49 protein-coding genes, 1 tRNA gene and 1 pseudogene (1 of these 51 running past the window's edge) are annotated in these 49,471 nt (G+C 63.8%); 26 read left to right on the top strand and 25 right to left on the bottom strand.

The window, feature by feature from the left end; all coding sequences use genetic code 11:
• Nucleotides 1-699 precede the first annotated feature (699 nt).
• Together ACCAA_RS10140 and ACCAA_RS10135 are read left to right on the top strand one after the other, a co-directional pair.
• Nucleotides 700-2,112 carry a bifunctional enoyl-CoA hydratase/phosphate acetyltransferase gene (locus ACCAA_RS10140; protein ID WP_186407125.1) on the top strand — a complete coding sequence of 471 codons (1,413 nt, stop codon included), beginning with the start codon at nucleotides 700-702 and terminating at the stop codon, nucleotides 2,110-2,112.
• 1 nt (nucleotide 2,113) lies between these two features.
• A complete protein-coding gene (locus ACCAA_RS10135) occupies nucleotides 2,114-3,298 on the top strand; it encodes an acetate/propionate family kinase (RefSeq protein WP_186407124.1) in 1,185 nt (394 codons plus the stop codon).
• 60 nt (nucleotides 3,299-3,358) lie between these two features.
• Here ACCAA_RS10135 and fabI read toward each other — a convergent pair whose 3' ends face one another.
• A complete protein-coding gene (gene fabI / locus ACCAA_RS10130) occupies nucleotides 3,359-4,192 on the bottom strand; it encodes an enoyl-ACP reductase FabI (protein ID WP_245754527.1) in 834 nt (277 codons plus the stop codon).
• A gap of 23 nt (nucleotides 4,193-4,215) precedes the next feature.
• The gene (locus ACCAA_RS10125) at nucleotides 4,216-4,761 is read right to left on the bottom strand and encodes a GNAT family N-acetyltransferase (protein WP_186407123.1); all 546 of its coding nucleotides are present in this window, start codon (nucleotides 4,759-4,761) and stop codon (nucleotides 4,216-4,218) included.
• Between the two features lie 358 nt (nucleotides 4,762-5,119).
• Here ACCAA_RS10125 and ACCAA_RS10120 point away from each other — a divergent pair, with 358 nt between their 5' ends.
• Together ACCAA_RS10120 and ACCAA_RS10115 are read left to right on the top strand one after the other, a co-directional pair.
• Entirely contained in the window at nucleotides 5,120-6,148 is a 1,029-nt protein-coding gene (locus ACCAA_RS10120) for a hypothetical protein (protein WP_186407122.1), read from the top strand.
• 126 nt (nucleotides 6,149-6,274) lie between these two features.
• On the top strand, nucleotides 6,275-6,550 hold the full coding sequence (locus ACCAA_RS10115) for a hypothetical protein (RefSeq protein ID WP_186407121.1): 276 nt from the start codon (nucleotides 6,275-6,277) through the stop codon (nucleotides 6,548-6,550).
• Nucleotides 6,551-6,584: 34 nt separating this feature from the next.
• On the opposite strand, the gene ACCAA_RS10110 is transcribed toward ACCAA_RS10115, so the two are convergent.
• The 8 genes and pseudogenes from ACCAA_RS10110 to ppk2 all read right to left on the bottom strand — a co-directional run bounded on the left by ACCAA_RS10110 (nucleotide 6,585) and on the right by ppk2 (nucleotide 15,565).
• The gene (locus tag ACCAA_RS10110; protein ID WP_186407120.1) at nucleotides 6,585-7,883 is read right to left on the bottom strand and encodes a response regulator; all 1,299 of its coding nucleotides are present in this window, start codon (nucleotides 7,881-7,883) and stop codon (nucleotides 6,585-6,587) included.
• Between the two features lie 12 nt (nucleotides 7,884-7,895).
• Nucleotides 7,896-11,492, bottom strand: a complete 3,597-nt coding sequence (locus tag ACCAA_RS10105) for a PAS domain S-box protein (RefSeq protein WP_186407119.1) — start codon at nucleotides 11,490-11,492, stop codon at nucleotides 7,896-7,898.
• Between the two features lie 10 nt (nucleotides 11,493-11,502).
• Entirely contained in the window at nucleotides 11,503-12,198 is a 696-nt protein-coding gene (locus tag ACCAA_RS10100; protein ID WP_186407118.1) for a substrate-binding domain-containing protein, read from the bottom strand.
• A complete protein-coding gene (locus ACCAA_RS10095; protein ID WP_186407117.1) occupies nucleotides 12,195-12,476 on the bottom strand; it encodes a hypothetical protein in 282 nt (93 codons plus the stop codon). The genes ACCAA_RS10100 and ACCAA_RS10095 overlap by 4 nt, the downstream gene beginning before the upstream one ends.
• Before the next feature lie 118 nt (nucleotides 12,477-12,594).
• Nucleotides 12,595-12,717, bottom strand: a pseudogene (locus tag ACCAA_RS10090) (two-component system response regulator); the annotation flags it as partial.
• A 101-nt stretch (nucleotides 12,718-12,818) separates the two neighbouring features.
• Nucleotides 12,819-13,622: an ABC transporter permease gene (locus ACCAA_RS10085; RefSeq protein WP_186407116.1), complete on the bottom strand. Its 804-nt coding sequence runs from the start codon at nucleotides 13,620-13,622 to the stop codon at nucleotides 12,819-12,821.
• The gene (locus tag ACCAA_RS10080) at nucleotides 13,619-14,224 is read right to left on the bottom strand and encodes an ABC transporter ATP-binding protein (RefSeq protein ID WP_186407115.1); all 606 of its coding nucleotides are present in this window, start codon (nucleotides 14,222-14,224) and stop codon (nucleotides 13,619-13,621) included. Before ACCAA_RS10080 ends, ACCAA_RS10085 begins: the two co-directional genes overlap by 4 nt.
• Before the next feature lie 93 nt (nucleotides 14,225-14,317).
• Nucleotides 14,318-15,565 (bottom strand): polyphosphate kinase 2, encoded by a 1,248-nt coding sequence (ppk2, locus tag ACCAA_RS10075; protein ID WP_186407114.1) that lies wholly within the window; start codon nucleotides 15,563-15,565, stop codon nucleotides 14,318-14,320.
• Between the two features lie 299 nt (nucleotides 15,566-15,864).
• Between ppk2 and ACCAA_RS10070 the strand changes: the two genes are divergently transcribed.
• The 7 genes from ACCAA_RS10070 to ACCAA_RS10040 all read left to right on the top strand — a co-directional run bounded on the left by ACCAA_RS10070 (nucleotide 15,865) and on the right by ACCAA_RS10040 (nucleotide 25,265).
• Complete coding sequence (locus ACCAA_RS10070) at nucleotides 15,865-17,016, top strand: ABC transporter substrate-binding protein (protein ID WP_186407113.1); 1,152 nt, start codon at nucleotides 15,865-15,867, stop codon at nucleotides 17,014-17,016.
• A gap of 109 nt (nucleotides 17,017-17,125) precedes the next feature.
• Nucleotides 17,126-20,797: an EAL domain-containing protein gene (locus tag ACCAA_RS10065; protein WP_186407112.1), complete on the top strand. Its 3,672-nt coding sequence runs from the start codon at nucleotides 17,126-17,128 to the stop codon at nucleotides 20,795-20,797.
• A 112-nt stretch (nucleotides 20,798-20,909) separates the two neighbouring features.
• Nucleotides 20,910-21,641, top strand: coding sequence for a glutathione S-transferase family protein (locus tag ACCAA_RS10060; RefSeq protein ID WP_186407111.1), 732 nt, complete (start codon nucleotides 20,910-20,912; stop codon nucleotides 21,639-21,641).
• A 167-nt stretch (nucleotides 21,642-21,808) separates the two neighbouring features.
• Nucleotides 21,809-22,429 (top strand): glutathione S-transferase family protein, encoded by a 621-nt coding sequence (locus ACCAA_RS10055; RefSeq protein WP_186407110.1) that lies wholly within the window; start codon nucleotides 21,809-21,811, stop codon nucleotides 22,427-22,429.
• Nucleotides 22,430-22,645: 216 nt separating this feature from the next.
• On the top strand, nucleotides 22,646-23,194 hold the full coding sequence (ppa, locus tag ACCAA_RS10050) for an inorganic diphosphatase (protein WP_186407132.1): 549 nt from the start codon (nucleotides 22,646-22,648) through the stop codon (nucleotides 23,192-23,194).
• A gap of 60 nt (nucleotides 23,195-23,254) precedes the next feature.
• The gene (locus ACCAA_RS10045) at nucleotides 23,255-24,865 is read left to right on the top strand and encodes an NAD+ synthase (RefSeq protein ID WP_186407109.1); all 1,611 of its coding nucleotides are present in this window, start codon (nucleotides 23,255-23,257) and stop codon (nucleotides 24,863-24,865) included.
• A 61-nt stretch (nucleotides 24,866-24,926) separates the two neighbouring features.
• Nucleotides 24,927-25,265, top strand: a complete 339-nt coding sequence (locus ACCAA_RS10040) for a P-II family nitrogen regulator (protein WP_186407108.1) — start codon at nucleotides 24,927-24,929, stop codon at nucleotides 25,263-25,265.
• 19 nt (nucleotides 25,266-25,284) lie between these two features.
• On the opposite strand, the gene ACCAA_RS10035 is transcribed toward ACCAA_RS10040, so the two are convergent.
• Together ACCAA_RS10035 and trxB are read right to left on the bottom strand one after the other, a co-directional pair.
• Nucleotides 25,285-25,845, bottom strand: a complete 561-nt coding sequence (locus ACCAA_RS10035) for a Smr/MutS family protein (RefSeq protein ID WP_186407107.1) — start codon at nucleotides 25,843-25,845, stop codon at nucleotides 25,285-25,287.
• 75 nt (nucleotides 25,846-25,920) lie between these two features.
• On the bottom strand, nucleotides 25,921-26,886 hold the full coding sequence (gene trxB / locus ACCAA_RS10030) for a thioredoxin-disulfide reductase (protein ID WP_186407106.1): 966 nt from the start codon (nucleotides 26,884-26,886) through the stop codon (nucleotides 25,921-25,923).
• Between the two features lie 164 nt (nucleotides 26,887-27,050).
• On the opposite strand from trxB, the gene ACCAA_RS10025 reads away from it, so the two are divergent.
• Genes ACCAA_RS10025 through lolA form a run of 3 tightly spaced genes read left to right on the top strand, consistent with a single transcriptional unit; the run spans nucleotide 27,051 to nucleotide 30,925 of the window.
• On the top strand, nucleotides 27,051-27,761 hold the full coding sequence (locus ACCAA_RS10025) for a Crp/Fnr family transcriptional regulator (protein WP_245754526.1): 711 nt from the start codon (nucleotides 27,051-27,053) through the stop codon (nucleotides 27,759-27,761).
• Between the two features lie 36 nt (nucleotides 27,762-27,797).
• The gene (locus ACCAA_RS10020; RefSeq protein ID WP_186407105.1) at nucleotides 27,798-30,314 is read left to right on the top strand and encodes a DNA translocase FtsK; all 2,517 of its coding nucleotides are present in this window, start codon (nucleotides 27,798-27,800) and stop codon (nucleotides 30,312-30,314) included.
• On the top strand, nucleotides 30,311-30,925 hold the full coding sequence (lolA, locus tag ACCAA_RS10015) for an outer membrane lipoprotein periplasmic chaperone LolA (protein ID WP_186407104.1): 615 nt from the start codon (nucleotides 30,311-30,313) through the stop codon (nucleotides 30,923-30,925). Before ACCAA_RS10020 ends, lolA begins: the two co-directional genes overlap by 4 nt.
• Before the next feature lie 186 nt (nucleotides 30,926-31,111).
• Here the strand turns inward: lolA and ACCAA_RS10010 are convergent.
• Nucleotides 31,112-31,188: transfer RNA gene (locus ACCAA_RS10010), tRNA-Val, on the bottom strand.
• Nucleotides 31,189-31,302: 114 nt separating this feature from the next.
• Here ACCAA_RS10010 and amrB point away from each other — a divergent pair.
• From amrB to ACCAA_RS09990, 4 genes are read left to right on the top strand one after another with little or no spacing between them, the layout of a single operon-like run.
• On the top strand, nucleotides 31,303-32,121 hold the full coding sequence (gene amrB, locus ACCAA_RS10005; protein WP_186407103.1) for an AmmeMemoRadiSam system protein B: 819 nt from the start codon (nucleotides 31,303-31,305) through the stop codon (nucleotides 32,119-32,121).
• Entirely contained in the window at nucleotides 32,111-32,659 is a 549-nt protein-coding gene (amrA, locus tag ACCAA_RS10000; RefSeq protein WP_186407102.1) for an AmmeMemoRadiSam system protein A, read from the top strand. Before amrB ends, amrA begins: the two co-directional genes overlap by 11 nt.
• Nucleotides 32,644-33,753, top strand: coding sequence for an AmmeMemoRadiSam system radical SAM enzyme (amrS, locus tag ACCAA_RS09995; RefSeq protein WP_186407101.1), 1,110 nt, complete (start codon nucleotides 32,644-32,646; stop codon nucleotides 33,751-33,753). Before amrA ends, amrS begins: the two co-directional genes overlap by 16 nt.
• Nucleotides 33,750-34,439: a dienelactone hydrolase family protein gene (locus ACCAA_RS09990; RefSeq protein WP_186407100.1), complete on the top strand. Its 690-nt coding sequence runs from the start codon at nucleotides 33,750-33,752 to the stop codon at nucleotides 34,437-34,439. Before amrS ends, ACCAA_RS09990 begins: the two co-directional genes overlap by 4 nt.
• Nucleotides 34,440-34,561: 122 nt before the next feature.
• On the opposite strand, the gene ACCAA_RS09985 is transcribed toward ACCAA_RS09990, so the two are convergent.
• The 3 genes from ACCAA_RS09985 to ACCAA_RS09975 form a co-directional block, all read right to left on the bottom strand.
• Complete coding sequence (locus ACCAA_RS09985; protein WP_186407099.1) at nucleotides 34,562-35,254, bottom strand: DUF599 domain-containing protein; 693 nt, start codon at nucleotides 35,252-35,254, stop codon at nucleotides 34,562-34,564.
• 64 nt (nucleotides 35,255-35,318) lie between these two features.
• The gene (locus ACCAA_RS09980) at nucleotides 35,319-36,035 is read right to left on the bottom strand and encodes a cupin domain-containing protein (protein WP_186407098.1); all 717 of its coding nucleotides are present in this window, start codon (nucleotides 36,033-36,035) and stop codon (nucleotides 35,319-35,321) included.
• 244 nt (nucleotides 36,036-36,279) lie between these two features.
• The gene (locus tag ACCAA_RS09975) at nucleotides 36,280-36,576 is read right to left on the bottom strand and encodes a WD40 repeat domain-containing protein (protein WP_186407097.1); all 297 of its coding nucleotides are present in this window, start codon (nucleotides 36,574-36,576) and stop codon (nucleotides 36,280-36,282) included.
• Between the two features lie 137 nt (nucleotides 36,577-36,713).
• On the opposite strand from ACCAA_RS09975, the gene ACCAA_RS09970 reads away from it, so the two are divergent.
• The 4 genes from ACCAA_RS09970 (at nucleotide 36,714) to ACCAA_RS09955 (ending at nucleotide 39,909) form a co-directional block, all read left to right on the top strand.
• The gene (locus ACCAA_RS09970) at nucleotides 36,714-36,998 is read left to right on the top strand and encodes a type II toxin-antitoxin system CcdA family antitoxin (RefSeq protein ID WP_342674046.1); all 285 of its coding nucleotides are present in this window, start codon (nucleotides 36,714-36,716) and stop codon (nucleotides 36,996-36,998) included.
• Nucleotides 36,999-37,007: 9 nt separating this feature from the next.
• The gene (locus tag ACCAA_RS09965; RefSeq protein ID WP_186407096.1) at nucleotides 37,008-37,190 is read left to right on the top strand and encodes a CcdB family protein; all 183 of its coding nucleotides are present in this window, start codon (nucleotides 37,008-37,010) and stop codon (nucleotides 37,188-37,190) included.
• Nucleotides 37,191-37,501: 311 nt separating this feature from the next.
• Entirely contained in the window at nucleotides 37,502-38,065 is a 564-nt protein-coding gene (locus tag ACCAA_RS09960; RefSeq protein ID WP_186407095.1) for a DUF2760 domain-containing protein, read from the top strand.
• Nucleotides 38,062-39,909 carry an Hsp70 family protein gene (locus ACCAA_RS09955; RefSeq protein ID WP_186407094.1) on the top strand — a complete coding sequence of 616 codons (1,848 nt, stop codon included), beginning with the start codon at nucleotides 38,062-38,064 and terminating at the stop codon, nucleotides 39,907-39,909. The genes ACCAA_RS09960 and ACCAA_RS09955 overlap by 4 nt, the downstream gene beginning before the upstream one ends.
• A 6-nt stretch (nucleotides 39,910-39,915) precedes the next feature.
• Here ACCAA_RS09955 and ACCAA_RS09950 read toward each other — a convergent pair whose 3' ends face one another.
• Nucleotides 39,916-40,218: a DUF2442 domain-containing protein gene (locus tag ACCAA_RS09950; protein WP_186407093.1), complete on the bottom strand. Its 303-nt coding sequence runs from the start codon at nucleotides 40,216-40,218 to the stop codon at nucleotides 39,916-39,918.
• Nucleotides 40,190-40,423, bottom strand: coding sequence for a DUF4160 domain-containing protein (locus tag ACCAA_RS09945; RefSeq protein WP_186407092.1), 234 nt, complete (start codon nucleotides 40,421-40,423; stop codon nucleotides 40,190-40,192). Before ACCAA_RS09945 ends, ACCAA_RS09950 begins: the two co-directional genes overlap by 29 nt.
• A gap of 90 nt (nucleotides 40,424-40,513) precedes the next feature.
• Between ACCAA_RS09945 and ACCAA_RS09940 the strand changes: the two genes are divergently transcribed.
• Both ACCAA_RS09940 and ACCAA_RS09935 read left to right on the top strand, forming a co-directional pair.
• Entirely contained in the window at nucleotides 40,514-43,351 is a 2,838-nt protein-coding gene (locus ACCAA_RS09940; protein ID WP_186407091.1) for an Hsp70 family protein, read from the top strand.
• 229 nt (nucleotides 43,352-43,580) lie between these two features.
• Complete coding sequence (locus ACCAA_RS09935) at nucleotides 43,581-43,799, top strand: hypothetical protein (RefSeq protein WP_186407090.1); 219 nt, start codon at nucleotides 43,581-43,583, stop codon at nucleotides 43,797-43,799.
• A gap of 25 nt (nucleotides 43,800-43,824) precedes the next feature.
• Here the strand turns inward: ACCAA_RS09935 and ACCAA_RS09930 are convergent, their stop codons facing one another.
• From ACCAA_RS09930 to ACCAA_RS09900, 7 genes are all read right to left on the bottom strand, one after another.
• The gene (locus tag ACCAA_RS09930; RefSeq protein ID WP_186407089.1) at nucleotides 43,825-44,226 is read right to left on the bottom strand and encodes an LEA/WHy family protein; all 402 of its coding nucleotides are present in this window, start codon (nucleotides 44,224-44,226) and stop codon (nucleotides 43,825-43,827) included.
• A gap of 89 nt (nucleotides 44,227-44,315) precedes the next feature.
• The gene (locus tag ACCAA_RS09925; protein ID WP_186407129.1) at nucleotides 44,316-45,191 is read right to left on the bottom strand and encodes an NAD(P)-dependent oxidoreductase; all 876 of its coding nucleotides are present in this window, start codon (nucleotides 45,189-45,191) and stop codon (nucleotides 44,316-44,318) included.
• Nucleotides 45,191-46,075, bottom strand: a complete 885-nt coding sequence (locus ACCAA_RS09920) for a 2-hydroxy-3-oxopropionate reductase (RefSeq protein WP_186407088.1) — start codon at nucleotides 46,073-46,075, stop codon at nucleotides 45,191-45,193. Before ACCAA_RS09920 ends, ACCAA_RS09925 begins: the two co-directional genes overlap by 1 nt.
• Nucleotides 46,076-46,147: 72 nt before the next feature.
• Complete coding sequence (locus tag ACCAA_RS09915; protein WP_186407087.1) at nucleotides 46,148-46,561, bottom strand: secondary thiamine-phosphate synthase enzyme YjbQ; 414 nt, start codon at nucleotides 46,559-46,561, stop codon at nucleotides 46,148-46,150.
• 21 nt (nucleotides 46,562-46,582) lie between these two features.
• The gene (locus ACCAA_RS09910; RefSeq protein WP_186407086.1) at nucleotides 46,583-47,122 is read right to left on the bottom strand and encodes a DUF924 family protein; all 540 of its coding nucleotides are present in this window, start codon (nucleotides 47,120-47,122) and stop codon (nucleotides 46,583-46,585) included.
• Nucleotides 47,123-47,177: 55 nt separating this feature from the next.
• Nucleotides 47,178-47,600 carry an alternative ribosome rescue aminoacyl-tRNA hydrolase ArfB gene (gene arfB / locus ACCAA_RS09905; protein ID WP_186407085.1) on the bottom strand — a complete coding sequence of 141 codons (423 nt, stop codon included), beginning with the start codon at nucleotides 47,598-47,600 and terminating at the stop codon, nucleotides 47,178-47,180.
• 3 nt (nucleotides 47,601-47,603) lie between these two features.
• On the bottom strand, nucleotides 47,604-48,185 hold the full coding sequence (locus ACCAA_RS09900) for a DUF1415 domain-containing protein (RefSeq protein WP_186407084.1): 582 nt from the start codon (nucleotides 48,183-48,185) through the stop codon (nucleotides 47,604-47,606).
• A 270-nt stretch (nucleotides 48,186-48,455) separates the two neighbouring features.
• Here ACCAA_RS09900 and ACCAA_RS09895 point away from each other — a divergent pair, with 270 nt between their 5' ends.
• Complete coding sequence (locus tag ACCAA_RS09895; RefSeq protein WP_186407083.1) at nucleotides 48,456-49,079, top strand: 3'-5' exonuclease; 624 nt, start codon at nucleotides 48,456-48,458, stop codon at nucleotides 49,077-49,079.
• 16 nt (nucleotides 49,080-49,095) lie between these two features.
• Nucleotides 49,096-49,471, top strand: partial view of an NAD(P)/FAD-dependent oxidoreductase gene (locus ACCAA_RS09890; protein ID WP_186407128.1) — the beginning only. 758 nt of this gene lie beyond the right edge of the window; only the first 376 of its 1,134 coding nucleotides appear in the window; it begins with the start codon at nucleotides 49,096-49,098; its stop codon lies beyond the right edge, outside the window.

The following is a 49,471-nucleotide window of genomic DNA, read 5'->3' as shown; positions in this document are numbered from 1 at the left end:
GTCCTGCTGCGCCACCGTCACCACTTCCACTACCGGCGGCGGCGCCGCCGCCGGCTTCTCCTTTTCACAAGCTGCCGTGAACAGAAGCGCCACGCCGGCCAGACCCAGGGTGGCCCGCCGGACCGCTTGCGCTACAGCGGAATACGATAATGAGATCGACGACATGACGGCTCCTGCTGGGGAAATCTGGAGTGGCTGGCTGCCTTGGGAGCCAAGTGACCCTGGTGCAACCCCCTCGACTACGGCATAAAGTCGGTCTCTCGGCCGACGACGATGAAGTTGGAGATGGGGAACCCGGTAACTCAGAGACAAACCTCCATGGCATATATCTTGGCAGGCACTGAAAAATCCGACAGGCTGCCCGGCCTCTTGTCGTTCTTTACCGGACCATGTTTAAGTCTATCAGGGTTTCTTCCAGACATCACTGCGTTGCGATGCCGAACAGACTGTACTCCAGCACGAATGCATTCAGTCGAGCCTTCGTGGAGTGAGTGGGCTCCCCGCCCGCCACCTGGCGCCCGCGCATTCTGGCCGGCCACAAGGGAGACTCGCATCGGCCCAAGGTCCGGGAACGGTCCTGATTTCGGTCGCCGATTCGTCTCGCGCCGGCCAAGCTATAATGATCAGTGCCGTGAAGGGTGCGCGCGGAGATCCAGCGCCGATCGCATACCTATTCTCCCTCCCTCCAGCGAGCAGATCATGAACTCACAAACCCTCCGGAATCGGTGCTTCGACGAAATACACATCGGCGACTCGGCGAGCATCACCCACACCCTGACCTTGCGCGATGTACAGCTTTTCGCGGCCGTTTCGGGCGACATCAGTCCAACGCAGTTGGACAGCGAACTCGACCGGCAGCTCGGCCCATCCGACCTCGGCGCACACGGCATGTGGCTGGGCGCGCTGGTTTCCGGCCTGCTCGGCAACCAGCTCCCTGGCCCGGGAACGGTACACTCGGGGCAGGATCTGGAGTTTCTGGCACCGGTGCCTATCGGTGAGCAGGTGACGATCTCGATCACCGTCACAGCCAGGGATGCCGCACGCCGGCGAGTGACCTTCGACTGCCGCGGCCTCAACGCACGCGGTGAGACGATCATGACCGGCACCGCCCGGGTAGTCGCACCAGAGGTCAGGATCACGATGGAACGTCCGGACGCGGCGCAGGTATCGATCCAGAGCCACGACCGCTTCGAGACGCTCATCGAACGCTGCCGGCAACTGCCACCGGTGGCGGTGGCAGTCGTGCATCCCTGTGACCAATCTTCGCTCGGCGCGGCCTTGCAGGCCAGGCGCGCGAGACTGATCGAACCGATTCTGGTCGGACCGCTGGCCAGGCTGCACGCGCTCGCCGAGCAGCACGGCTTCGATCTTGCCGACGTGCAGATCGAAGACGTGGCGCACAGCCATGCAGCCGCTTTTCGGGCCGTTGAACTGGTTCGCCTTGGTAAGGCGGCGGCACTGATGAAGGGCAGCCTGCACACCGACGAACTGATGAGCGCAGTGGTCCATCGGGACACCGGGCTGCGCACCGAGCGGCGCATCACGCACGCCTTTTTGATGGACGTACCGACCTACCACAAGCCGCTGATAGTCACCGACGCGGCGATCAACATCGCTCCCGATCTCGATACCAAGCGCGACATCTGCCAGAACGCGATCGATCTGGCACTCGTCCTGGGCATTGCGCGACCCAAGGTGGCGATCATTTGTGCGGTCGAGGGAGTCAATTCACGGATGGTTTGCACGACCGACGCCGCCTCGCTGTGCAAGATGGCCGACCGCGGCCAGATTACCGGCGCGCTGGTCGATGGTCCGCTGGCCTTCGACAACGCGATCAGCAAGGAAGCCGCACGGATCAAAAAGATCGATTCGGTTGTCGCTGGCGATCCGGATATCCTTCTCGTCCCTGATCTCGCGGCCGGCAACATCCTCGCCAAGCAGCTCACCTTCATGAGCCATGCCGATGGCGCCGGTATCGTGCTCGGCGCACGCGTGCCGATCATCCTGACCAGCCGGGCCGACAACGAACGGACCAAACTTGCCTCGTGCGCGGTGGCCTGCCTGATGGCCAGTGCGGCGGCAGGTCAATCGCCAAAGAAGACAGGAGCCTGAGATGGAAAAAGTGATACTGGTACTCAATGCCGGCTCGTCAAGCCTCAAGTTTTCGGTATTTGCGCTACCGGCGGCCGGGTCGATGCATCCTGTTGCCGTCGGCCAGATCGAGGGCCTGGGAACGGCGCCACGCCTCAAGGTCAAGGACGGCGCCGGCGAGCGGATGGTCGACGAACAGTGGGACATGAGCGAGGTGGCCACCCATGCGCAGGCACTGCAGCGAATTGCCGGACTGCTGCGCTCGCGTTTTCAGGGCAGCGTCCTGGCCGGCGTCGGTCACCGGGTGGTGCATGGCGGCCCCGAGTACTCGGCACCACTGCTGATCACGCCGGCGGCAATGACCCGGCTGGAAACCTACGTGCCGCTGGCGCCACTGCATCAGCCGCACAACCTGGCCGCGATCCGCGCCGTGCAGGAGGTGCAGCCGGACCTGCCGCAAGTCGCCTGCTTCGATACCGCTTTCCACCGCAGCCAGGACATCGTCGGGCAGTTGTATGGTCTGCCCTACGAATACTACGAGCGCGGTATCCGGCGTTACGGCTTCCATGGGCTGTCCTACGAATACATCGCCACAACCCTGCCATCCGTCGCGCCCGAGATTGCCAGCGGGCGGGTGGTCGTCGCCCACCTGGGCAGCGGCGCCAGCATGTGCGCGATCCATGACGGTCGCAGTGTGACGAGTTCGATGGGCTTCACCGCGCTCGACGGTCTGCTGATGGGCACCCGGCCGGGCAACATGGATCCCGGCATCGTCCTCTACCTGCTCCAGCAGGAAGGCTTGAGCGCCAAAGAGATCGAGGATCTGCTCTACAAGCGCTCCGGCCTGCTCGGCCTGTCGGGTATCGGCAACGATATGCGTGTTCTGCTGGCCAGCGACGCGCCGCGTGCCCGGCTGGCGATCGAGCATTTTGTCTACCGCATCAGCCGCGAACTGGGCGCGCTCGCCGCCGTTCTCGGCGGCCTCGACGCACTGGTGTTCACCGCCGGGATTGGCGAAAACAGCGCCCGTATTCGCCAACTCGTTTGCGAAAAAGCGTCCTGGCTGGGCGTCGAAATCGATGAGGCTGCCAATGAGCAGGGTAGCCTGCGCATCAGCCGTACCGGCAGCCGGGTCTCGGCGTGGGTGGTGCCGACCAACGAAGAGTTGATGATCGCCCACCACACCCGCAAACTGCTGGCCCTGTGAACACAGAACTGCGCATTTGCCGGGCTGACTACGAGGGTGTGAGGGCGAGGTGAGCCTCGTTCAACCGACGATGTGATAGCCGCCGTCGATGTGCATCGTCTCGCCGGTGATGAGCTTGGCGTAGTCCGAAGCGAGGAAGGCCGTTGCCATGCCGACATCCTCGATGGTCACCAACATGCGGCTCGGTGCGCGCGCCGCGGCCATATCCATCAACTCGTCGAAGCGATCGATGCCGGTAGCCGCCCGAGTCTTGATCGGGCCAGGCGAGATCGGGTGCACACGAATCCCCTTCGGCCCCAGCTCGGCGGCAAGATACCTTGCGGATGCCTCCAGCGCCGCTTTCACCGGGCCCATGAGGTTGTATCGATCGACCACCTTCTCGGCACCGTAGTAGCTCATTGTGAACAGCGAGCCTCCGTCGGTCATCAGCGGCTCGGCGAGTTTCGCCATGCGGATGAACGAGTGACAGGAAACGTCCATGGCCATCAGGAATCCGTCGCGCGAGCAATCGGTGACTCGGCCATGGAGGTCCTCGCGTGGCGCGAAGGCGATGGAATGTAGTGCGATGTCGAGTTTGCCCCAGGTTCTGCCGATCGCGTCGAAAACGGCCTCGAGCTGCCCTGGGACGCGCACATCGCAGGGCAGATAAAGCGCCGGATCGACACCCAGGTGATCGGCCAGCGACTGGGTGTACGGCTTGCTCTTTTCGTTGAGGTAGGTCATCGCGACGCTGGCGCCTAGCGCGCGGAAAGCGAGCGCGCAGCCGTAGGCGATGGACTGGTTGTTGGCGATTCCGATGACCAGCGCTTTCTTGCCTTCGAGCGCGCCTGCCGGCCCTTTCACCTTCTTCTCAAGGTCGAGAAAGAACGCTTCGGTGGGGTTGATCTGCGTCATTTATGGTGCTCCTCAGTGGGTAATCAAGGCTGGGCCTGCGACAGGCCATCGAGCTGCAGCCGGCAAATTTTGACCGACCAGTCGTCGGGGTCCGGTGAGATGACAAAGCCGAGGCGGGCAGCGAGTCGCAACATCGGCCCGTTGACCGCCAGCACGAAACCCGCCATCTCCTTGAGCCCGCGCCGTTTCGCGGCATCAATGAGCAGGCTCATGAGTGCTTGCCCGAGCCCCGTCCGGCCATAGTCAGGCGACACGGTGATCGCGAACTCGCAGGTCGCCGAGTCATTGCCGATCACAAAGAAGGCGCCGCCGACGATATCGATCCCGTCGGCAGCCGGCACCGTAGCGACCATCCCGACGCCGCTCTCCGGAAAGGATGCCAGGCGCTTCCGCAAGCGGTCCAGGTTGGGTTCCCGGACAACGTGCATGAAGCGCATGTAGAGGATCTCCGGGCTCAGCCGCTCGAAGGCCTGCAGAAGTTCACGCTCGTCGGCAGTGCCGACAGCCCGGAAGTGCACCACACGCCCGTCGCGCAAAGTGACGTCGATGTCAGAGAAGCCAGCGTCCATTCTATTCCCCTAGTCTCCTGCTCTGTCGGACCAGAGTCAGGCGTTTCGCAGCATCAGCACAGAAAGGGAAAGCGGGTGGCAAGATGCGCTACAGATTATACCCTGACCCTACCCGGCGTATCTGCAGGGGGACTGGCCATTGATCGTGTCAAACCGAAGTGGCCTGACAGGATGTAAGATAAAGGCAGCCACCGACCTGCCACTCGTCAAGTCAGGTTCACCGGGTACAGATCGCGGTCCCGATGGCAGTACCTGCTGCCAGATAGCGGGAGTCACCATCTTGCACGGGATCATCAGCAGCCGCCAGCAGGCGGGCAGACATATCGACAAGCAACTTTTTCATCGGAGGATGCGGAAAATGGGAATTCTCGACTGGTTCAAGAATCGGGCCGGTCAATTCGATCCGGATAGGCTATCCGACGAGACGGTCCGCTGGGCTGTCGACCAAGCGATCACACTGACCAATCCCCGACTCAAGCTGCTGTCGAACTGCCACAAGCGCCTGACCGCTTCCGTCGAGACCACGGTCGAATTCCTCGGCGCGCAGGTCCAGGCGCTGCCGGCCGTGCGACCGGTTTCATCTGCGCTTTGGTCGTCCGATCCGGCCCTGCGGGCATTCTTCGTCGCACCGTCGGATATCCCGGCCGTCCTCGGCCGCTCGGAAAGTCTGCGCACCCTCTTCGACAGGTTCCCGGAAATCAATGAGGCCTACCTGGTCCTGGGCATGGCCTTCAACGAGCAGCGCGTCTTCGGGATGGCGATGCACGGAGACATGGTGCAGCGCGATGTGGCGCAGACCAGCGTGAGCTTTTCGGACCACCGGGCGCGCCTCTGCGACCGCGACCAGGCGCTGCTACGCCGTGTCGTGGGCGTCGAGGTCTTCGAGTATCTGGTTGCCCACGCCTTGTCCGAGATAGGCGCCGAGCGGGTCGAAAGACTGGAACTGCAGGGGACTCGTTCGCTGATCCGGGCACGCCTGCGCTTGCTTCAGCAGCACGGGCCAGGACTCGGATCAATGCTCGGCGATGCGCCGGCGCCGCGCAGCGAGCAGGCCAGACTGCAGGTGGAACTGCTGGAAAACGAGCGGCAACTGGAAACGCTAGGCGGCAGTGAATCGGTACTGGAAGCGGAACTCGAATGCCTGAAGTCGGTGCTTGACCACCCGCAACGTTACCTGCACATCGAGCCAAGGCGATTGCGGCTCAGCCCAATGAACGTGATGCTCGATGAAACCAGCACCGACCCGGCTGCCGACGTCGATTTTGCCGTTGCCGAACTGAGCGGTTCGCCACCCATGCGCAGAGCTTTTGTTCTGGCGCGCGTCGCGCGCACGGAACTGCCGTCTCCGCAGAAGATCAATTTTGACGACGTGACGCGTTACCTCTGAGGTGTCGACCGCCGACTGCCTGCCAAACGTCCTCCCTCGACTGTACGCCGTTGACAAGTTGAGCTACGATTACAGCGCTCACCAGCACGCTCGCAGGTCGTCGCAGAACTATCAAGAGGTCTACCGATGAAGGCAATATTCGCTTTTCTGGCACTTGTCGTTTCAACTGCGGCATCTTCGGCGTGCTATCTGATCTATTCGCCAGCCAACGAGCTGGTCTGGCGGGGCACTCGCGCACCCATTCCAATGGATACCGTTTCGCTCAACGACGAAGTCCAGAAGAAAGTTCCCCAAGGGCATTTGGTGATCATCAACAATTCTGCGGCACCTTGTCCCAGGCTGGATTTGACAACGCCGAGAAAGACAATGCGCGACATGGCGGAAGAGATGAAGAACGACTGAGCCATCCCGGCAGTCGCCTGCGAGGCTTGACCGCTTACTCAGCGGATGAAGTCGCCGGCGATGGCTTGATCGGTAGCCAGACCGTGAACGCTGTTCCCTTGCCGACCGTGCTTTTGACGTCGATGCGACCCAGGTGCTTCTGCACGATGCCATAGGCAATCGAAAGGCCAAGCCCGGTCCCCTGGCCGACCGGCTTGGTGGTGAAGAACGGATCGAACAAACGGGGCAAGTCTTCGTTGGCTATGCCAGCGCCGGTGTCGGCAATCGTTACAAAGACTTCGCTGCCGGCTTGTCCGGTGGTGATCGTGATTTCGCCTTTTCCTGGTATGGCCTGGGCTGCGTTGACCAGCAAATTCAGGAAGACCTGGTTGATCTGTGAAGGAAGGCAATAAACCTCGGGAATGTTTCCGTAAGCCTTTTTCAAGGTGCAGTGGTACTTGATCTCGTTGCCGATAATATTCAGGGTGGAGTCGAGTCCGGTATGCAGAATGACCGACCGCCACTGTTTATCATCGGCTCGCGAAAAGCTCTTCAGATCGCTCACCAGCTGAGCGACACGGCCTATCCCTTCCTGGGACTCCGAAATCAACTGACCACAGTCTTGCCGAATGAAGGCGTAATCAGTCCGTATCTTGAGATCTCTTATGGTCGACGGCAGGGCATCCGCTGGGCAGCTTTTCTCGAGTGCGCCATAGGCGTCGAGCAGATCGAAGAGGTCCTGCAAATAGCCTGCCAGGGAGCCCAGATTGGATCTGACAAAGCACACGGGATTATTGATCTCATGAGCCAGACCAGCAGCCAGCAAGCCTATGGCTGCCAGCTTTTCGGACTGCAGTAATTGAAGCTGGGCCTGCTGATTTTCCTGCACGCGCCGCTCCACCTCTTTGCTCAAATAGGCGTTTTGATTGGCCAGCCAGTCGCGCGCACGCTTGAGTTCGAGCTGGTTGCGTACCCGGGCGAGGACGATGGCAGGGCTGATCGGCTTGGTGATGTAATCGACAGCGCCGAGTTCGAGCCCGCGCCGCTCATTTTCAATCGAATCCATCGCGGTGACGAAGATCACCGGCAAGTCGCGGTTGGCCGGTGCTTCGCGCAAACGTGCCAGCACCTTGTAACCATCCATTTCCGGCATCATGACATCGAGCAGCATGAGGTCCGGCCAAGGCTCGGTGGCGACCGCGCGTAGTGCATCGGCGCCCGAACGGACGACCCGAACACGGAAATAAGGCTGCAGTACCTCATTGAGTACGGCGAGATTGGCCGGCTCGTCATCGACGACGAGGATGGTGGCATCGGCGGAGAATGAATTTCTCGTGTCAGCAACTTCGTTCATGGCTTCGCCTCGTCAGTTCTCCGGTGTTTGCCGGATCAGTTTGCCCACCGCAGCCAGCGCGGAGGGATAATCAAAGGTCTCGATTTGTCGTTCTAGCGATAGTGCCGCCGTGCCTAGCGTGGCCAGCAACAACGGCCGGCTGGCCGCGAACAGATCGCCTGCCGCCGTATCGTCGCGGGCGAGCAGAAATCTCAGCTCGTTGAGCACCGTCCGCGCCCCGCCAGGGTCGGCCGGGCGCTGGTCGCCTTCGCTTGTCGTGTTGGGCAGTTGCGCGAGAACTTCGTCCAGCGCGTTCTGCTCGGCTTGCAAACGATCGCGCAGGAGCAGCAGGGTCGCTGCCGGGTCGGCGTCGTGCAAGGCCTTTTCGATGGCCCCGGCAGTGGCCTGAATTCGCGTGGCAGCCAGACTCCCGGCTGCCCCCTTGAGCGCGTGCGCCCGTTGCCGGGCCGCATCGATGCGCCCCGCCGCAAGGTCCTCGCCCATCTGTCGCGCGTCCTCACGATGGCCGCTGGCGAACTGTCGCAACAGCGCAAGATACAGGCGCCCATTGCCGCGCAGGACGGCGAGCCCCCGCCGGGCATCGAGTCCGCCGAAATCGGCCAGCAGCCTAGGCAGGGTCTGGCCGTCGTTCCTTGCGATGGCTGGCGCAGCGGTCGCGGCGGTGATCAAACGCCGTGCTGCGATCGGCGGCGCCACCGATAGCCACGACAGCAATGTCTGGTAGAGGGCGTCGGGATTGACCGGCTTGGCGATGAAATCGTTCATCCCTACCGCCGCGCAGGCATGTCGATCCTCATCGAAGACATTGGCCGTCATCGCCAGGATCGGCTTGTTCTCCCCGCCCGGCAGGGCGCGAATGGCGCGGGTGGCTTCAAGGCCATCCATGTTCGGCATCTGCATATCCATCAGGATCAGCCGGTAGTCGTTCGCCTGGACCCTGGCCACGGCTTCGCGGCCGTCGACCGCAGTGTCCACCGCCAAGCCCACAGCATGCAGCAGTTCCAACACCACCTCGCGGTTGATCGGGTTGTCTTCGGCCAGCAGCAACCGTGCGCCGGCATGGTCGCGGCGCAATTGCGTCTCGACATCCTGCGCATACGGGATCGGTACGCTGGGTATGACGCCATGGCCGCGCTGCAGGCGGGCCGTAAACCAGAAGAGGCTGCCCACCCCCGGAGTGCTGTCAATGCCGACCTGGCCACCCATCAATTCGGCCATGTGCCGGGTGATCACCAGGCCGAGCCCGGTGCCGCCGTATCTGCGCGTGGTCGAACTGTCCGCCTGCACAAAAGCTTCGAACAGCCGGCCCACCTCTTGACGGTCGATGCCGATTCCCGCGTCCTGCACTTCGAAGCGTACGAGCAATCCGGCACCGTCGTCCTCGAGCAGGACGGCACGCAGGACGACGGCACCCTGGTAGCTGAATTTGACGGCATTGCTGGCGTAGTTGAGCAGCGCCTGGCGCAGCCGCGTGACGTCACCGCACAGCCACAAGGGAACGGTACTGCCGTCCGTTTCGATCCGCAAGCCCTTGGCCCCTGCCGCCTGTCCGATGATCGAGGCGACACTGTCGAGGACTTCCGAGAGGTGGAAATTGACGCTTTCCAGTTGGATTTTGCCGGCCTCGATCTTCGACAAGTCAAGGATGTCATTGATGATCGACAGCAGGTGACGTCCGGCACCGTCGATCTTGGCGAGCCGCTCTTCCTGTTCGGGCGTCGTCCCGGCGCGCTTGATCAAGTGGGTGAGGCCGATGATGGCGTTCATCGGCGTGCGGATCTCGTGGCTCATGTTGGCGAGGAAGGCGCTCTTGGCCTGGTTGGCGGCGTCGGCCTGCTGCCGCGCCACGGTCAGTTCCCGCGTGCGCTGCTCGACCAGTTCTTCCAGATGGTCGCGGTAATGATCAAGCTCGTCGCCGACGCGCTTCTTCTCGGTAATGTCTTCCTTCACCGCGACAAAGTGGCTGACCGTCCCGTCGGGCTGGCGCAGCGGCGTGACGATGGCGAATTCGACATACTCGCTGCCGTCTTTCCGGCGGTTGTGGAACTGCCCCTTCCATAGCTGGCCCTGGGCCAGCGCTTTCCACATCGCCACGTAGGTTTCGCGCGGGGTCTTGCCCGAGCGCAGGAGGCGCGGGTTGCGGCCAAGCACTTCGTCGCGGCTATAACCCGACGTACGAACGAAGGCGTCGTTCACGTACTCGATACGAGCGTCGATATCAGTGATCAGGATGCTCTCCGGGCTTTGTTCAACGGCCAGCGAGAGCTTCTGCAGTTGCGACCGGCTTTTGATCAAGTCCTCTTCCGCTGCGCGGCGCGCAGCGTCGGCAAGTTTGCGTTCGCTGATGTCGCCGATGATCGCGGTGACGAACCAGTCCGCGTCGGTCTCCCAGCGGGCGAGGGTAAGTTCCAGCGGAAACTCGCTGTCGTCCTTGCGCACTCCCTGCAGTTCAACCCTCCTGCCGATCAAGCGGGTCTTTTCACCAGCCGCGACGCGACTCATTCCGGCAAGATGCGCTGCGCGGTATCGTTCCGGGATCAGCACGGTCATCGGTTGCCCCATCGCTTCCGCTTCCGTGTAGCCAAAGAGGGTCGTCGCGCCCCGGTTCCAGCCCGCAATATTGCCCGCGCTGTCGGAGGTGATGATCGCTTCGTAGGCCGACCGGGTGATCGCCTGGTGGCGGGCGAGGCTCTCCTGCAGCGATGCGGTCGCTGCCTCGCTCAGGCAACGGGCGGCAATGGCGTCTTCGATCAGGTTCAGTGCCGCCAGCCTGGCCTGGCGCTGCTCTTCCAAGGCAGTAGCCTGTTCTGCGGCTTGCCAGGCCATATTCGCGGCGAGACGGGTTTCAGCGTCCTTGCGTTCGGCAATTTCATCTTTCAGCTTGTCGATCGAGGTATGCGAGATGCGCAGCCGGCCACTCATACGGTTCAAAGAATTCGCCAGGGCGCCAATTTCGTCGGCCGTGTCGGTCTGTATCTGATGTTCGAAGTCACCTTCGGCAACCCGTTGTGCCCCGTCCGCCAGCGTGCCGAGACCGCTCACCAGCCGCCGCGACATCACGGTCAGCAAGACCATGCTCAAACCGGCCAACACGGATAGGGCGACGATGACAATGCGGTTCGCGGCTCGCTGGAGTGCCACAATCTGCGCATTCTGGATGTCGGCAAGGCGCTCTGCCCTGGCGCGGATGTCGTGCGATCTGACCAGCAAGGCGCCGGCAATCTGCTCGCGATTTGCCGTCGAGTTTTCCAGCAGCAGCTTGTACAAGGTGCCAAGTTCCTTGTGGCTCTGCCGCAGCGTTGCGACCAGTTCGTGTCCCTCGATTTCATCGGGTTCCCCGGTTCGGTCGAATTCAGCTCCGGCAAGCAAATCGCCCATCATTTGATGACGACGCAACAACTGACTTGCCGACCGGGAGGTACCATACAGCAAGTACTCCTGGGTGAGGATGCCGAGTTCGAAATTCGCTATACGTATCTGGGCGGCGACTTTGGCCTGCTCTTGCGCATCGTCGACCTTCTGCGCCACGCCCCACAGGATAGCGGCAATCAGCAGCGCAAAGACGGCGGGTAGTAGCGCTGCCAGACGGAGCTGGGTCTTGATGAGCATGCTTGCCGGCTCAATGAATGATCGTGACCGCGGCTGGCTTGACCGCCAGTAGTCCGTCGACGTCAATGAAATCGAGGTAGTTCGGCATTGCCGGCCGCTGCACGACGGGTAGCCAGGCGATGGCCCAACGGGCCACATTCTCCAGCGAAAAGAGCAGTGACTGGTCAAGCGTGACGCGAAAATCGTTTACCGACCACACCAATTTGACATCATCCCGGCCCACCACGTTGATACCCATCATCATAGTCATGGCTTTTTCCGGCTGCTCCTTGGCGAAGCCCTCGGCGCGGATCAGGGCGCGCAGGACGCGCTCGACGGTAGCGCGGTTCTGGCGCAGGTAATCTCGCCCACCGAGCAGCAGGAAAGGACCGACGTGCAGGCCGGGAACGCTGAATGTCTTTGCCTTGACACCGAATTCTGCTGCCAGCATCTGAATGTTCGGCTCCCAATGGGCGGCCGCATCGACTTCGACGCCCTCGGCGGCATAGAAATCCTGTCGCTTGGCCAGCGGAATCAACAACGAGGCAAACGCTCCGTGACAGATGGCTACTCGTTCGACGGCAGGGGCCGCTCGCGGTACGCAGGCCACGAAGAGGGTCACCAGCAGAGCGCCCAGCAGCGGACGCCGCCGCGCGGGATGCCGTGCTGCCCCGTCGTCCTGGCGCCGTCCCACGACGGCCGGCCGGACAGGCAGGCGGCGGCTCATGGCGGCGCTCGGTCAGCGGATGGGTTCGCATCCGCGGTCACGCCCGGCGTCGGCGGGTCGACGAAGTCCAGCTTGAACGGCGTCTGGCCGAGTTGCTGCGACAGCGCATTGGCCTGTTGTTTGAGGCCGATCATTGCCAACTCGCGGTCGACCGCAACCTGCATGTCGTGCAGCAGGCGTTGCCCGTCTACCTCACCCGGCGCCAGGCCTGCGGGCCGTTGCGCCAGCGCCGCCTCGGCTGCCGCGCGCAGTGCTTGCTGATCCTGTTCCGGGTTCATGGCCGTTCTTTCGTCAGCTCGCCCGCGTTGGCCGTCAGCCGGCTTCGCTGTAGCGTTCGGCGATGGCGATGAAATCGTCGAAGACGTCGGCCGCCGTCATCAGGCGCACGGCAACGGGATGTCTCAGCCGCAAGGCCAACAGCCGGACGAACTCTTGCGTGCGTTGAATGTGATTGCCGGTTTCCGGGTCGCGTGTTTCGGCTAGTTGGGCCAGCGCCCGGATGCTGACCAACTGCGTCAGCAACGACAGGTTGGTCGGCTCGTCATCGACAATGAGAATGGTTGCTGCAACCATGGAAGCACTTTCTTACCCCACTCTTCGAGAGTAGCACAAATCTCCGGTCACTTGACGGGCGTGCCCAGCCGGTCGAGTCGCAAGCGGTGGCGTTCGTCGAAGAGGCGCCGGGCGGCCAGGCTGACCGCCACCACGGTCCCCAATCCGGTTCCACCAGCAATCAGAAACATCACCAGGATCTGATACTTGACCGCTTCGACCGGGGGCGTGCCGGCGAGTATCTGGCCGGTCATCATCCCCGGCAGGCTGACGATGCCGGCGGCGGACATGGCATTGACAATCGGGATCAGGCCGACCCGGATCGCCTCGCGGCGGCTATCCGAGATCGCCCGTTGCCAGCACTGACCCAGCGCCAGCCGGCTTTCGAGAATCTGGCGCTTCTGCGCGGCGTCCTGGGTCAAGCGGTCGAGTCCCAGCGAGATGCCGTTCATGGTGTTGCCGAGGATCATGCCGAGCAGCGGTATGGCATATTGCGGTGCGTACCAGGGAGTGGTGCCAATGACCAGGACCAGCGCCAGCACGGTGACCGAGAACGACGAGACGAACATCGACAGCGTACCGACGCCGAATCCCCGCCAGCCCAGCAGGCGGCGCTTCTGGCGGACCATCACCTCGCGCCCGGCGACGGCGATCATCACGCCAGCCATCAGCGCCACCCAGACCAGATGAGCGTTGTCGAAGAGGACCTTGAGGACCAGGCCAATCAGGAATAACTGAAGCGTGCTGCGGGCGGCAGAAACCAGAAGTTGTCGTTCGACACCGATGCGCATGTGCCACGACAGTCCGGCCAGGGCGAGGACCAGGAGCGCGGCGAGCGCAAGGTCGAGTGGAGAGAGGACGATCGCGTTCATGGTCGCAGCTCGTCTTCCAGCTTGCCGTCGCGCAGGAGGAAACTGCGTCGAGCGACACGCGCAATCTGGCCGGGGTCGTGGCTGACCCACAACAGTGCCGCCTGTCGTTGCCGGCGATAGTCATCGAGCAAGGCCTCGACGCGGCGTGTGCTCTCCAGGTCGAGATTGCCGGTCGGCTCATCCAGCAATAGCGCGGCAGGCTCGTGCATCAAGGTGCGCAACAAGGCGAGCCGCTGCCTTTCGCCGGTCGAGCAGCGGGAAACTTCCCAGGCCATCGCGGCTGCGGGCAGGCCGAGCTGTTCCAGCCAGGCATCGTTGACGCCGTGGTCGAAATGCTCGCCGACATGTTCGCACCACCACTGGCTTTCGGCGATCACCAAGGCCACCGAACGTCGCCAGTCGGGAGCAGGCAAGCTCGAGCTGGCGGCGCCATCGAGCGACGCCTCTCCCTGATGCGGGTCGAGATCGGCAATGGCGCGCAAGAGAAGCGTCTTGCCGCTGCCGGATGCCCCGTGCAGACCAACGCACTCGCCGGCGGCGATACAGAGTTCGAGCGGACCGACATGGCGAGTAGCAAACTGCTGCAGATGAAGGGTGGCCACAGCTCATCTCATCGCAAAAGCAAGCGGTGGGTTGGCAAAAAAAGGGGCGCTTGCGGCGCCCCTGGTGCGGCTTGCACTCGGTCGCCGCTCGGGCTAGAGGATCGGTCGGTGGTCGACTTCGGGGTGCACCGATCCGCTGGGTTCGTAAACCACATGCGGACGACCGACGAGCAGCGGATCGATCGGACCGATGGCGTCGATGTCCTTGCCGGTGTAATTGAGCTTGTGCAGGACGTAGCGCATGGCGTTCAGCCGTGCACGCTTCTTGCAGTCGGACTTGACCACCGTCCACGGCGTCTCGGCGGTATCGGTATGGAAGAACATCGCCTCCTTGGCCTTGGTGTAGTCGTCCCACTTGTCGAGCGAGGCGAGGTCGATCGGTGACAGCTTCCACTGTTTGAGCGGGTGCACCTGGCGCTCCTTGAAGCGGCGGCGCTGCTCCTTGCGGCTGACCGAGAACCAGAACTTGATCAGGTGGATGCCGCTGCGCACCAGCGTACGTTCGACTTCCGGTGTCTGGCGCATGAACTCGGCGTACTCGGTTTCCGTGCAGAAACCCATCACGCGCTCGACGCCGGCACGGTTGTACCACGAGCGGTCGCAGAAAACGATCTCGCCGGCAGTCGGCAGGTGACGCACGTAGCGCTGGAAGTACCACTGGCCGCGTTCCTCCTGCGTCGGTTTCTCGAGCGCCATGACGCGCCCGCCGCGCGGGTTGAGGTTCTCGGTGAAGCGCTTGATCGAGCCCCCCTTGCCCGCCGCATCGCGTCCCTCGAAGATCACGACCACCCGTTGCCCGGTCTCCTTGACCCAGTTCTGCATCTTGATCAGTTCGACCTGCAGGCGATATTTCTGCTTTTCGTACGCCCGGCGCGACATCAGATTGCGATAGGGGTAGGAATTGTTGTCTCGCCAGCCGCTGGCCAGTTCGTCGTCCGGGCTGGTCGCCGGCTTCGCTGCCGCCGGTGAATCCTTGCCGAGCAAAGCCTTGCGCAAGGCCTCAGCGTCGTCGGGCGACGCGCCGGTCATGATCGCTTCGAGCGTCTTGGCCAGCGAAGCCGTGTCGCCGATCGGGGCGTGCGCGATGATGTCACTCAAAGCAACTTTCTTCTGCTCGATCGCCGCACTGGCAGCTTCGGCGACGTCAAACGCTTCCATCGCGCTGGCCGTGTGTGCCGGCGCCACATCACCGGCCGACGCCTTGCGGGGCTGCACTGCTCGCGCTCGGGGGGCTCGCGCTGCCGGTTTGGCGGTAGCAGGCGCCACGCCTTCGGCTGAGCTTGTTCCTGTCGCAATGCTGCTTTCGCTGGCCGGTGCGAGCGGCGGAGTTTTCTTGTCCATCTGTCTCTCTCCAATGGGATATTTTCTGTTCCGGGAATTCAACGCCAGATCGATGATCTGCGACCGCGGCAATGATAACGCCTATATGTCAGGCAGTTCAATCGTTTGCTGCCCATAGGCCAGCCCTTGCGAGCGCTTTGTTTGAATTTTCGTTGGCCCGCGTCAAAAGGCCATGCCAGCGTCGGCGAGAACGGCCACGATGGTCGCTCAAACGTCGCTTTCCTGGTGCGGACTCCACTACAATGATCAAGGTCCAATCCCGCCTGGCGGCCGGGGAAGCGGCCCCGACGGAGACTCGCATGCCTTTACCCACAATTTTGTCAGCCGGATTGATCGGGCGGGCGCGGCGGATCTGGCTGCTCGCCGTTGCAGCGATGGCCACGGTCCTGCTCGGCATAGTCGCCTGCGCGCCACCCGAGCCGGTGCGAATCGGCTTCCTGGGCGGTCTTTCGGGACGCGTCGCCGATCTCGGAATCGGGGGTCGTAATGGCGCAATCCTTGCGGTCGAGATGCGCAACCAGCAGGGCGGCATCCACGGTCGACCGATCGAGTTGATCGCCGAGGATGACCAGCAGGACGCCGAGGTGGCCAGGCAGGCGGTAACCCGACTTCTGGCGCGCAAGGTCGAGCTGATCGTTGGTCCGATGACCAGCGCCATGGCGGTGGCCGTGCTGCCGCAGCTCAACGCGGCCGGGATTGTGCTGATTTCGCCGACCGCGACGACCAACGCGCTGACCGGCCTCGATGACCAGTTTTTCCGCGTCGTGGCGCCGACGGCAACGCACGTCTTCCGATCGGCGGAGTATCACTTTCGGCGGCAAGGACTGCGCCGCGTGGTCTTGGTCTACGATCTCCGCAACAAGGCCTACAGCGAGAGCTGGGCGGGCGATTTCCGGAAGGCCTTCGAGGCTCTGGGCGGGCGCATCGTCGGTGAGGTCGGCTTCGATGCCAGCAACGCACTGGCTGACCTGGCCCTCGCCGTGCTGGCCAGCGAGCCCGACGGGGTGCTGATCATCGCCAATTCGGTCGACACCGCTTTGCTCCTCCAGCAGATCCGCAGGCGCGACGCAGGGGTTCGCCTCGCCACCGCCGAATGGGCGGCCACCGAGCAACTGATCGAGCTCGGTGGCCGGGCTGCCGAAGGAGTCATCGTTGCCCAATACGTTGACCGCGAGAGCCGCGCGCCAGCGTACCTGGCATTTTCCCGCGCCTACCGCGAGCGCTTCGCGCACGATCCGGGCTTCCCCGGACTGACCGCTTTCGACGCCACCAACGTGGCCCTCGATGCCCTCACCAGCCGGAGCGCTGGCCAGAGCGTCAAGCAGGCGATTCTCGCGCACGGCGACTTTGCCGGCGCGCAGTTGCCGATTCGCTTTGATGCCCACGGCGACACCCAGCGCGACACCTTCCTGTTGGTGATCAGCGACGGCCAGTTCAAGTCCTTGCCCTAGTTTCGGGCGGCCGGCTTGCCGAGTGGCCGAGAACGGCGGAAGAGGAGACAAGGCAAATCCGGATTCACGGTGAGGAGATCGCCGTCCTTTTTGTATTAGCATTGGCGACATGGCTCACTCTCTGCGGTTCTGGCTCGCGATCGGTCTGTCGACCGTGGTCGGAGCGGCCACCGTGCTGGCCGTCTCGGTCATGCTCGGCGTGCTCCTGCCGCGGCTGAGCGCGCAGGTCGAGAGCAGCAACCATTCCCTCGCCGTGGCCCTGTCGCGCCAGGTCGACGATTTTCTGCGCGGGTCGGCACTGGCGCTGGAACGTGTGGCGGCAGAGATCGAGGCCATGCCTGACGCGACCCCCGAGCGTACGCGCGTCGTCGTCGATACGCTGGCCAACGCCCACGCGCCGATCGACGCGCTCTACGTTTTGGATGCGAGCGCTCTCGTCGTTGATGTCGGGCTGCCGCTGGAACGGCGAATGGGCCGTGGCGACCTGCTGGGACTGGACTTTTCGGCAAGAAAGTTCGTCGCCGGGTCGCGACCAGCCGGCGCCGTGACCTGGTCTGACAGCTATCTGTCGCTGCGCGGCAAGATCGTCGTCGCTGCCAGCGTAGCGCTGCGCAGCCAGGTCGCGCCAAAGCAATCATCAGAGCACCGGACCCTGGTGGGCGAGGTCGACCTCGAACAACTGTCGGTGCGCGTTGTTGAACTCGGGTCGGCGGCCGGGGTGCTACCGATGATCGTCGACCGCCTGGGGCAAGTTGTCGCGCATCCGGACACTGGCCGCGCGGCCGGCCAGGAAAATCTCGGCAACCTGCCACTGATCCGCGCCGGTCTCGCCGGCCACTTCTCGACCGAGCGCTTCATTTTCGATGGCCACGATTACATCGGCAGCGTTTCCCCGATTGGCAGCTCCGGCTGGCTGGCGCTGGTCGCGCAGCCGACCGAACTGGCCTTCGCCACGATGCGCTCAACTTTGCTGGCCATCATTGGCGGAACAGCCGCCGCACTCGCGCTGGCCCTGCTCAGCGCCTACGTCTTTGGCCGGCTACTGGTACGGCGAGTCGCCGACTTCGGCCGCCATGTGCAGGCGATTGCCGACGGCGACTACACGGCTCCCCTGCCCTCATCGCGGACCGAGGAACTGATCAATCTGACGATCAGCATGCGGCGCATGGCCAATGCCATCGTCGATCGAGAAGCGGCGCTGGTGGCTTCCGAAGGACGCTATCGCGCCCTGTTCAGGGACGCGCCACTCGCCTATCAATCGATCGACGTCAGCAGCGGCAAGGTTGTCGAGGTCAACGAGGCCTGGCTGGCACTACTGGGCTACCGCCGCGAAGAAGTGGTCGGCCGGCCGATCAGCGCTTTCCTTGCCGAACACTCTCTGCCTGCGCAGACCGCGGTCTTGCAGCACTTCGTCGGCGAGGGTCGGATCGACGACCTGATGATCAACGTTCGACACAAGGACGGCAAGGCGATCACCGTGCTGATCAGCGGCCGCATCCATCGCGACGCGCAAGGCGAGGCGCGTACCCACTGCATCCTCGCTGACATCACCGAGCGGCAGCGCCTTGAAGAAGCGCAGCGGCAAGCCTCCGCACGGCTCAAACACCAGGCTGAACGGGCCGTGGCGATGCTCGAGTTGCCCAAGGCTGCCGAGCGGATGGACGAAAACGAGTTCGTTCAGCATGGCCTTGCGGTAGTCGAGCGCCTGACCGACAGCCAGATCGCCTTTCTCTATTTCGTCAATGCAGACCGGCAGATGAGCGACTCGGTCATCTGGTCACATGGTACCCGCAAGCACTGCTCCGATGCGCTCACCGACCCGCTCTGCGCGACCGGCGTGGCCGTGATCTGGGCGGCGGCCATGCAGCAGCGCGGGCCGCTGGTCTACGACGATAGCTCGACGTCGGCCAACGGCCGCCTGCCCGTCGAAGCGCCCGGACTCGAACGCCTGATCAGCGTGCCGGTGATCGAGGGCGGCATCGGTCGCATGATGGTCGCCGTCGGCAACAAGCCGCGGCCCTACTGCGAGGGCGACATCGAGACCACGCGCCTGATTGGTCAAGATATCTGGCGGATCGTCAACCAGCGTCGCGCCGACGAGGCGCAGCGCCTGGCGGCGACCGTTTTTTCGGCGAGCACTTCGGGAATTTGCATTGCCGATGCGCAGCGACGAATCGTCTCGGTCAACCCTGCGTTGAGCACCATCACCGGCTACCCCCCGGACGAGATCATCGGCCAGACACCGCAACTGTTTGCCTCCGAATGCCAGAACGACGACGGTTATCTTGAGCTGTGGGCCGGGGTCACCGAGCACGGCGAGTGGCGCGGCGAGATCTGGAACCGCCGCAAGAGCGGCGAGGTTTTCCCGGCGTGGCTGACGCTTACCGCAGTCAGAAACAGCGACGGGCTGGTCACGCATTATATCGGCAGCTTCTACGACATCACTGAACGCAAGCGGGCGGAAGAACATATTCGTTTTCTCGCCCACCACGACGCGCTGACGCAACTGCCCAACCGCACCTTGCTTGACGACCGCTTCCGCCAGGCAATCGTCAAATCGAGACGCGACAGAAAGCGGACGGCGGTGCTCTTCCTCGACCTCGACCGCTTCAAGTTGATCAACGATACCCTTGGTCATGACGCTGGCGACCGTTTGCTGGCCAGCGTCGCCGGACGCCTTCAGGCGGCGCTGCGCTCGACCGAGACAGTGGCACGGCTTGGTGGCGACGAGTTCATCATCATCATTCCCGATATCCCCGATATCGCGCATGTGGCTCTGGTGGCGCAGAAAGTGCTGGACGTGGTGTCGTCGCCGCACCTGATCGACGACCGACCATTGCATGTCACGCCGAGCCTCGGCATCAGCGTCTATCCCGACGACGGTGATGACGTGCCGACACTGCTACGCCATGCCGACACGGCGATGTATCACGCCAAGGAATGTGGGCGGAACAACTTCCAGTTCTTCACGCCGGCAATGAACCTGGCGGTCCAGGAACGGGTGTCGATCGAGCACGACCTGCGTACTGCCATCGCCAACGGCGAGTTCGAGCTCTTCTACCAGCCGCAGGTCGACTGCCGCAGCGGCAATGTCACCGGTATGGAAGCTCTGCTCCGCTGGCACCACCCACAACGCGGCCTCGTGTCCCCGCATCGCTTCATTCCGATCGCCGAGGAAACCGGCCTCATCGTGCCAATTGGCGAATGGGTATTGCGCGCGGCGTGCCGCCAGGCGCGATGCTGGCACGATGCCGGACAAACGGGCCTGCGCATCAGTGTCAACCTGTCAACGCGGCAATTGCAGCAACCCGATCTCGGCGAGCGAATCTCGTCATGCCTTGCCGAATCGGGGCTACCTGCCTCGGCGCTCGAACTGGAACTGACCGAAAGCATGCTGATGGCTGATCCAGTGAGCGCAACGACCTTGTTGCGCTCGCTCGATGGACTCGGCATCCGCCTGGCCATCGACGACTTCGGCACCGGCTACTCGAGTCTCGCCTACCTCAAGCGCTTCCCGGTCTCGCGGCTGAAAATAGACCGCTCCTTCGTGCGCGACCTGTCCAGTGACGCCAATGATGCAGCCATTGTGCGCGCCGTCGTCGCCCTGGCCGAGAACCTGAGGATGGACGTCATTGCCGAGGGTGTCGAAACCGTCGACCAGATGCGCTTTCTTGAACGGCACGACTGTTTCGAGGTACAGGGCTACCTCTTCAGCCGGCCCCGGCCAGCCGCCGAGTTTTCCAGCTTCCGCTTCGCTCTGCCGGTTGCCGACGGGGATTGACGATGGCGTTCTGGGGGGCGATCATGGCGGTCAGTGCTCCGGCATGGGCAGCCCGGCGCAGGGCTGGAATCGATTTTGACGCAGATCACCAAACGGCGAGGCAAAGACGAAAATGATCGATCTCTACACCGCAGCCACCCCCAACGGACACAAGGTCTCGATTGCCCTCGAGGAACTCGCGCTGCCCTACACCGTGCAGACACTGAGTCTGTCGAACGGCGAGCAGAAGCAGCCCTGGTTTCTGGCGATCAATCCGAATGGTCGCATCCCGGCAATCGTCGATCGCGCCGTCGATTTCACGGTCTTCGAGTCGGGTGCCATCCTGCTCTACCTGGCCGAAAAAACCGGCCGACTGATTCCGCAGGACGCCAAAGGGCGCTCACGGGTGGTGCAGTGGCTGATGTTCCAGATGGGTGGTGTCGGGCCGATGATGGGCCAGGCAAACGTCTTCTTCCGCTATTTTCCGGAGAAGATCCAGCCGGCGATCGACCGTTATCAGGGCGAGTGCAAGCGCTTGTTCCGGGTGCTCGACGGCCATCTCGCCGATCATGAGTACCTTGCCGGCGACTACTCGATCGCCGACATCGCCAACTGGGCATGGGTACGCACGCATCGCTGGTCAGGCGTGGACATCGACGAACTGCCACACCTCGAACGCTGGCGCGACCAGATTCGCGGCCGTCCGGCGGTGCAACGAGGTATCAACACCCCGCCATCACCGATCGACCGAGACGCCGACGACGAGCAAGCGCTACGCTTCGCCGAAGAGGCGCGCCAGATGGTCGAAATGGGACAGTCAATGGGACCGGACAGCCGCGCCAAGACGGCGCCCGAGAGCCTGTGAAAAAAATCACCCAGTCCCGATTCCGGCTCTCGCCATTCCCCGTCACCCTCGCGAATGCGGGGGGAAGGCGGGAACGACGGAAGCGTAGCTGCGGCAATATTTTCACAGCCACTGAGGCCCACCAACGGCGATGATCATTCGTTTCTTTTGAAAAGAGGAGAAGCAGCGTGAAACTTTTCATCTCACCACGGGCGCCCAACCCGCGCCGAGTCGTGATGTTCATCGCCGAGAAAGGGTTGTCCGGCATCGAACAGGAGGTCGTCGACATCGGTACGGGGCAGCACCAGAGCGAAGCCTTTCGCGCCAGGAGCCCGCTGGCCAAGGTCCCCGTTCTCGAACTCGACGACGGCCGCATACTCGGCGAAACACGCGCCATCTGCACCTACCTCGAAGGCCTGGCGCCACAGCCGAATCTCATGGGAACCGATCATGAAGAGCGCGCGTTCATCGAGATGGCCGATCGTCGCGTCGAACTGTACCTTTTTGGCGGCATCGTCAACTGCATTCGGCATACCCACCCTGGACTGGCAGCGCTCGAACAACCCCAATTTCCCGACTTCGGCCACTCACAAGGCGAGAAAGTGCGCGACGTCGCACGCTGGCTCGATCGCCAACTGGCCGAACAGCCTTTCGTTGCCGGCCAGCGTTTCACGATCGCCGATATCACCGCCTTCTGCGCACTCGAATTTGCGCGCGGGCTGATGAGATTCCAGCCGGCCAGCGAAGGGATGCCGCATCTGCAGGCCTATCGCGACCGTATTGCCGCGCGCGCCAGCGCGGGTCTCTGATGCGCCAGGAAAAACGGGGGCTTCGGCCGCCGTTTTTTTGTGCCCTGTCAAAGGCGACGGCATTGGAATGGTCGCCTGGCGCGAAGCGGTGCGCTGTGCCGGGCGCCTCTGACGCGAGCGGCGACCGGAATGGTCACGAAGATGGCCACGGCGCTCACCCGGAACCGATTGATGGTTATAATGGCTGCTCCCGCAACCAGTAGAGAGATCACCAACATGGGCCTAGATCGCGTGCCCTCCGGCAAGTCGCTCCCCAATGATTTCAACGTCATCATCGAGATTCCGATGCATGCGGATCCCGTGAAATACGAAGTGGACAAGGATAGCGGAGCGGTCTTCGTCGATCGTTTCATGTCCACCGCGATGCACTACCCATGCAACTATGGGTACATTCCACATACCATTGCCGGCGACGGCGACCCGGTCGACGTCCTGGTGGTGACGCAGTTCGCGCTGCCCCCCGGTGTCGTCGTACGCTGCCGGCCGATCGGCCTGCTGGCCATGGAGGATGAGGCGGGGCCGGACGGCAAGCTGCTGGCGGTGCCGGTCGATAGCCTGACGCCGATGTATCGCGACAAGGAGACGCCGCGCGATTTTCCGCAGGTCATCCTCGACCAGATTGCCCACTTCTTTGCCCACTACAAGGATCTCGAACGGGGCAAGTTCGTCAAGGTTGCCGGCTGGCTGGGCAGTGAGGAAGCCAAGGCGGAAATCATGGAAGGTGTGCAGCGTTACGCTGACGCCAAAGAGAAACCGGCCTTCTGAACCAATTTTCCCGTTCCACTGATCAAGGGGCGCGCTGGCGCCCCTTTCGCTAGCGCGCCCATGTCTCTCAAGATTGCGATTGCCCAGATCAATGCCACGGTCGGCGACTTCGCCGGCAATACGGCGAGGATCGTAGACTTTGCCGAGCGTGCGCGCGCCCAGGGCGCCGACCTGCTGCTCACGCCGGAACTGGCGCTCTGCGGTTATCCTCCGGAAGACCTGCTGCTGCGCGACGATTTCTGCGCTGCCTGCGAACGCGAACTGGACCTGCTGGCCGGCCGACTGCAAGGCATCGCCGTCCTCGTCGGCCACCCCGAAAAGCGCGGCGAGCGCTGCTACAACGCGGCAACGCTGCTCAGCGACGGCGTGCGCGTGGCCACCTACTACAAGCAGCGATTACCCAGCTACGAGGTGTTCGACGAGGAGCGTTATTTCGACTCGGGTGAAGCGCCTTGCGTACTGACGCTCAAGGGCGTGCGTTGCGGCGTGAATATCTGCGCCGACGTCTGGGAAGCGGGCGCCGCTGATCTGGCCCGTGAAGCCGGTGCCGAAGTGCTGCTCGTCCTCAATGCCTCGCCGTACCACATCGGCAAGCAGGAGCGGCGTACCGAGGTGCTGCGTCAGCGCATTGCCAGTACCGGCCTGCCGGTGGTCTACGCCAATCTAGCCGGCGGCCAAGACGAACTGGTCTTTGACGGCGGCTCCTTCGTGCTCGACTCGCATGGCACGGTGTGCTGTCAGTTGCCGCAGTTCGAGGAAGCGCTGGCCGTCGTCGACTTCGTCGACGGCCAGCCGCAGCCGGGGATGATCGTTCCCGCGCCCGGTCTTGAGGCCGAGGTCTACCAGGCACTGGTCCTCGGGGTGCGCGACTATCTCGGCAAGAACGGTTTTCCCGGCGCGATCATTGGTCTGTCAGGAGGCATCGACTCGGCGCTGACGCTGTGCATCGCGGTCGACGCGCTGGGCGCCGACAAGGTCCGCGCGGTGATGATGCCTTCGCCGTACACGGCCGATCTCAGCCTCACCGAGTCGCGCGAGATGGTTCGTCTGCTGGGCGTCAAGTACGACGAAATCGCCATCGAACCGGCCATGAAGACGCTGGCCGCGATGCTCGAGACGCAGTTCGCCGGCCTGCCGGCCGACACCACCGAAGAAAACCTGCAGGCCCGGATTCGCGGCATGATCCTGATGGCGATTTCGAACAAGACCGGCTCGCTGGTGCTGACCACCGGCAACAAGTCGGAAATGGCGGTCGGCTATTGCACCCTCTACGGAGATATGGCCGGCGGTTTCGCGGTCATCAAGGACATCGCCAAGACGCTGGTGTACCGCCTCTCGCGTTGGCGCAACACACGCTCCTACGCCATTCCCGAACGGATTATCAGCCGCCCGCCATCGGCCGAGTTGAAGCCCGATCAGACCGACCAGGACAGTCTGCCTCCGTACGAAGTGCTCGACGCCATCGTCGAGGCGTACATGGAAAAGGACCTCAGCCCGCGCGCGATCATCGCCCGTGGTTATGCCGAGGCCGACGTGCGTCGTGTCGTTCATCTCCTGAAGATCAGCGAATACAAGAGGCGTCAGGCACCGGTCGGCATCCGCGTCACACAGCGCGGTTTCGGCAAGGATTGGCGCTATCCGATCACCAATCGCTACCGCGACCCTTACTGATCGCTTTCGGAAGCCCGATTTCTGATACGATTTCCTTATGATCTTCCCTGGAGCAGAGGCCATGAAAAAAATTGAAGCGATCATCAAACCATTCAAGCTCGACGAGGTGCGCGAAGCGCTGTCCGAGATTGGCGTCACCGGCCTGACGGTCACCGAAGTCAAGGGCTTTGGCCGTCAGAAGGGCCACACCGAACTCTATCGGGGAGCAGAATACGTCGTTGATTTCCTGCCCAAGGTGAAGATCGAGATCGTCGTCGCCGACAGTTCGGTCGAAGGCGCCATCGACTCGATCGTCAAGGCTGCACGGACCGGGAAGATTGGTGACGGCAAGATTTTTGTCACCACGGTCGAGCAAGTGGTCCGCATTCGCACCGGTGAAACCGACGAGTCGGCGATCTGATTGATTGAGTGAACCGACGCTAACGGGGCTTGCCGCCAGCCTTCAGCAAGACCCACAAAGCACCGTCGCCCCCGTCGCTGGGCGGCGCGTGACAGAAGGCGAGAACGTCCTTGCAGCGACTCAGCCAGAGCTTGACCAACTGGCGCAGGATCGCTTCCCGGCCCGGTGACCCATTGCCGCGACCGTGCACGATTCGCAGGCAGCGTTTGCCGGTGGCCAGCGATTCGGCGACAAACAAAGCCACTTGCTGGTGCGCCTCATTCCGGTTCATGCCGTGCAGATCGACGTGATCCTGGATGCTCCAGCGACCTCGGCGCAGGTCGCGCAGCAGAGTCCGGGGCAGGCCGCTGCCCAGAAAAGAGTCGGCGCCGCCGAGATCCAGCCAGTCATCGATGGCCAGTGGCGCCCGCATCAGCTCGGCGATCACCGCCGCTTCGTCGAGTTCGCGCTGACGCGGACGTGGACTGGGCTTCGGCGCTTCAAAGCTGACCCGGTTGGCCTTGGGCAATGGCGTCGCGCCGTCGACCGCGGCGCGAAAAGCGGCCTGGTCGTCCGGGTTGAGCGAGCGGGCCTGGGTCATCGCAAGTCTGCGGTCTCGTGCAGCCAGCGCGCGCATCGGCATGACCTGGCGTCCGAGCCGGCAGCGTTCAACGATTTAGCCGGCAAGAGCGAGGCTGTCGAGGTAGCGCTCGGCATCGAGCGCCGCCATGCAGCCACTGCCGGATGAAGTACAGGCCTGACGATAGATATGATCCTGCACATCGCCAGCGGCGAAAACGCCGGCGATCGAGGTTGCCGTGGCATTGCCCTGCCGCCCACACTGGGTGATCAGGTAGCCGCCTTCCATGTCGAGTTGGCCAACGAAGAGATCGGTGTTCGGCTTGTGGCCGATGGCGATGAAGACGCCCATCAGCGGGATGTCTTCGGTGCTATCGGAGAGTTTGTCCCGGATGCGCATTCCGGTGACGCCGGACTGGTCGCCGAGCACCTCATCGAGCATGCTGTTCCAGCGAATCGTGATCTTGCCGGCCTGTTCCTTGGCAAACAGCTTGTCCTGCAGGATTTTTTCACTACGCAGCGTGTCGCGTCGATGGACCAGGGTGACGTGGCTGGCGATGTTCGCCAGGTAGAGCGCCTCCTCGACAGCGGTATTGCCGCCTCCGATGACGGCGACCGGCTGGTTGCGGTAAAAGAAACCGTCGCAGGTGGCGCAGGCAGAAACCCCGCGGCCGGCATACGCGTCCTCGGACGGCAGTCCCAGGTACTGGGCCGATGCCCCGGTGGCGATGATCAGCGCGTCACACGTGTAAGTGCCCGTATCGCCGATCAGCGTGAAGGGCTTTTCGGTCAGTCGTGCGGTGTGAATCTGGTCGAAGACGATCTCGGTTTCGAAGCGCCGCGCATGTTCCTCGAAGCGCTGCATCAACTCCGGCCCCTGCACACCCTGAGCATCGGCTGGCCAGTTGTCCACGTCGGTGGTGGTCGTCAACTGGCCGCCCTGGGCCATGCCGGTGATCAGCACCGGCTTCAGGTTGGCGCGGGCCGCGTAGACGGCGGCGGTATAGCCGGCCGGGCCGGAGCCCAGGATCAGCAGGCGGCAGTGGCGGGTCACTTCGGTCATTTCGCATGGGCTCTGGTGGTGGATCACGGAAAAATTATAACCGGCAAAGCTGGCCCTCCCGCTGCCAAGTTTGTACCACCTTTGCCACGCATACCTGCAAAGTGACTTATAATCGCCGCGCAAGCCATTGATAGAAATCATTTCACTTGACGAAAGAATGCCTTATGAACACACAGGTCGAGCAACCCCGGAGGGGACCAAGCCTGATCTTGCTGCACAGCATTCCGATGTTTGCCGGCGTACCCGATGCCGAACTGGAGCAGATCGCCAAGGTCGCCTTTCACCGCCGGGTGCCGCGCCAGACAACGATCGTGCGCGCCGGAGACAGCACCGATTCGCTCTATGTCCTGGTCAGTGGCCGCGCCAAGGTCATGAACAGCGACGAGGAGGGACGCGAGGTGATTCTGACGCTCCTCGGTCCGGGTGAGTTCTTCGGTGAAATGGGGCTGATCGACGGCAGTCCACGATCGGCCGACGTGGTGGCCACCGAAACCTGCGAGTTACTGGTAATTACCAAGAATGACTTCAAGCGCTGCCTGGCCGAGAACTTCGACCTCTGCCTCAATATCATGAAAAGCCTCGTCCAGCGCCTGCGCGAGGCCGATCGCAACATCGAGAGTCTGGCGCTGCTCGATGTCTATGGTCGCGTGGCCAAGTTGCTGATCGACTTCTCTGAAGACGAACGCGGCGAGCGGGTGATCAAACGCCGGGTCACCAAGCAGGACATCGCCAAGATGATCGGTGCCTCGCGCGAGATGGTCAGTCGGGTGATGAAGGATCTGGAAAATCGCGGCTACTTCCGAGTCGAAGAGGGCCGCATCGTCATCCTTGAGAAGCGCATGCTTTCGGCTGCGGCTCCCGCGCCCCGAGCCTGATCACCACCGTATTTCGACCTCATTCCAATCGCGCTGATGGCTTTGCTGAAAAAACTTACCGGCAGACTTGCCTACCCCTCGCGGGCACCGAGCCCACTGCCGGAAAAAATTGCCGTGCTCCTGCGGGAATCGCGCTGGCTGATTCTGATCGTCGTCGCCAGCTTTCTGGCGCTCTCCCTGTGGGGCTACCACCGCGCCGACCCCGGCTGGTCACACGCCGTACAGGCGACGACCTTGCACAACCCGGCAGGTCGTAGCGGTGCCTGGTTGGCCGATTTGATGTTGTCGGTTTTCGGCCTTTCCGCGTGGTGGTGGATCTTTCTGCTGATCGCTTTCGTCTGGTGGGGTTATCGACGCCTCGATGGTCAGCGGCCCAGCGATCGGCGCCCGCTGTACATCGCCCTCGCTGGCTTCATGGTCCTGATCGTCGCCAGCAGCGGGCTCGAAACCTTGCGTTTCTACACCCACAAGGCAGCGCTGCCGGTCGGTCCTGGTGGCATCATGGGCCTCGAACTGGCCACGGTCGGCGTCCGCTATCTCGGTTATACCGGTGCGACGCTGTCGCTCTTTGCCCTGCTGATGCTTGGCTGGAGCATCTTTTCGGGGATGTCGTGGATTACTGCCGCCGAGCGCGTAGGAGGAATGTTCGAAGCCACCGTGGTCGGCGTTCGCCAGTTGTTCGAACGCTGGCAGGACCGGCGCATCGGCCGCGAAGTTGCACGTGAGCGAGAAGCCGTGGTCGAGGGCGAGAAAAAGCGCGGGGAGGCGCACGAACCGACACTGGTCGATAAGCCAGAGTCTCCGCCACCGCTGTCACGGAAGGCTGCCAAGCGAACAGCAGCGCACAGCGAGCCGACGCTGTTCGATGAGCCGGCCGCCCTGCCCATGTCCGAGCTGCCGCCGCCAGCCGAGCACCCGCTAGCCGCCCACACCACCCACACCACCCATACCGAGATGCCAATCGATGAGCCGGCGCCGCCGGTCAAATCCGTTCTGCCGCCGAAAATCGAACGAATGACCGAGCTTGAGCGGCCAGCGCCACCGGTCCCCGACGCAGTACCCGGCGACCTGCTGCCGCCGCTGCATTTGCTCGAACCGGCGCCGCTGCAGAGTGACCGCGTCAAGGTCGAGACCCTCGAATACACCTCGCGTCTGATCGAGCGCAAACTGGCCGACTTCGGGGTCATCGTGGCAGTCACTGCCGCCTACCCCGGCCCGGTCATCACACGCTATGAGATCGAGCCCGCCGTCGGCGTCAAGGGGGTGCAGATCCTCAACCTGGCGAAGGATCTGGCACGCTCGCTGTCGCTGGTCTCGGTTCGGGTCGTCGAGACGGTACCCGGCAAGTCATCGATGGCGCTTGAGCTACCGAATCCGAGGCGCCAGATGGTACGCCTGGTGGAAATCATTGCCAGCAAGGAATACCGCGACATGAACTCGCCGCTGACGATGACGCTGGGCAAGGATATCGGCGGTCAGCCGATGGTCGTCGATCTGGCCAAGATGCCGCATCTGCTGGTTGCCGGCACGACCGGGTCGGGCAAATCGGTGGGCATCAACGCGATGATCCTCTCGCTGCTCTACAAGGCTGAGCCCGATCAGGTGCGGCTGATCCTGGTCGACCCCAAAATGCTCGAACTGTCGATCTACGAAGGCATCCCGCATCTGCTCGCGCCGGTGGTGGTGGACATGAAGCAGGCGGCCAACGCGCTCAACTGGTGCGTCGGCGAAATGGACAAGCGCTACAAGCTGATGTCGGCGATGGGCGTGCGCAATCTCGTCGGCCTCAATCATCGCATCAGGGAAGCCGAGAAGAGCGGCGAAAAGCTTGCCAACCCGGTGTCGCTGACACCCGACACGCCGGAACCCCTGTCGATCATGCCGTACATCGTCGTGGTCATCGACGAACTGGCCGACCTGATGATGGTTGCCGGCAAGACCGTCGAGCAGCTCATCGCCCGCCTGGCCCAGAAGGCACGCGCGTCGGGAATACACCTGATCCTGGCGACCCAACGGCCGTCGGTCGATGTCATCACCGGCCTGATCAAGGCCAACATTCCGACGCGCATCTCGTTCCAGGTGTCGTCGAAAATCGATTCGCGCACCATCCTCGATCAGATGGGTGCTGAGGCGCTGCTCGGTCAAGGTGACATGCTCTTTCTGGCGCCGGGCACCGGCTATCCGACGCGCGTGCATGGTGCCTTTGTCGCCGACGACGAAGTGCATCGGGTCGTTGACTACCTGAAGCAAGCCGGCGCTCCGGCGTACATCGACGGCGTCCTCAGCGGCGCGGGCGGCGACGAAGGTGACGGGCCAGGCGGTGGCGACAACGGCGGTCTGGACACCGATGGCGAGGCCGACCCGATGTACGATCAGGCGGTCGAGGTGGTGCTCAAGAATCGCCGTGCGTCGATCTCGCTGGTCCAGCGCCACCTGCGCGTCGGCTACAATCGATCGGCGAGGCTCATTGAAGCAATGGAAAAGGCCGGCCTTGTTTCTGCCATGGACGCGCGCGGCGGGCGTGAAGTCCTGGCCCGCAAGGAGGAAGAATGATTCGCCGAAATCTCCTGGCCGCCGCCTGCCTGATCGCTGCGCAGGCAGCCAACGCGGGCGCCATCGACAAGTTGCACCAGTTTGTCGAGTCGACCCGCACGGTACGTGCCGACTTCACACAGACCGTCGTCGCCAGGAACGGACGCAAGCCACAGTTGTCGAGCGGCGTCATGATATTCGCCCGCCCCGGCAAGTTCCGCTGGCAGATCGAGAAGCCCTATAGCCAGTTGCTCCTTGGCGATGGCGAGAGAGTCTGGATTCATGACCCCGATCTTCGTCAGGTGACGGTCAGGAAGGCCGGAACGGCGCTAGGCGGAACTCCGGCGGCACTGCTCGCCGGTGAAAGCACGATCGAGAAGAACTTCAGCCTGAGCGAAACGGGCGACAAGGATGGTCTGGAGTGGGTAGAGGCGATCCCCAAGTCGCAGGACAGCGGTTTCGAGAAGGTCCGTCTCGGTTTTGCCGGCAACGACCTTCGGGCAATGGAACTGCTCGACAGCCTCGGCCAGACCACCGTGCTGCTGTTTGGCCATCTCGAACGCAATCCGCGCCTGGCTCCGGCGCTGTTCCGCTTCACGCCACCGGCCAACACCGACGTGGTGGGCGAATGAGCATCGTCCAGAAGGTCCGCCCGCTCGTCGGATTGAAGCTTGAAGCACGGCGATCAAAGGGGGACAATTAGCGGGCATCGGAAAGAATGGAGTGCTGCCCGCGGCGCCCATCGAACGAACACAAAAAAGCCGCCCGAGGGCGGCTTGATTGGTGACACTGCATCTACCGGATTCATCGAAGAATTCTGGTAGGCGCGATTGGACTCGAACCAACGACCCCCACCATGTCAAGGTGGTGCTCTAACCAGCTGAGCTACGCGCCTTCAGTGAAGCCGCCAATACCAGACTACCAGACTGCCGGCGACCTCAAGGAGAGTGCGCATTATACGGTCCCGGAACGCCAAGTCAAGCACCAACTCGTGAAGAGGAACAAGCAGATGACACACTCAAGCCAACAGACGCGTCCGGCGGCAGTCGCCGGAATGTTCTATCCGGGATCGTCGACCATTCTGGCCCGCGATCTGCGCGACTTGCTGGCCCACGGCGCTCAGATCCCGGCTGAGCGAGCAAAGGCGATCATCGCGCCACATGCGGGCTACGTCTATTCCGGCCCGATCGCGGCCAGCGTCTACGCACCGCTCAGCGCGCTGCGCGAGATCGTACGCCGCGTCGTCCTGCTCGGCCCGACCCACCGTGTCGCGGTCAATGGGCTGGCGGTCCCCTCGTCCACCGCTTTCGCCACCCCGCTCGGAATCGTTCCGGTCGACCAGGATGCGCTGGCCGCCATCGCGCATCTGCCGCAGGTAGTGGTCAGTGACGCAGCGCATGCCCTCGAGCACTCGCTGGAAGTGCAACTACCGTTTCTGCAGACGGTGCTGGGCGAGTTCACACTGGTACCCCTGGCCGTCGGCCGTGCTTCAGCGGCACAGGTGGCCGAAGTGCTCGACTGCCTGTGGGGCGGCGACGAGACGCTGATCGTCATCAGCTCGGATCTTTCCCATTACCTGCCCTACGATGTGGCTCGCCAGACCGATGCCGACACCGCGCGGCACATCGTCGCGCTCGATCCGCATATCGACCATCCGCAGGCCTGCGGCGCGACGCCGGTCAATGGCCTGCTGCTGGCCGCGCGTGGCCACGGACTACGGGCCCAACTCATCGACCTGCGCAATTCGGGCGATACCGCCGGCGACAAATCGCGCGTTGTCGGCTACGGCGCCTTTGCCTTCAGCGAGGCGGCCGACGATGCCCACTGATGCCCTTGGCAATGCGCTGCTGCGCATCGCCCGCAACGCCATCGGCGAGCGCTTCGGGATCGCGGCACAGGCTGTCGCTACACTCCCGGAACTTGCCGAGCCGGCAGCAACGTTCGTGACGCTGACGCAGAACGGCCAGTTGCGAGGCTGCATCGGCAGCCTTGAAGCGCATCGGCCGCTGGGCATCGACGTCGCCGAGAATGCGCTCGCGGCCGCTTTTCGCGACCACCGTTTTCAGCCGCTGGGTGAGGATGAGTTCCCGCGCACGCGCGTCGAGGTTTCGCTGTTGACGCCGGCCGAGCCCTTCCCGGTCGCCAGCGAGGCCGACGCGCTGGCCCGTCTGCGCCCCGGTATCGACGGCCTGATCCTGAGCTACGAGCGGCGGCGGGCGACTTTCCTGCCGCAGGTCTGGGAGTCGCTGCCTGACCCGCGGCATTTCATGGCGCAGCTCAAGCTCAAGGCCGGCCTGCCCGCCGACTTCTGGCACCAGCAGCTCGCGCTGGCGCGTTATGAGGTGAGGAAATGGAAAGAGACTTGAGCCACTTGCCCAAAGTACCCGAATCCGCCCACCCCGGTCGCTGGTGGCACGCGATCGCCGACCAACGGATTCAGTGCGACCTCTGTCCGCGTGACTGCAAATTGCATGAAGGTCAGCGCGGCGCGTGTTTCGTTCGCCAGAACCTCGGCGGGCAGATGGTCCTCACCACCTACGGCCGTTCGTCGGGTTTCTGTATCGATCCGATCGAAAAGAAGCCGCTCAACCACTTCTACCCCGGATCGGCGATCCTGTCTTTCGGCACCGCCGGCTGCAATCTGGCGTGCAAGTTCTGCCAGAACTGGGACATCTCGAAGTCGAAAGACATGGACCGCCTGCTCGACGCGGCGAGCCCGGACGGCATCGCGGCCGCTGCGCTCGCCTACGGCGCGCAGTCGGTGGCCTTCACCTACAACGACCCGGTAATCTTCGCCGAATACGCAATCGACACCGCGCTCGCCTGCCACGAACGCGGCGTCAGGACGGTGGCGGTCACTGCCGGTTACATCCACCCTGAACCGGCGCGCGAGTTCTACGCCGTGATGGACGCTGCCAACGTCGATCTGAAGGCCTTCACCGACGACTTCTACTTCAAGCTGTGCGCTGGTCACCTGCAACCGGTACTCGATATCCTGGCCTATGTTCATCACGAAACGAAGTGCTGGCTGGAGATTACCACCCTGCTGATTCCCGGCCGGAACGATTCCGCCGCCGAGGTCAAGGCGCTTGCCGACTGGGTGGCGCGCGAACTCGGGCCCGATGTGCCGCTGCACTTCACCGCCTTCCATCCCGACTGGAAGATGGACACTCTACCGCCAACGCCGCCGTCGACGCTGACCCAGGCGCGGCGCATCGCGCTCGACGCCGGCCTGCACTACGTCTATACCGGCAACGTGCACGACAGCGAAGGCGGCACTACCTTTTGCCCGTGCTGCCAGGCGGCGCTGATCGAGCGTGACTGGTACACCATCCGTCATTACGATCTGCCCAGCGACGGTTGCTGTCCGCACTGCGGCACAGCGCTTGCCGGCCACTTCGCCCGATTCGGCAAGCCTTTCGGGCCGCGTCGCATTCCGGTCAGGCTGGTGCGCCGTTGAGCGAAGCGATCGCCTTCCCCGGCGTCACCGAGGTCTCGGTCGACAGCGAGCACGGTCCGCTGCACGGCGTTTTGATGCTCCCGGCGCCGCTCTCGGCGCTGGTCGTCGTGGCGCACGCAGGCCCAACTCCAGAGGCACGTGATGACGCGCTCGCCGTCGTCCTGCGCCATGCCGGCGTGGGTACGCTGACCCTCGACCTGCTCACTCACGTGGAAGAACACTTCGCCGATAAACACCACAACGTCCCGCTGCTCACCAGGCGCCTGCTCGACGGCCTGGCGCTGATCAAGCGGCGGATGGTGCTGGGCGAACTGCCGGTGGTGCCGATAGGCCTCTGCGCCGCCGGCGACTGCTCGCCGGTGGTCGTTCGCGTTGCCGCGCTGCGCGACCACGACATCTTCGCGCTCGTTTGCCGGGGTGGACTGATCGATCTGGCCGGCATGCTCTACCTGCGTTCGCTCGCCTCACCGTTGCTCGTTCTGGTCGCCGAGGACGACGAGCGCGGTCTGCTGAGCAATCGCCGAGCCCTGCGCGAGGTAGTCAGTGAACAGCAACTGAAGCTGTTGCCGGCGAGTGTGGACTCGCCCGAATCGGCAGTCGTCTTTGAGTGCGTGGCGCGCGCGACGGCGCAATGGTTCGTGCAGCACCTGCCGACAGGGAGTGCACCGGCGCGAGCAGACGCATGACGCACGCGCCCGGTGCAGGATGCGGATGCGAGCGTGGGCGTCACTGGCCAGCGGTCCCGGCTGGCCAGCTTTGCCCTCCCTTTTGGCACCGCCGATCAGCAGCTCGTTGCTGAAGGCGCCGGTCAGCTTTCGCGGCGCAGGAGGTCGAGCGCTGCCGATCGGTAGTCGCGCCGATAGAGCACCAGCAGAATGCTCACCGCGAGGACAGCCAGCAGCAGCGGACTGAGCAGCCAGCCCGAGGCCGCCAGGCCGAAGTAGTAGGCACGGATGCCACGATTGAAGTCGTCGCCGCCGAGGTTGTTGGCGCCAGCCAGCCGACGCGCGTAGCTTTCGATTCCCGGCTTGTCGCGGTCGCCCTGCGGGGCCGCGCCAATCAGGATCGAGAGCAGGTTGAACTGGCGCAGCGACCAGGTGAACTTGAAGTAGGCAAAAACGAAAGCCGCGAGCACCAGCAGCAGCTTGATCTCCAGCAGTTCCCGGTTGCCCGCCCCGGGCAACGCCAGATCGGTGGTAAAGCCCAGGAGCTTGTCAGCGGCGCCAAGTGCGGCGACCAGACCAGCGATGATGTAGATGGTGGTGTTGGCGTAGAAGGTGACGCTGGTCACGAGGTTGCCGATCAGCGTCGAATCCGTGACCCGCACCTCGCGCGCCAGCATCTGGTAGGCCCATTCGAGGCGGAACTCCCGCGTGCTGCGGATCAACCCCCCGGCAGCCCAGCGGCTATGCTCGGAGAACCAGGCGTAACCTGCCCAACAGGAAAAAAACGCGCAGAGCGCCAGCCAGTCGGTCAGCGTCAGAAGGCGGATGGCATGCATCGGCAGATCTTGCCACAGAACTTCCGGGTGAAGGCACAAGCCAAGCTGAAGCTGGCCGGCACCATCAGACGCCTTCCGGCACGAGCAAGTCGGCCCCGAGATGCCCCACCTTGACGTAGATCAGCGCGCCTTCAGCGCCGGTGAAGGGCATGTGACGACTCCAGCGCGGATTGCGCAACCAGCTCCCTTGCGGGTACTCGCCGTCTTCGTCGCGAAAAAGCCCGTCAAGAACCAGAATTTCTTCGCCACCGGGGTGAAGGTGTGAATTGAAGCGCGTGTGCGGTGCCCAGCGAACCAGCGCCGTGTTGATGCCCTCGTGTTCGTGCAGCGGCAACACCGACAGGCCGGGGACCAGTCCCGGATACCACTGGGCCGTCCCGGTAGCGATGCGCAGCGTTTGCCGATCGCCCGTCGTGAACTGCCATAACTTGACGAACAGCGTGCAGCCGGCGCGCGAGAAAGGCGTGTGCATCGAGCCGGGCGGGTTGCGCAGGTAGCTGCCGGCCGGGTAGTCACCGTCCTCGTCGGAAAAAACGCCGTCGAGCACCAGAATCTCCTCACCGCCGCCATGCGTGTGCGGGTGGAAACCGGCACCGGCGACGTAGCGCACGATACTCGTCGCCCGGCCGACCTCTCTGCCGACGCGGTCGAGCATGCGCCGTTCGACTCCCGGCTGTGGCGATGGTAGCCACAGCGCGTCGGCGGCATGCGCGACGACGCGTTGGTCGAAGTCGTCGTTGAGGTGGCTGACGGGCTGAGAAGGGCTGTGTTTTTCGGTCATCGGTCGGTTGGTCTCGTGAAGTCGGTTCTCGTGGGTGTGTTACCATGAAAGTCGCGCCGGCGACTCACGAATCTCCCCTCTCCCGCGTTCGCGGGAGAGAGGTCGGGGGTGAGGGAAACGGTCATGCCTTTCATGATCGGGAGTGTCTTGAGAAGTCATGACCGTTTGGCCGAAGGTGCGGGAAATCGGGCCAGAAGCCGCGGAACAGAAGCATGCTTTCAGATTTTCCGGCAGGGCTCAATGATTATCTTCGTTGACAGCCTATCGGCCAGCCATTGGCCAACGCGCGGTCGTCGTCCCTGAGCTGCCAGCCCGGCCAGCGCCAGGCTTCGCCGCCGACCTCGACGATCCGGTTGTCGCGCGGCTCCCAGACGGCGTGGCTGTCGTCGGGCAGCAGCGCGTGGATGCGCAGCAATTCGCCGCTGGCGGCATCCCACAGCCGCAGGCTGCCATCCCAGCCAGCGGACAGCACGTGCTTGCCGTCCGGCGTGAAGCTGCAGTCGCTAAGTGGCGCCCGGCTGCCGGACAGTCGGGCGAGCACACAACCAGACGGAAGTGGGCCTACGCCGGGGGTCGGAAAGGGAATAGCCAATACGGGGGATATGTTTGATTGATAAGCGAATGGCGAGACTGCACTCGGCGATGGAGTTCTTCAAAACAAGGAGCTAAACTGTGCGCATGGAGATTGCTATGCCCGATGGTCAAACAGCTACGCTGAAACGTGCCTCTCGATCTCGGCATCCCGCCAAGCGGGCGATCAACTTGAGCTTGAGCGCCGACGTCCTGGACGCCGCCAAGACAATGCAAATCAACGTGTCCCAAGTTTGCGACAGCCATTTGCGCGAAGTCGTGCGCCGTGAGCTGGAACGTCGTTGGCGGGAGGAACACTCGGAATTCATCGCGGCCTTCAACGCCACGATCGAAGCCGAAGGGCTGCCACTCGACGGGGGGAGAACTTTCTGATGGCGCGCTTTGAGGTCTTTCCCAACTAGGGCACTCTCACCTCTGCTGAGTATCGAGGGCAAGGACTACCTGCTGGAGACACCCAAGATGGGTGCGGTACCGCGGCGCATCCTGAAATCACCTGTCACATCCTTGGCCGTAGAGCAAGCGCAGATCGCCACCGCCCTGGATTTCCTGTTCCAGGGCTATTGATTGGCGCGCTGCGAGGCGCGCTTGCCGAGCGTGCCGCCCAGGTCCGTGCAGGCGTGACGACGGCAGCGCCGCCCGCCGGAGCTACCCGAAAACAGCAAAATGGTTTATATTGCGCTGCAACAGACACGCCTGAAGCGCTACCGGCGGCCCGGCGATAGGGCCCATGCGCAAGCCACAATGATTGCCTCCCTTCGCAGAAGACCCGCTCCGTCGCTCGTCTGCCCGGCCCGGCGCTGCCGCGGCCGATCTCACAACATTGAATACGGAACATCTCACCGCGCCGCTTCGGCGGCCGCAACCAGGACCATTCCATGAAACAAGACCCTCCCTCCTTGTTGAGCAGAATCTCCCTTGCTTTCGGCACCTTCTTCGCGATCATTGCCGACGGCCAGTTGGCCGCCCGCGTGCAGGCCTTGCGTGCCGGCGAGCAGCGCAACGAACCGTCGTCACCAGCTCCCGTCACACCCCGGCCGGTTGTCGTTCCGTTGCGCGAAGCGGCCCCGGACGGCGCACTGCAACTCCTCGGCCTGCTGCAGCGCGAGGCCCGCTTCATCGACTTCATCCAGGAAGATGTCGCCGACTACAGCGACGCCGACATCGGCGCCGCGGTACGCGTGGTGCACGAAGGCTGTCGCAAGGTGCTGCACGACAGTTTCACCATCGCTCCGGTACGCGATGAAGCCGAAGGCAGCCGGATCACGCTGCCGGCAGGCTTCGATGCCGCGGCGATTCGCGTCACCGGCAACGTCGTCGGCCAGCCACCGTTCAAAGGCAGCATCACTCACCGCGGCTGGCGCGTCCTCGAAACCCGTTTGCCCAAGCTCTCCGGCAGCCATGAATTGCGCATTGTCGCCCCCGCGGAGGTGGAACTATGAGCGAGCCAAAATTCTCGATCGGCATCGATCTTGGCACTACCCATTGCGCGCTCTCCTACGTCGACATCGGCGGCAGCGATGGCGAGCAGGTCACCCAGCACGTCCTGCCGATTCCGCAGTTGACCGCACCCGGTTCGGTCGAGGCGCTGGGCCTGCTGCCGTCGTTCATCTACCTGCCACATGCCAGCGAGTTGGCGGACGGTGATCTGAGCCTGCCGTGGACCGCCGAGCAGGACTGTGCGGTCGGTGAGATGGCGCGCAGCCGTGGTGCGGCAACGCCGATCCGTCTGGTGTCGAGCGCCAAGAGCTGGCTCTGCCACGCCGGCGTCGATCGGCGCGCAGCCATCCTGCCCAACGACGCACCGCCGGAGGTGGCCCGCATTTCGCCGCTCGAAGCCTCCTTGCGCTATCTCGCCCACTTGCGCGCCGCGTGGGATGACGCCCAGCCGGCGGCGCCCTTCGCCGATCAGGAGATCGTGGTCACCATTCCCGCGTCCTTCGACCCGGCGGCGCGCGAACTGACTGCCGAGGCGGCCAAGGCGGCCGGCTGCGAACGGATGATCCTGCTCGAGGAACCACAGGCGGCGCTCTATAGCTGGATTCAGAAGAGCGCCGGCGGTTGGCGCAAGCAGGTCCGCCCGGGTGACATCATCCTGGTCGTCGATGTCGGTGGCGGCACCAGCGACTTTTCGCTGATCGCCGTTGTCGAGCGCGAAGGCAATCTTGAACTGCACCGCGTCGCCGTCGGTGAGCACATCCTGCTCGGCGGTGACAACATGGACCTGGCGCTGGCCTATACCGTTGCCGCCAAGCTGTCGACGCAGGGCAGCAAGCTCGACGCCTGGCAATTGCGTGCCCTGACCCATGCCTGTCGGGTGGCCAAGGAAACCCTGCTCAATGACCCTGACATCAGCGCGCTGCCGCTGGTAGTCGTCAGCCGCGGCGCAAAGTTGATCGGCGGATCGATGCGCAGCGAACTGACGCGCGCAGAACTCGACGCCACGCTGCTCGAAGGCTTTTTCCCGGCAGCGGCCATCGCCGATCGTCCGCAGGGGCGGGGTCGCTCCGGCCTGACTCAGCTCGGACTGCCCTACGCGCAGGACGCGGCAGTCACTCGCCACCTGGCCGCCTTCCTGGCCCGTCAGCTCGCCGCAACGGCCGATCTCGATGGATTCGCTGGCGACTTGCCGGAAGACGCGACCTTTCTTCATCCCACGGCGGTGTTGTTCAATGGCGGCGTCTTCAAGTCCGAACTGCTTGCCGAGCGCACGCTGGCGACGATCAATTCCTGGCTTGCCGCTGAAGAAGCGCCCGCCGCGCGCCTCCTCGAAGGCGCCGACCTCGACCTGGCCGTTGCGCGCGGTGCCGCGTATTACGGCTACGTGCGCCGTGGCCAGGGCGTCCGCATCCGTGGCGGAACGGCGCGCTCCTACTACGTCGCGGTCGAGTCGGTGATGCCTGCCGTACCCGGCGTGCAGCCGCCCGTGCAGGCGCTGTGTCTGGCCCCCTTCGGCATGGAGGAAGGGACCGAGGCCGCCCTGTCGGCGCAGGAGTTCGGCCTGGTCGTCGGCGAGCAGGTGCGCTTTCGTTTCTTCGGCTCGTCGGTCCGCCGTCAGGATGCCGTCGGCACGATGCTCGAAGACTGGGAGCCCGACGAACTCCAGGAACTCGACGAGATCCAGACGACGCTGCCGAGCGAAGGCCGTGCGGCCGGCGAGGTGGTTCGCGTCAGGCTGCAGGCACGGGTGACCGAGGCTGGAACTTTGGAACTCGAAGCCTTGCCCCACGGCGGTGGCGAGTGCTGGAAAGTCGAGTTCGACGTGCGCGGTGGTACGACGGATTGATCAAGATCAGGGGCGCGCCGCTTCCTGCGCGTCCCGCCTGACCGCAGTGTCAGCCGCTGTCACCGATGCAACCAAAGGAAACGCGGCAGGATTGCGTATCGACTCGACCGCTAGGTCGATGTCCAGCAACGGCCAAAAGAGGTGGTTATCAGTAGGCCATTCGACTCGACAGATGTGTTCTATGGTTGCGCTCCGAAACCAGGGAAAATCAGCAAAGGGCAAATACAACTCTTCGTCGGCAAGCAGCAGCCAGAAGCCATGCCTGGAAATGTTGGTGACTTCAATTTGGGAAATGGGTGTGCCAGGCATGGGTGATTTCCTCCAAGTGAACGGCGACCAGCCGTTGCGCTTCCTTGAGTTGCTGCGGCGAAAGCCCGGTGCTAGTGGCCAGCGTCAACTCTGGCGACAACCAGAACTTGGCCTCGCCATCCGGATGGCTGACATGCACATGCAGTCTTGGCTCCTCTCGCGAGAAGCAGCGAAAACTGCCCTCGCGGAAGATCGTCGGTGCCATGGCGGGATTCTAGCGCCTAATACTCCGTTCAAGGGGGGCTGCGCGACAAGTACGTGCAGCACTGGCAAACCTATTGAAGGCATCTGAATAGTGCAAAAACAGTACATCGTCGGGATCGATCTCGGCACCAGCAACACGGTGGTCGCTTACGCCGCGCCCGGCAAGCAGCAGGTCGAGCTGTTCGAGATCGAACAACTGGTCGGACCCGGGCAGGTTGCCGCGCGGCCCTTGCTGCCTTCGGTCCGTTACCATCCAGCGAGCGGGGAAATCAGCCCGGGCGATCTGCAACTGCCGTGGCCGGCGGCCGACGGCGACGAGCCGGTGCTCACCGGCCGCCTGGCGCTCGACCTCGGCAGCCAGGTTCCGGGTCGGCTGGTGGCCAGCGCCAAGAGCTGGTTGTCACACGCCTCGGTCGACCGTACGGCAGCGATCCTGCCCTGGGGTGCCGACGACGAAATCGCCAAGGTCTCGCCGGTCGGCGCCAGCGCGAGCTATCTCGCCCATGTCCGCGCCGCCTGGCACTACCGCTTCCCGAAAGCGCCGCTGGAGAAGCAGCAGGTGATCCTGACCGTTCCGGCCTCCTTCGACGAGGGCGCCCGGGCGCTGACGCTGGCCGCCGCGCGGCAGGCGGGGCTGGCGAACCTGCGCTTGCTAGAAGAACCTCAGGCGGCGTTCTACGACTGGCTTTTTCGCCATCAACAGGACCTCACCGAGGAACTCGCCGCAACGCGCCTCCTGCTGGTCTGTGACGTCGGCGGTGGAACCACCGATCTGACCCTGATCGGGGTGAGCATGAAGGATGGCGAGCCCGAGCTGACGCGTATCGGCGTCGGTGACCACCTGATGCTCGGTGGCGACAATATGGATCTGGCTCTTGCCCATCTCATCGAATCACGTTTGCCAAGCAGTGAGGGACGACTGTCGGCGGCGCGCTTTTCGCAGCTCACCGCACGCTGCCGGGCGGCCAAGGAGCAACTGCTTTCCGTCGGCGCACCGGAGAGCCTCCAGTTGACCCTGCTGGGCGGCGGCTCGCGGCTGATCGGCGGCGCGCGAACGGTCGAACTGAGGCGCGATGAAGTTCGCCAGGTCATCGTCGATGGCTTCCTGCCGCGCGTGGCAGCAGATGAGCCCATACAGCAGCGACGAGCTGCCATCGTCGAGTTCGGACTGCCCTACCCGGCCGACCCGGCGATCACCCGACACGTCGCCGCCTTTCTCCGACGGCACGCGCAGGCGTCGCGGCGGGCGCTCGCGGTTGAAAGCGGCGAACAGAGCGGGCCGAGCGAAGGCAACGCCGAGCAGCCACTGCCGATACCCGATACGCTGCTCCTCAACGGCGGCGTGTTTCGCGCCGAGGCCCTTGCCGAGCGCCTGCGAAGCACTCTTGGCGACTGGCGAGGCGCAACGCTGCGCGTCCTGCACAACGACAATCCGGACGTCGCCGTGGCCCGCGGGGCCGTCGCCTACGCGCTGGTCCGCCAGGGGCATGGGCGGCGAATAGGCGGCGGATCGGCGCGCAGCTACTTTCTCGTCCTCGAGGAGGCGGGGCAACACAGACGAGGCATCTGCATTCTGCCGCGCGGCACCGAGGAGGGGCACGAGGTCCGCTTGGCGGAGCAGACCTTCAGCTTGCGCCTCGGCCAGCCGGTGCGCTTTCACCTCGCTTCGTCGGTCGCCGACACCCCTTACCTGGCGGGCGAAATCGCCGACCTGGCCGACGAGGAATTCGTCCGTCTGCCGCCAATCGCCACCGTCGTGCAGGCGCCCGCTGACAGCAGCCAGCGCGAAGTTCGCGTGCAACTGATCAGTGCGATGACCGAAGTCGGCACACTCGAACTGCACTGCGTCAGCGTCGACGATGCCGCCCGTCGCTGGCTGCTCGAGTTCCAGTTGCGTGGCGACGAGGGCGACGAGAGCGAAGGGGGGGCTTCGGCGGTTTCGTCGACGGTCTTGCCACCACGCTTTGCCGACGCCGTGCGCTGCATCGAGCACATTTTCGGAGCGCGCTCGCCAGCACTGGACAATGCGCAGATGCGCAGGGAAGTTCGGCACCTGCGCGGTCAGCTCGAGCATCTGCTCGGCAAGCGTGAAGACTGGGACATGCCGCTGCTGCGCGCGCTGTTCGACGCACTGATGCAGCGCGCAAGGCGCCGCCGCCGCTCGCCGGAACATGAACGGCTGTGGTTCAATCTCGCCGGCTACTGCCTGCGCCCGGGGCTCGGCTACGCGCTCGACGAGTGGCGGATAGAGCAGCTTTGCCTGCTGCTCGGGCACGGAGTAGAGTACGTCGGCGAGAGCCAGAACTGGTCGGAATGGTGGACGCTGTGGCGCCGCGCCGCTGGCGGCTTGCCCGCCGCTACCCAGGACGAGCTCCTGGCCGAACTCCTTCCCGCCCTGCAGAGCGAAGCGGCAAAGACCCGCAGCCGCCTGGCGGCGGCGATGGCCGGCAGTCACGACGATATGCTGCGCCTCGTAGCGTCGCTTGAACGCTTATCCGTCGAGCGCAAGGTCGAAGTCGGCGACTGGCTGCTCGGCAGACTGCGCAAAGCCTCGGAGAAGACGCTCGGCTGGTGGGCACTCGGCCGCATCGGCGCGCGGCAGTCGCTCTACGGCAGCGCCCACCAGGTCGTTCCGCCCGAAGTCGCCTGCCGCTGGCTGGAAGCCCTGCTGGCCGTCGACTGGAAGAAAGTCGAGCCAGCCGCGTTCGCTGCCACGCAGATCGCTCGCCTGACCGGCGACCGCTCGCGCGACCTGCCCGACGCCAAACGGCGAAGCGTACTGGCGCGCCTGACTGCGAGCAACGCCAGCGCCACCTGGATCGAGCAGGTGACGACCGTCGTCGAACTCGACAAAGCCGACCAACGCCGCGCTTTCGGCGAGTCCTTGCCGGCAGGCTTGCGACTGGTTCCGGCAGATAGAATTGGCTGATAGTATCGCTGTCGATGTCTGCGCCATAAGTGTGATCCATTGGCCGTCCTGCGCCGTATCGCTGATAATTTACAGAATCCAGGTCGGTCTGACGCGGTGATACGGGTGCCATAGCCGTGAGAAGTCAGCCACCGCTGCACCGCCGGTCGGTTGGCATGATGCGCACGCTGGACAGGCGTTTCGGCGCCAGTTGCCGTGTCGTCGATCGAGTGATTTCAAGGAGTAAGTGATGCGTCCGCAAAGAGGACCAGACCGCCGCCAGAATCAACTTGGGCGACCTGCTGGACTGCCTGAACGCCGCTGCGGCGCTGACCGCCGCAGTCTCCAGCTCACCGAGGAATCGATCGCTGCCGTCGAAGCTCGCCTGGCCACGCTTCGGCGTGGCCAGGGCGACAGCAGGGAAGATGATGCCTCAGGGTGGGACAAGCTGATCATTCCCGTCAGATAGGTGCCGGCAGCGCCGGAAAGCCGCGTCAGGTTCGTTCCGATCCCGGCGGTGGCAATGCCTTTCTGGGCGCCAGGTCGATCGCCGGTATCGGCAAATCGCCGCGCCGTTCGAAGGGCATGCTGCCGACGCCGACGAGGCTGACACAACCGACAATCCGGTAGTCGACGCGATCACGGTCAGCGTTCCGCAACTCGCGAAGCTGTTTCAGCGCGTTACCCAGAGAAGCGCTGGCCGTCACCTCGAGCACCGCTTCACCAAAACGTGGCACAGTCACGGCCTTGTCCGACAATCCGGTGAGGAACGGCTGTCCGTTGAGTTCGATGGCGAAGCTCAGACCGCTGATCGGCAACTCGACGTCATTGGGATTCTTGATCCGCAACTGCAGCGCGAAGCGTTGTTCGAAAAACCCGAGCTGAAGCAGCTTCAAGCCGGCCACGCTGACTTCGGGCTTCTGTGCCAGGCCGCTGAGGCCCGCGCAAGCGCTCAGCAAGACGGCAAGAACGATGGCCAGCGTTTTTATCGGCCGCTCCCGACCGATTCCAGAATACGCAACAGCACTGCCGTGTCCAAGTGTCCCCAGCCCTTCGCCATCAGCGCGTTGAGCTGTTGGCAGACCGCTGCTGAGACCGGCAGCGGAACGCCGAGGCGATGGGCTTCGGCGAGAACGACGGCGTAATCCTTGTCGTGCAGACGCGCTTCGACGCCAGCGGCAAAGTTTCGCTCGACCATTCTCGCGCCCATCACTTCCAGCGCCCGGCTACCGGCCGAACCGCCGGCGAGCGCCTGGCGCACCCTGGCCGGATCGGCCCCGGCGGCGCGGCCAAAGTGCAGCGCCTCGGCGACGGCCTGGATCGCGCCGACCATGACCATCTGATTGCACGCCTTTGCCACCTGCCCCGCGCCGTGGTCGCCGACATGGACGATCGTCTTGCCGAGAACCTCGAACAGCGGCCGCACGCGCTCGAGCACCGCCGCCGGGCCGCCGACCATGATCGCCAGCGTCGCGGCGATCGCCCCCTGCTCACCGCCGGAAACCGGGGCATCGAGCATCTCGATGCCCCGAGCGGACAGGCGCCGGGCGAGCGACCGCGCCTTTTCCGGGGCAATGGTGCTCATGTCGACCAGAATCGAACCGGCGGCAAAACCTTCGACCAGGCCGTCGGCCGCCAGCGCCACGTGTTCGACGTCAGCACCGCCGGTGACCATCGTGAACACCACTTCGGAACGCCGCGCGACATCGGCCGCCGTGGCGCAACGCACCGCGCCAGCCGCGAGCAGCGGCCCGCTGGCCTCGGGTCGGCGTGCCCAGACGGCCAACTGATTGCCGCTGCGCAGCAGGTGCAGCGCCATCGGCCGGCCCATCATTCCCAGGCCGATGAAACCGACGCGCATCATGACTCCGACTCGGCACCCGACAGCCGTTCGAGCAGCTTGAGAATGGCGATCGAGTCCTCCTCGCCTAGCCCCGACCCGACCATCGCGTTGTACATCTGCGCCGTCGCCGCCGATACCGGCAGGCACAGGCCCAGTTCGTGCGCGCTCTGCATGACGATGTTCATGTCCTTCTGATGCATCCAGGACTTGAAGCCCGGCTTGAAGTTGCGGTCGAGCATCCGCTGGCCGTGATTCTCGAGAATCTTGGAATAGGCGAAACCACCGAGCAGCGCCTCGCGGACGCGAGCCGGATCGACGCCGCTCCTGGCGGCAAAATTCAGCGCTTCGGCGACGGTCAGCACACCGACCCCGGTGACGATCTGGTTGGCCGCCTTGGCCACCTGCCCGGCGCCGGAATCGCCGACATGAACGATGTTCTTGCCCATGCAGGCGAAAGCCGGTCGCGCAGTCGCGAACGCAGCAGCCGTACCGCCGACCATGATCGATAGCGTACCGGCGATCGCCCCGACCTCACCGCCGGAAACCGGCGCATCGAGGAAGTCGATCCCCTTGGCCAGCAGGCGCGCGGCAAGGTCACGCGCCGCTGCCGGCCGAATGGTGCTCATATCGACAGCGACCAGCCCTTCCCTGGCAGCCGTCGCGACGCCCAGCTCGCCAAGCATCACCTGTTCGACGTCGGGTGCATCGGCGACCATCGAGACTACCACCTCCACCGCCTCGGCGACTGCGGCGGGACTGGCAGCGCCGCTCGCGCCAGCGGCGAGCAAGGGCTGCATCGATTCCTCCCGGCGTGCCCAGACGGTGACCTGGTGACCACCCTGCAGCAAGTTCAGCGCCATCGGGCGCCCCATGATCCCCAGACCGATAAATCCTATTTTCATTGACTTTCCTTTTGTAGTCGCCAGACGGTCAAGCAGCCGAGTCTAGCAAGCATGAACGCAACTAACGACCCTTCAGCCAATGACCGTGACGACGACCCGGCGCCGCTGGGACAACGTTCGGTGCTCCCAGAGATAGATTCCCTGCCAGGTACCGAGCAGCATGTCGCTGCCGCCGACAGGAATGGTCACCGAAGCACCGGCCAGAATGTTCCGTCCGTGCGCCGCCATGTCGTCATCGCCCTCATTGTCGTGCCGGTAGGCGGCGTCGCCATCGGGCGCCCATCTGGCGGCCAGCGTTTCGAGATCACGGCGCACCGAAGGGTCGGCGTTTTCGGTCAGCACGACCGAACAACTGGTGTGCTGGACGAAAACGTGGGCCAGCCCGACCTGGATTCCCGAAGCGCTGACGATCCGGGCCACGTTATGGGTGATCTCGATGGTCCCGCGACCGCGGGTGTTAACCTCGAAACTCTGCTGAAAGGCCATCTTTTTCTCCCTTGTCTGCGCCTAGAAGGCCGACCCCGGCGTCCGCAGGAATTCGAGCTCTGCCGGCGTTGAGGCGCGACCAAGAACGACGTTGCGGTGCGGATAACGCCCGAAACGCTCGATGATCGACTGGTGTTGCCGTTCGAAGGCGAGGTTGTCGGCCATGCCCGGCAGAGCGAAAAGCCTGACCGCAATGGAGTGTATTGCTGCCGATTCACTGTGCATATAGGGCAGGTACAGAAAAGCGCGACGCGGTGGCTCCAACGTGTGGTCCACTCCGGCAGCGACGGCTTCCTGAGCCAGTACCAGGGCCATGCCGTCGGCCGCGAACGCCTCGGGACGATGGCGATGAATGTTGCGTGAAAACTGGTCGAGGACAATGATCTCAGCCAGTCGTCCTTCGCCGCAGTCGCGCCACGCGTACAACTCGCAACGCATGGCTGCAGCATGCAGGGCACCGAACCGTGCTTCCACCAGGCGGTCGAAGGCATCCGATTTCGCCCACCACTGCGCCGGTGTCACCTCTCCGAACCAGAACCCGAGCACATCAGCGGGCGCCATCACGACGCCTCCGCCGGTGCACGGCAGTCGCTACGCATCGACAAACCCTCCTTGTTCATTGTTCGCTGCTCACCTTGGCGCGCAGCAGTTTCACGACGCCACGCTTGACCTTGCCCTCGACACGCCTGACTTGCGAACCGCGGGTTGGCCGCGTCGGCCGACGAGGTGCCGGCGTGAACGCCGCCCTGGCGATCATTTCGCGCAAGCGCGTGAGCGCATCGACGCGATTGCGCTCGAGGCTGCGGTGGGCCTGCGCCTTGATGATCACCACACCGTCAGCGCTGATCCGTTGATCGTGCAGGGTCAGCAAACGTTCCTTGATTACATCGGGCAGCGACGAGGCGCCGATGTCGAAGCGCAGATGAATCGCGTTCGACACCTTGTTGACGTTCTGCCCACCGGCGCCCTGCGCGCGAATGGCGATGAACTCGATTTCTTCCTCACGCAGCCCGATCGCTGGCGACACGGCAGAAATCATCGGCTACCCGTTCTCGCCAGGCGGCGCGCCTACATCCAGGTCCAGCCACCCCTCGCGGCCGAGATCCCTGAGCGTCTGCATGTTGCGCTCGTAGATTGCCGCGGCGTCGGGAAAAGCGGCCACCGCCCGGTCGAGGCTGGCTTCGCGCAGCAAATGCAGGGTCGGAAAAGGCGAGCGGTTGCTGCAGTTGGTGATGTCATCGGGTTCAGTATCGGCAAAGACGTAGTCCGGGTGGAAACTGGCGACCTGCAGCACGCCGTGCAAGCGCTGCATTCCCAGCACCACGTCGACGAGATCGAGAAAGTGCGTGAAGTCAGCGAACGAAGTCAGTACCCAGGGGTGGATCAGCAGCGTCGTATCGACTTCTTCCGGCGCAGCCGCCACGAGCCCCTGCAGCTCGCGTTCGAGGTCGACCAGCAAGGCATCGTCATTGCGCGCGTCGCTGACGACGTAGCGTATCTGCCCCTTCGCCTGAACGCCTTTGGCAAAGGGGCAGAGGTTGAGGCCGATCACGGCGCGTTCGAGCCAGTGGCGCGTCGCCGCGACGACCCGGTCGTCGCTTAGGCTGGGTATCGCTTGAGTCATGGTAAGCGTCTCGGAATCGGTTCCTCGTAAGGGAGTATAAGAGTCCCCACCAGGTAGCGTCAATCTCGCACTTGGCCCCGGGAGCCACTGCAGAGTCGGGAAGATTGTCAGGCACCACGCGATCGACACTCGTGGGGTTGCCGCGCGCTGCTTGCATGTGCTTCTCCCGCAAGCAGCGCGCGGCAAGCAATGAGGGATCGTTTTCGATCGCGGACTTTCCCTCAGCTCTCCTTCAGCAGGTGTAGACTTGTGGAAGGAACGGGAGGCAGTATGCATGAGCGGGTGATCATCGACTTTGAAACCACCGGACTGTCACCGCGGTTCGGCGACCGGGCCACCGAGGTCGCGGCGGTGGTCATCGACGAGACGGGAATCATCGACCGCTTCCAGAGCCTGATGAACGGCGGTCGCACCATTCCGCCCTTCATCCAGCAACTGACCGGCATCACCAACGCGATGATCCGCCAGGCGCCGAAAGCCGAGGTGGTGATGCACCAGTTGATCGTCTTCATCGCCGGCCGCCCCCTTGTCGCGCACAACGCTTCTTTCGATCATGGCTTCCTGGGCGCCGAACTCGACCGCATCGGCAAACCATGTCCCACCGAGCTGCTCTGTTCGATGAAAGTGGCCCGCCGGGTCTATCCGGAAGCGCCGAATCACCGGCTGGAAACTCTGGTCCGGCACGCCGGTATCCCGACTGCCGGCCAATACCACCGCGCACTGGCCGATGCCGAAGTGACCGCCCTGCTCTGGTTGCGCATGGAGCAAAAGCTCCAGAATGACTTCGGCCTGCCCGCGGTGCCGCTGGAACTCATGCGACGAATCCAGACCTCCCCCTGCAAGGCACTCGGCAAGTCCGTAGACAGCTTCAAACGACGCACCTGGCCCAGCTAGCCTCGGAGAGCCAATGATGGAGAGCGTGGCAGCGGCGGTCATCGGTGCCGGGGTGGTCGGCCTGGCCTGCGCACGCGCGCTCGCACGGCGCGGCATCGAGACGCTGATCCTCGAACGCAATGGCGCCTTCGGAAGCGAAACGAGTGCCCGCAACAGTGAAGTGATCCATGCCGGGATCTACTACCCGACCGGTTCCTTGAAGGCACGGCTGTGCGTTGCCGGCCGCGGCCAGCTCTACGACTTCTGCGCCACGCACGGCGTCAGCCACCGGCGCTGTGGCAAGTTGATCGTCGCCACGTCCAGCACGCAAACGGACAGACTCAGCGCGCTGCAGCGGCAGGGAGCGGCCAACGGCGTCGACGACCTGCGGCTGCTGAGCATCGCCGAGGTCC

The sequence above is a fragment of the Candidatus Accumulibacter aalborgensis genome, assembly GCF_900089955.1.
Taxonomy (GTDB): Bacteria; Pseudomonadota; Gammaproteobacteria; order Burkholderiales; family Rhodocyclaceae; genus Accumulibacter; species Accumulibacter aalborgensis.
The sequence above is the reverse complement of the archived record's forward strand: the minus strand, read 5'-3'. Positions and strand labels throughout refer to the sequence as shown.

Bases quoted from the DNA above. Each gene is read 5' to 3' on its own strand.
- ACCAA_RS09895 (WP_186407083.1), top strand. From the start codon at position 48,456: ATGCATGAGCGGGTGATCATCGACTTTGAAACCACCGGACTGTCACCG.
- ACCAA_RS09960 (WP_186407095.1), top strand. From the start codon at position 37,502: ATGAAACAAGACCCTCCCTCCTTGTTGAGCAGAATCTCCCTTGCTTTC.
- ACCAA_RS09900 (WP_186407084.1), bottom strand. From the start codon at position 48,185: ATGACTCAAGCGATACCCAGCCTAAGCGACGACCGGGTCGTCGCGGCG.
- ACCAA_RS10035 (WP_186407107.1), bottom strand. From the start codon at position 25,845: ATGACCCAGGCCCGCTCGCTCAACCCGGACGACCAGGCCGCTTTTCGC.
- ACCAA_RS10140 (WP_186407125.1), top strand. From the start codon at position 700: ATGAACTCACAAACCCTCCGGAATCGGTGCTTCGACGAAATACACATC.
- fabI (WP_245754527.1), bottom strand. From the start codon at position 4,192: ATGACGCAGATCAACCCCACCGAAGCGTTCTTTCTCGACCTTGAGAAG.
- amrA (WP_186407102.1), top strand. From the start codon at position 32,111: ATGCCCACTGATGCCCTTGGCAATGCGCTGCTGCGCATCGCCCGCAAC.
- ACCAA_RS09910 (WP_186407086.1), bottom strand. From the start codon at position 47,122: ATGGCGCCCGCTGATGTGCTCGGGTTCTGGTTCGGAGAGGTGACACCG.
- ACCAA_RS10095 (WP_186407117.1), bottom strand. From the start codon at position 12,476: ATGAACCCGGAACAGGATCAGCAAGCACTGCGCGCGGCAGCCGAGGCG.
- ACCAA_RS09935 (WP_186407090.1), top strand. From the start codon at position 43,581: ATGCGTCCGCAAAGAGGACCAGACCGCCGCCAGAATCAACTTGGGCGA.
- arfB (WP_186407085.1), bottom strand. From the start codon at position 47,600: ATGATTTCTGCCGTGTCGCCAGCGATCGGGCTGCGTGAGGAAGAAATC.
- ACCAA_RS09920 (WP_186407088.1), bottom strand. From the start codon at position 46,075: ATGAAAATAGGATTTATCGGTCTGGGGATCATGGGGCGCCCGATGGCG.
- ACCAA_RS09925 (WP_186407129.1), bottom strand. From the start codon at position 45,191: ATGCGCGTCGGTTTCATCGGCCTGGGAATGATGGGCCGGCCGATGGCG.
- ACCAA_RS09985 (WP_186407099.1), bottom strand. From the start codon at position 35,254: ATGCATGCCATCCGCCTTCTGACGCTGACCGACTGGCTGGCGCTCTGC.
- ACCAA_RS09950 (WP_186407093.1), bottom strand. From the start codon at position 40,218: ATGCCTGGCACACCCATTTCCCAAATTGAAGTCACCAACATTTCCAGG.
- ACCAA_RS10025 (WP_245754526.1), top strand. From the start codon at position 27,051: ATGAACACACAGGTCGAGCAACCCCGGAGGGGACCAAGCCTGATCTTG.
- ACCAA_RS10125 (WP_186407123.1), bottom strand. From the start codon at position 4,761: ATGGACGCTGGCTTCTCTGACATCGACGTCACTTTGCGCGACGGGCGT.
- ACCAA_RS09915 (WP_186407087.1), bottom strand. From the start codon at position 46,561: ATGGCCTTTCAGCAGAGTTTCGAGGTTAACACCCGCGGTCGCGGGACC.
- ACCAA_RS09970 (WP_342674046.1), top strand. From the start codon at position 36,714: ATGGAGATTGCTATGCCCGATGGTCAAACAGCTACGCTGAAACGTGCC.
- ACCAA_RS10135 (WP_186407124.1), top strand. From the start codon at position 2,114: ATGGAAAAAGTGATACTGGTACTCAATGCCGGCTCGTCAAGCCTCAAG.
- amrB (WP_186407103.1), top strand. From the start codon at position 31,303: ATGACACACTCAAGCCAACAGACGCGTCCGGCGGCAGTCGCCGGAATG.
- ACCAA_RS10120 (WP_186407122.1), top strand. From the start codon at position 5,120: ATGGGAATTCTCGACTGGTTCAAGAATCGGGCCGGTCAATTCGATCCG.
- lolA (WP_186407104.1), top strand. From the start codon at position 30,311: ATGATTCGCCGAAATCTCCTGGCCGCCGCCTGCCTGATCGCTGCGCAG.
- ACCAA_RS10060 (WP_186407111.1), top strand. From the start codon at position 20,910: ATGATCGATCTCTACACCGCAGCCACCCCCAACGGACACAAGGTCTCG.
- ppa (WP_186407132.1), top strand. From the start codon at position 22,646: ATGGGCCTAGATCGCGTGCCCTCCGGCAAGTCGCTCCCCAATGATTTC.
- ACCAA_RS09945 (WP_186407092.1), bottom strand. From the start codon at position 40,423: ATGGCACCGACGATCTTCCGCGAGGGCAGTTTTCGCTGCTTCTCGCGA.
- ACCAA_RS10085 (WP_186407116.1), bottom strand. From the start codon at position 13,622: ATGAACGCGATCGTCCTCTCTCCACTCGACCTTGCGCTCGCCGCGCTC.
- ACCAA_RS10105 (WP_186407119.1), bottom strand. From the start codon at position 11,492: ATGCTCATCAAGACCCAGCTCCGTCTGGCAGCGCTACTACCCGCCGTC.
- ACCAA_RS10065 (WP_186407112.1), top strand. From the start codon at position 17,126: ATGGCTCACTCTCTGCGGTTCTGGCTCGCGATCGGTCTGTCGACCGTG.
- ACCAA_RS10115 (WP_186407121.1), top strand. From the start codon at position 6,275: ATGAAGGCAATATTCGCTTTTCTGGCACTTGTCGTTTCAACTGCGGCA.
- ACCAA_RS10110 (WP_186407120.1), bottom strand. From the start codon at position 7,883: ATGAACGAAGTTGCTGACACGAGAAATTCATTCTCCGCCGATGCCACC.
- ACCAA_RS10070 (WP_186407113.1), top strand. From the start codon at position 15,865: ATGCCTTTACCCACAATTTTGTCAGCCGGATTGATCGGGCGGGCGCGG.
- ACCAA_RS10040 (WP_186407108.1), top strand. From the start codon at position 24,927: ATGAAAAAAATTGAAGCGATCATCAAACCATTCAAGCTCGACGAGGTG.
- trxB (WP_186407106.1), bottom strand. From the start codon at position 26,886: ATGACCGAAGTGACCCGCCACTGCCGCCTGCTGATCCTGGGCTCCGGC.
- ACCAA_RS10100 (WP_186407118.1), bottom strand. From the start codon at position 12,198: ATGAGCCGCCGCCTGCCTGTCCGGCCGGCCGTCGTGGGACGGCGCCAG.
- amrS (WP_186407101.1), top strand. From the start codon at position 32,644: ATGGAAAGAGACTTGAGCCACTTGCCCAAAGTACCCGAATCCGCCCAC.
- ACCAA_RS09980 (WP_186407098.1), bottom strand. From the start codon at position 36,035: ATGACCGAAAAACACAGCCCTTCTCAGCCCGTCAGCCACCTCAACGAC.
- ACCAA_RS09955 (WP_186407094.1), top strand. From the start codon at position 38,062: ATGAGCGAGCCAAAATTCTCGATCGGCATCGATCTTGGCACTACCCAT.
- ppk2 (WP_186407114.1), bottom strand. From the start codon at position 15,565: ATGGACAAGAAAACTCCGCCGCTCGCACCGGCCAGCGAAAGCAGCATT.
- ACCAA_RS10045 (WP_186407109.1), top strand. From the start codon at position 23,255: ATGTCTCTCAAGATTGCGATTGCCCAGATCAATGCCACGGTCGGCGAC.
- ACCAA_RS10020 (WP_186407105.1), top strand. From the start codon at position 27,798: ATGGCTTTGCTGAAAAAACTTACCGGCAGACTTGCCTACCCCTCGCGG.